This is a genomic window from Janthinobacterium sp. DSP2-3-3 (assembly GCF_049897325.1).
In the GTDB taxonomy this organism is placed as follows: domain Bacteria; phylum Pseudomonadota; class Gammaproteobacteria; order Burkholderiales; family Burkholderiaceae_D; genus Janthinobacterium.
This window is the reverse complement of sequence record NZ_JAFCWA010000012.1, coordinates 1-57,671: the sequence shown is the minus strand read 5'-3', so window position 1 is coordinate 57,671 and position 57,671 is coordinate 1. Positions and strand designations below refer to the sequence as shown.

48 protein-coding genes and 1 rRNA gene are annotated in these 57,671 nt (G+C 61.9%); 10 read left to right on the top strand and 39 right to left on the bottom strand.

The window, feature by feature from the left end; translation table 11 throughout:
- Positions 1-77: 77 nt before the first annotated feature.
- Both ACP7DE_RS21830 and ACP7DE_RS21825 read right to left on the bottom strand, forming a co-directional pair.
- Positions 78-1,697 (bottom strand): ABC-F family ATP-binding cassette domain-containing protein, encoded by a 1,620-nt coding sequence (locus ACP7DE_RS21830; protein ID WP_426074057.1) that lies wholly within the window; start codon positions 1,695-1,697, stop codon positions 78-80.
- Between the two features lie 160 nt (positions 1,698-1,857).
- Positions 1,858-2,970, bottom strand: a complete 1,113-nt coding sequence (locus ACP7DE_RS21825; RefSeq protein ID WP_426074056.1) for an NADH:flavin oxidoreductase/NADH oxidase — start codon at positions 2,968-2,970, stop codon at positions 1,858-1,860.
- 212 nt (positions 2,971-3,182) lie between these two features.
- Here ACP7DE_RS21825 and ACP7DE_RS21820 point away from each other — a divergent pair, with 212 nt between their 5' ends.
- Positions 3,183-3,758 carry a glycine zipper 2TM domain-containing protein gene (locus ACP7DE_RS21820; RefSeq protein WP_426074055.1) on the top strand — a complete coding sequence of 192 codons (576 nt, stop codon included), beginning with the start codon at positions 3,183-3,185 and terminating at the stop codon, positions 3,756-3,758.
- A 6-nt stretch (positions 3,759-3,764) separates the two neighbouring features.
- Here ACP7DE_RS21820 and ACP7DE_RS21815 read toward each other — a convergent pair whose 3' ends face one another.
- From ACP7DE_RS21815 to ACP7DE_RS21770, 10 genes are all read right to left on the bottom strand, one after another.
- Positions 3,765-4,274, bottom strand: coding sequence for a DUF1993 domain-containing protein (locus ACP7DE_RS21815; RefSeq protein WP_426074054.1), 510 nt, complete (start codon positions 4,272-4,274; stop codon positions 3,765-3,767).
- A 109-nt stretch (positions 4,275-4,383) separates the two neighbouring features.
- Entirely contained in the window at positions 4,384-5,358 is a 975-nt protein-coding gene (locus ACP7DE_RS21810) for a DUF2167 domain-containing protein (protein ID WP_426074053.1), read from the bottom strand.
- A 147-nt stretch (positions 5,359-5,505) separates the two neighbouring features.
- Entirely contained in the window at positions 5,506-6,525 is a 1,020-nt protein-coding gene (locus ACP7DE_RS21805) for a succinylglutamate desuccinylase (protein WP_426074052.1), read from the bottom strand.
- Positions 6,525-11,252, bottom strand: coding sequence for an NAD-glutamate dehydrogenase domain-containing protein (locus ACP7DE_RS21800; RefSeq protein ID WP_426074051.1), 4,728 nt, complete (start codon positions 11,250-11,252; stop codon positions 6,525-6,527). The genes ACP7DE_RS21805 and ACP7DE_RS21800 overlap by 1 nt, the downstream gene beginning before the upstream one ends.
- A gap of 148 nt (positions 11,253-11,400) precedes the next feature.
- Entirely contained in the window at positions 11,401-12,741 is a 1,341-nt protein-coding gene (astB, locus tag ACP7DE_RS21795; RefSeq protein ID WP_426074050.1) for an N-succinylarginine dihydrolase, read from the bottom strand.
- 18 nt (positions 12,742-12,759) lie between these two features.
- Positions 12,760-14,256, bottom strand: a complete 1,497-nt coding sequence (gene astD / locus ACP7DE_RS21790) for a succinylglutamate-semialdehyde dehydrogenase (RefSeq protein WP_426074049.1) — start codon at positions 14,254-14,256, stop codon at positions 12,760-12,762.
- Positions 14,249-15,301, bottom strand: a complete 1,053-nt coding sequence (astA, locus tag ACP7DE_RS21785; RefSeq protein WP_426074048.1) for an arginine N-succinyltransferase — start codon at positions 15,299-15,301, stop codon at positions 14,249-14,251. The genes astD and astA overlap by 8 nt, the downstream gene beginning before the upstream one ends.
- 13 nt (positions 15,302-15,314) lie before the next feature.
- On the bottom strand, positions 15,315-16,346 hold the full coding sequence (locus ACP7DE_RS21780) for an arginine N-succinyltransferase (RefSeq protein ID WP_426074047.1): 1,032 nt from the start codon (positions 16,344-16,346) through the stop codon (positions 15,315-15,317).
- 106 nt (positions 16,347-16,452) lie between these two features.
- Positions 16,453-17,694, bottom strand: a complete 1,242-nt coding sequence (gene astC, locus ACP7DE_RS21775; RefSeq protein WP_426074046.1) for an acetylornithine/succinylornithine family transaminase — start codon at positions 17,692-17,694, stop codon at positions 16,453-16,455.
- Positions 17,695-17,834: 140 nt separating this feature from the next.
- Positions 17,835-18,779 (bottom strand): GlxA family transcriptional regulator, encoded by a 945-nt coding sequence (locus ACP7DE_RS21770; RefSeq protein ID WP_426074045.1) that lies wholly within the window; start codon positions 18,777-18,779, stop codon positions 17,835-17,837.
- Between the two features lie 132 nt (positions 18,780-18,911).
- On the opposite strand from ACP7DE_RS21770, the gene ACP7DE_RS21765 reads away from it, so the two are divergent.
- The 3 genes from ACP7DE_RS21765 to ACP7DE_RS21755 all read left to right on the top strand — a co-directional run bounded on the left by ACP7DE_RS21765 (position 18,912) and on the right by ACP7DE_RS21755 (position 20,839).
- Positions 18,912-19,352, top strand: coding sequence for a MarR family transcriptional regulator (locus tag ACP7DE_RS21765; RefSeq protein WP_426074044.1), 441 nt, complete (start codon positions 18,912-18,914; stop codon positions 19,350-19,352).
- Between the two features lie 58 nt (positions 19,353-19,410).
- Positions 19,411-19,695 (top strand): hypothetical protein, encoded by a 285-nt coding sequence (locus ACP7DE_RS21760; RefSeq protein WP_426074043.1) that lies wholly within the window; start codon positions 19,411-19,413, stop codon positions 19,693-19,695.
- 298 nt (positions 19,696-19,993) lie between these two features.
- The gene (locus ACP7DE_RS21755; protein WP_426074042.1) at positions 19,994-20,839 is read left to right on the top strand and encodes an HDOD domain-containing protein; all 846 of its coding nucleotides are present in this window, start codon (positions 19,994-19,996) and stop codon (positions 20,837-20,839) included.
- Here the strand turns inward: ACP7DE_RS21755 and ACP7DE_RS21750 are convergent.
- The 9 genes from ACP7DE_RS21750 to queA form a co-directional block, all read right to left on the bottom strand.
- On the bottom strand, positions 20,836-21,009 hold the full coding sequence (locus tag ACP7DE_RS21750; protein ID WP_426074041.1) for a hypothetical protein: 174 nt from the start codon (positions 21,007-21,009) through the stop codon (positions 20,836-20,838). The two genes, ACP7DE_RS21755 and ACP7DE_RS21750, sit on opposite strands and share 4 nt — an antisense overlap.
- Positions 21,010-21,248: 239 nt before the next feature.
- Positions 21,249-21,875: a glutathione S-transferase family protein gene (locus ACP7DE_RS21745; protein ID WP_426074040.1), complete on the bottom strand. Its 627-nt coding sequence runs from the start codon at positions 21,873-21,875 to the stop codon at positions 21,249-21,251.
- Positions 21,876-21,965: 90 nt separating this feature from the next.
- The gene (locus tag ACP7DE_RS21740) at positions 21,966-22,667 is read right to left on the bottom strand and encodes a helix-turn-helix transcriptional regulator (protein WP_426074039.1); all 702 of its coding nucleotides are present in this window, start codon (positions 22,665-22,667) and stop codon (positions 21,966-21,968) included.
- Positions 22,664-23,413 carry a hypothetical protein gene (locus tag ACP7DE_RS21735; RefSeq protein ID WP_426074038.1) on the bottom strand — a complete coding sequence of 250 codons (750 nt, stop codon included), beginning with the start codon at positions 23,411-23,413 and terminating at the stop codon, positions 22,664-22,666. Before ACP7DE_RS21735 ends, ACP7DE_RS21740 begins: the two co-directional genes overlap by 4 nt.
- Positions 23,414-23,486: 73 nt before the next feature.
- Complete coding sequence (secF, locus tag ACP7DE_RS21730) at positions 23,487-24,509, bottom strand: protein translocase subunit SecF (RefSeq protein ID WP_426074037.1); 1,023 nt, start codon at positions 24,507-24,509, stop codon at positions 23,487-23,489.
- 90 nt (positions 24,510-24,599) lie between these two features.
- Positions 24,600-26,465: a protein translocase subunit SecD gene (gene secD, locus ACP7DE_RS21725; RefSeq protein ID WP_426074036.1), complete on the bottom strand. Its 1,866-nt coding sequence runs from the start codon at positions 26,463-26,465 to the stop codon at positions 24,600-24,602.
- Positions 26,466-26,561: 96 nt separating this feature from the next.
- Positions 26,562-26,894: a preprotein translocase subunit YajC gene (yajC, locus tag ACP7DE_RS21720; RefSeq protein ID WP_096238151.1), complete on the bottom strand. Its 333-nt coding sequence runs from the start codon at positions 26,892-26,894 to the stop codon at positions 26,562-26,564.
- A gap of 196 nt (positions 26,895-27,090) precedes the next feature.
- Complete coding sequence (gene tgt, locus ACP7DE_RS21715; protein ID WP_426074035.1) at positions 27,091-28,230, bottom strand: tRNA guanosine(34) transglycosylase Tgt; 1,140 nt, start codon at positions 28,228-28,230, stop codon at positions 27,091-27,093.
- 1 nt (position 28,231) lies between these two features.
- On the bottom strand, positions 28,232-29,299 hold the full coding sequence (gene queA / locus ACP7DE_RS21710) for a tRNA preQ1(34) S-adenosylmethionine ribosyltransferase-isomerase QueA (RefSeq protein ID WP_426074034.1): 1,068 nt from the start codon (positions 29,297-29,299) through the stop codon (positions 28,232-28,234).
- A gap of 176 nt (positions 29,300-29,475) precedes the next feature.
- On the opposite strand from queA, the gene recG reads away from it, so the two are divergent.
- Positions 29,476-31,578: an ATP-dependent DNA helicase RecG gene (gene recG, locus ACP7DE_RS21705; RefSeq protein ID WP_426074033.1), complete on the top strand. Its 2,103-nt coding sequence runs from the start codon at positions 29,476-29,478 to the stop codon at positions 31,576-31,578.
- Position 31,579: 1 nt separating this feature from the next.
- Here recG and ACP7DE_RS21700 read toward each other — a convergent pair whose 3' ends face one another.
- The 11 genes from ACP7DE_RS21700 to ACP7DE_RS21650 form a co-directional block, all read right to left on the bottom strand.
- A complete protein-coding gene (locus ACP7DE_RS21700; RefSeq protein ID WP_426074032.1) occupies positions 31,580-34,894 on the bottom strand; it encodes an SNF2-related protein in 3,315 nt (1,104 codons plus the stop codon).
- A gap of 21 nt (positions 34,895-34,915) precedes the next feature.
- A complete protein-coding gene (locus ACP7DE_RS21695) occupies positions 34,916-35,041 on the bottom strand; it encodes a hypothetical protein (RefSeq protein WP_426074031.1) in 126 nt (41 codons plus the stop codon).
- Positions 35,041-36,255, bottom strand: a complete 1,215-nt coding sequence (locus tag ACP7DE_RS21690; protein ID WP_426074030.1) for an MFS transporter — start codon at positions 36,253-36,255, stop codon at positions 35,041-35,043. The genes ACP7DE_RS21695 and ACP7DE_RS21690 overlap by 1 nt, the downstream gene beginning before the upstream one ends.
- Positions 36,256-36,278: 23 nt before the next feature.
- Positions 36,279-37,268: a Gfo/Idh/MocA family protein gene (locus ACP7DE_RS21685; RefSeq protein ID WP_426074029.1), complete on the bottom strand. Its 990-nt coding sequence runs from the start codon at positions 37,266-37,268 to the stop codon at positions 36,279-36,281.
- A 1-nt stretch (position 37,269) separates the two neighbouring features.
- Positions 37,270-38,088, bottom strand: coding sequence for a DUF3025 domain-containing protein (locus ACP7DE_RS21680; RefSeq protein ID WP_426074028.1), 819 nt, complete (start codon positions 38,086-38,088; stop codon positions 37,270-37,272).
- 7 nt (positions 38,089-38,095) lie between these two features.
- Positions 38,096-39,160 carry a dihydroorotase gene (pyrC, locus tag ACP7DE_RS21675; protein ID WP_426074027.1) on the bottom strand — a complete coding sequence of 355 codons (1,065 nt, stop codon included), beginning with the start codon at positions 39,158-39,160 and terminating at the stop codon, positions 38,096-38,098.
- A gap of 157 nt (positions 39,161-39,317) precedes the next feature.
- Positions 39,318-40,043, bottom strand: coding sequence for an amino acid ABC transporter ATP-binding protein (locus ACP7DE_RS21670; protein ID WP_116745786.1), 726 nt, complete (start codon positions 40,041-40,043; stop codon positions 39,318-39,320).
- 19 nt (positions 40,044-40,062) lie between these two features.
- Positions 40,063-40,755, bottom strand: coding sequence for an amino acid ABC transporter permease (locus ACP7DE_RS21665; protein WP_426074026.1), 693 nt, complete (start codon positions 40,753-40,755; stop codon positions 40,063-40,065).
- A gap of 1 nt (position 40,756) precedes the next feature.
- Entirely contained in the window at positions 40,757-41,506 is a 750-nt protein-coding gene (locus ACP7DE_RS21660) for an amino acid ABC transporter permease (RefSeq protein ID WP_426074025.1), read from the bottom strand.
- A 100-nt stretch (positions 41,507-41,606) separates the two neighbouring features.
- Positions 41,607-42,563: an amino acid ABC transporter substrate-binding protein gene (locus ACP7DE_RS21655; RefSeq protein WP_426074024.1), complete on the bottom strand. Its 957-nt coding sequence runs from the start codon at positions 42,561-42,563 to the stop codon at positions 41,607-41,609.
- A 195-nt stretch (positions 42,564-42,758) separates the two neighbouring features.
- Entirely contained in the window at positions 42,759-44,612 is a 1,854-nt protein-coding gene (locus tag ACP7DE_RS21650; RefSeq protein WP_426074023.1) for an ABCB family ABC transporter ATP-binding protein/permease, read from the bottom strand.
- A gap of 136 nt (positions 44,613-44,748) precedes the next feature.
- Between ACP7DE_RS21650 and ACP7DE_RS21645 the strand changes: the two genes are divergently transcribed.
- Positions 44,749-45,114 carry an acyl-CoA thioesterase gene (locus tag ACP7DE_RS21645; protein WP_426074187.1) on the top strand — a complete coding sequence of 122 codons (366 nt, stop codon included), beginning with the start codon at positions 44,749-44,751 and terminating at the stop codon, positions 45,112-45,114.
- Between the two features lie 36 nt (positions 45,115-45,150).
- Positions 45,151-46,743 carry an alkaline phosphatase D family protein gene (locus tag ACP7DE_RS21640; protein ID WP_426074021.1) on the top strand — a complete coding sequence of 531 codons (1,593 nt, stop codon included), beginning with the start codon at positions 45,151-45,153 and terminating at the stop codon, positions 46,741-46,743.
- On the opposite strand, the gene ACP7DE_RS21635 is transcribed toward ACP7DE_RS21640, so the two are convergent.
- The gene (locus ACP7DE_RS21635; protein ID WP_426074186.1) at positions 46,740-46,907 is read right to left on the bottom strand and encodes a LytTR family DNA-binding domain-containing protein; all 168 of its coding nucleotides are present in this window, start codon (positions 46,905-46,907) and stop codon (positions 46,740-46,742) included. The genes ACP7DE_RS21640 and ACP7DE_RS21635 overlap by 4 nt on opposite strands.
- Before the next feature lie 310 nt (positions 46,908-47,217).
- On the opposite strand from ACP7DE_RS21635, the gene ACP7DE_RS21630 reads away from it, so the two are divergent.
- Positions 47,218-47,418, top strand: coding sequence for a hypothetical protein (locus ACP7DE_RS21630; RefSeq protein ID WP_426074020.1), 201 nt, complete (start codon positions 47,218-47,220; stop codon positions 47,416-47,418).
- Here ACP7DE_RS21630 and ACP7DE_RS21625 read toward each other — a convergent pair.
- The 4 genes from ACP7DE_RS21625 to ACP7DE_RS21610 all read right to left on the bottom strand — a co-directional run bounded on the left by ACP7DE_RS21625 (position 47,415) and on the right by ACP7DE_RS21610 (position 54,245).
- Positions 47,415-49,097 (bottom strand): long-chain-fatty-acid--CoA ligase, encoded by a 1,683-nt coding sequence (locus tag ACP7DE_RS21625; protein ID WP_426074018.1) that lies wholly within the window; start codon positions 49,095-49,097, stop codon positions 47,415-47,417. The genes ACP7DE_RS21630 and ACP7DE_RS21625 overlap by 4 nt on opposite strands.
- 55 nt (positions 49,098-49,152) lie before the next feature.
- Entirely contained in the window at positions 49,153-50,835 is a 1,683-nt protein-coding gene (locus ACP7DE_RS21620; RefSeq protein ID WP_426074017.1) for a long-chain fatty acid--CoA ligase, read from the bottom strand.
- 276 nt (positions 50,836-51,111) lie between these two features.
- A complete protein-coding gene (locus ACP7DE_RS21615) occupies positions 51,112-52,167 on the bottom strand; it encodes an aminopeptidase (protein WP_426074016.1) in 1,056 nt (351 codons plus the stop codon).
- Positions 52,168-52,169: 2 nt separating this feature from the next.
- Positions 52,170-54,245, bottom strand: a complete 2,076-nt coding sequence (locus ACP7DE_RS21610) for a molybdopterin-containing oxidoreductase family protein (protein ID WP_426074015.1) — start codon at positions 54,243-54,245, stop codon at positions 52,170-52,172.
- Between the two features lie 205 nt (positions 54,246-54,450).
- Between ACP7DE_RS21610 and ACP7DE_RS21605 the strand changes: the two genes are divergently transcribed.
- Positions 54,451-55,644, top strand: a complete 1,194-nt coding sequence (locus ACP7DE_RS21605) for a M20 aminoacylase family protein (RefSeq protein WP_426074014.1) — start codon at positions 54,451-54,453, stop codon at positions 55,642-55,644.
- 1 nt (position 55,645) lies between these two features.
- Here ACP7DE_RS21605 and ACP7DE_RS21600 read toward each other — a convergent pair whose 3' ends face one another.
- Entirely contained in the window at positions 55,646-56,548 is a 903-nt protein-coding gene (locus ACP7DE_RS21600) for an NAD(P)-dependent oxidoreductase (protein ID WP_426074013.1), read from the bottom strand.
- 84 nt (positions 56,549-56,632) lie between these two features.
- On the opposite strand from ACP7DE_RS21600, the gene ACP7DE_RS21595 reads away from it, so the two are divergent.
- Positions 56,633-57,205, top strand: a complete 573-nt coding sequence (locus ACP7DE_RS21595; protein ID WP_426074012.1) for an acyloxyacyl hydrolase — start codon at positions 56,633-56,635, stop codon at positions 57,203-57,205.
- 134 nt (positions 57,206-57,339) lie between these two features.
- Here ACP7DE_RS21595 and rrf read toward each other — a convergent pair.
- Positions 57,340-57,452: ribosomal RNA gene (rrf, locus tag ACP7DE_RS21590) — 5S ribosomal RNA — on the bottom strand.
- Positions 57,453-57,671 lie beyond the last annotated feature (219 nt).

Here is a 57,671-nt window from a genome sequence, read left to right as displayed (position 1 = left end):
TTCACAAATAGGCCCGGTTATTCAGTGGATTATACCGACAATCAAACAAAATTCAGCATCGGTTCATGAAGCATGCTCTACAGGCATCGAGCGTGACTATTTTCACTTGATTGTCTTTTGTGCATTGTCAAGCCCGCTGGGTCAAGGTTTAGACCATCCAGAAATGCGCGGTCGTGCGATACCACAAGTAACGCCCCCTGATATTGCAGCAGCATCTGCGCCAGCGCCTGCAGGCTGGCCAAGTCCAGATGATTGTCGGGTTCGTCAAGCAGCAGCAGTTGCGGCGGCGCCTGCGCATACAATTCGGCCGCCAGCGCCACCTTCATGCGCTCGCCCCCGCTGAGCAAACGGCTGGGCATGGTGGCGCGCGCGCCGGCAATGCCCAGCAGCGCCAGCCGCGTGCGCAGCTCGCCTTCCGGCAGGATGCTGTTGCGTTCCTGCAAGCGTTGCACGGCGCTCCACTCGCCGCCTTGCAGTCCCGCATGCTGGTCCAGCCAGGCCACCTGCGCATGGCAGCGCAGCTCGCCGCTGGCTGGCGCCAGCTGCCCCGCGATCACGCGCAGCAAGGTCGACTTGCCGCTGCCATTGTCACCCGTCACGGCCAGCCGACGCGGCCCGCTGAGCAGCAAGTTGATGGCATGCGCCTGGCCATGCGGCAAGACCAGCCCGCGCATCTCCAGCAACAATTTGCCATTCGGCACCAGGCTCTCGGGCGCCAGCAACAGCCGTTCTACCTCGGGCGCGCAGCGGGCGCTGGCATCCATCACCCTTTGCTGGCGCGCCTGCTGCGCCTCTTTCGCGCGCAGGCGCAGCTTGCCCTGGCTATCCTGGCTTTTCTCCTTTTTCGCGTCCAGCAAAAGCTTGCTTTGATTGCCTTCGCGGCCTTCGCGCTCACCGCGTCCGACACGGCGCTTTTGGCGCTCGGCCTGCTGCTGCGCTTCGCGCTGTTCGCGTCTGGCACCGGCCTTTTCCGCTTGCAGGGCCGCCGCAAAACCGGCCTGCTCCAGCGCACGCTGCTGCGCATACATCGGATAATTGCCGCCATAGCTGCGCAAGCCCTGCGGCGACAACTCGACGATTGCATCGACGTGCTCCAGCAGAGCGCGGTCATGGCTGATCAACAGCAAACCGCCCGGCCAGCGCGCCATCTGCGCCACCAGGCGGGCGCGCTGCTGCGCATCGAGATGGTTGCTCGGTTCATCGAGCACCAGCCAGTCCGCCTGCGACAGCCAGGCGCCCTGCAGGGCGATGCGCTGGCGTTCGCCACCGCTGAGGCTAGCCGAGCCGGTACCGGCATCGACATGGCGCAGATCGAGCGCATCGAGCGCCTGGCGCAGGCGGGCGTGGGCATCCCAGCGTTCGCCCACCAAGGCGTAGTCGGCCTCGTCGATGCTGCCGGCGGCGATGCGCGCCAGTGCCGCCAGCAAGTCCTGCATGCCGGCAAGCGCCGCCACAGTAGGATAGTGCTGCGGATCGAGTTCCTGCGCCACGTAATGCACGCTGCCGTCGCAGCGCACGGCGCCAGAAGACGGCTGCGCCTGGCCCGCCAGCAGGCGCGCCAGCACGCTCTTGCCCACGCCGTTATCGCCGACGAGGCCGATACGTTGCGGGGCAAAGGCAAATTGCAAATCTGAAAACAGGGCGCGGCCATCGGGCAGCACAAAGGAAAGACGGTCGAGTTGTAGTAATGCGGGCATGGATACTCCTTGTACGTGCAGACAGGGCTGGCGAACCCGCGCGGCGCAAGGCGCTGTGGCGGGATGGGCGAGGCCGTGCACAGCACGGCAGTATCAATGGCGCATGTCGAAGCGTCCTGGAGAAATGGGGAAGAAGCGTCAGTGTAGCAGACGAGGCCCCTTAGCGCTGGCCCAGGGTCGTATCGCCGAACAGGTTCTTGTATTCGCGCGGCTGCGAGCGCCAGTACTGCGGCGGCGCCTGCACCTGCGCGCCCAGCTGGGCCGCCGCATGCCAGGGCCAGCGCGGGTCGAACAGAATGGCGCGCGCCAGTGCCACCATGTCGGACTGGCCGTTGGCGATGATGTCTTCCGCCTGCTGCGCCTCCGTGATCAAGCCTACGCTAATGGTGGGCAAGCCGCTGTTGCGCTTGATGCGTTCGGCAAACGCCACCTGGTAGCCGGGTCCCACGGGAATCTGCTGCTGCGGCGAAATACCGCCGCTGGAGACATGGATGAAGTCGGCGCCCAGCTGCTTGAGTTCCTGCGCGAAACGCACGCTTTGCTCGATTTCCCAGCCCCCATCGACCCAGTCGGTAGCGGAAAGACGCACGCCCACGGCCACCGTGGCGGGCACGGCGGCGCGCACGGCTTCGTAGACTTCCAGCGGAAAACGCATGCGGTTGTCCAGGCTGCCGCCATACGCATCGGTTCGGTGATTCGACAGCGGCGACAGGAACTGGTGCAGCAGATAACCGTGCGCCGCATGCAATTCGATGCCCTCGATACCCAGCGCATGCACGCGCTGCGCGGCGGCCACAAAGGCGCCTTTGATTTGCAGCAAACCCATCTCGTCCAGGGCGATCGGCACCGTTTCGCCGGGTGCGTGAGCGATGGCTGATGGCGCCACCGTTTGCCAGCCACCGTCGGCCAGGTGCACGCAGGCACCGCCCTGCCAAGGCGCGCGGCTCGATGCCTTGCGTCCCGCATGACCCAGCTGCACCACCAGCGCAATCGCCGCGTGGCGGCGGATCGCCTGCACCACGTTTGCCAGCGCAGCTTGATTCGCGTCCGACCACAGGCCCAGGTCTTCGGCCGAGATGCGTCCCTCGGGCGAGACGGCCGTCGCTTCCGTCATCAGCAAGCCCGCGCCGGACAGGGCCAGGTGGCCCAGGTGGATCATGTGCCAGTCGGTGGCGTTGCCGTTGTCGGCCGAGTACTGGCACATGGGCGCGATGGCGATGCGGTTGGCCACCTGCAGCGGCCCCAGTGCATACGGCGTGAATAGCTGGCTCATGGCGGACTCCGGAAAAGGGGAAGCACCGATTCTACTGTGCTTTGGACAGCGCGGCTTACACCTGCTTACGTTTGATACAGCGCAAGGGCTAGCCTTGCGCAGGCGCGGCCGTTAATCTGGTCACATTAGTGGACACATCAGTGGACACATCAGTGAACACATCAGCTGGACACATCAACAACAGCGCAACACATTGCCACCCAGGAGAACACATGAACACGACGACTACTGCCAACCGCATCCACCCTTTGATGGCCGGCGCCGCCATTTCCGTCACAGTCCTGTGCCTGGTGGGCGCGGCATCCATCGCCGGCATCCTGCCCAATTCACGGGCGAATATTCCTGCCGTGCCTGCCGATGTAGCCGCCATGACGCCAGCGAACGCCGCAGCCCTGGCAGCGCCCGCGACTGGTCCCGTGACTGCACCGGTTGCCGCGCCTGTCGTCGCGCAAGCTGCCCCCGCTCCGGCACCGGCACCTGTCGTGCACAAGCGCGTTGTGCACCGCACGCAAGTGGCGCAGGCGCGTCCTGCCTACCATGACAACAATGATGGCTACCGCGAGACAGCCTACCGCGAACCCGTACGCCAGCCGCAGCCAGTGCCAGCGCCGGCTCCCGCCCAGCCCAACTACGTGGGCATCGGCACGGGCGCCGTCATCGGCGGCTTGATCGGCAACCAGGTAGGTGGCGGCCGCGGCAAGGCGCTGGCGACGGTGGCCGGCGTGATCGGCGGCGGCATGCTGGGCAATGCGGTACAGAACCAGGTGCAGCAGCCGCCACAACGTTAAACCAGGTCAGTCGTACGGTCCCAGATAATCGATTTTGCCCACGGCCACGCCATTGTTTCTGAGTATGGCGTGGACCATGGAGACGTGGAAATAGAAGTTCGGCAAAGCAAAGCTGAGCAGGTAATTGTCGCCCGAGAATGTCGTCCCCTCGTCGGTCCAGTTCAACACGACTTCCTTCTGCGCGCTGCCGGCCATCTGGCCCGCGTTGACGCTGTCGATGTAGGCGATGGTGTTGGCGATACGCTCTTGCAACTGCTCGAACGACGCTTCATTATCTTCAAACTTCGGCGCCGGCACGCCGCTCAGGCGCTCGACCGACATCTTCGACGTATCGCTGACGCGCTGCACCTGCGCCGTCAAATCCAGCATGTCGGGCGCCAACTGCGCACCCAGTAAAATCTCGGGCACGATGCCATCCTCCTCCACATGCGCTTGCGCTTTTTCCAGCAGGGCCGAGACGACCCGCAAGCCGCGGACGAAGACGGGAATGGTTGCCTGATACATGGACACGGACATGACGAACTCCTGATAGTGAACGATGGGCCAGTGTACCCGAGGCGCTGTTTTCCGGCGGCGCGCGCAATGCCACTCCTGTGCGCCAGCGCACCGAGCGGCCCACTTGCTCTTACTTGTCCAAATTCACCTTGCCATCCGGCGCGCGCTCCGGCTGTGCCGCGGGTTCTGCCTGCGCCAGTGGCTGCGGCGCCTGCTTATCCTTGCGCTTGCCGCCCAGGAACTTGACGATGGCCGCCCCGCCGCCCACCACGGCCAGGAGCAGCACTTTCTTGAAGGCCAGCAGCAGCGCCAGCAACTTGCCAAACAGCCCCAGCTTGCTGGCCACGCCGCCCGCCACCAGCGCCGCCAAGCCATATTCGGCCACCTTGTCCGTCTTGCTGTCGAAATCCGTGTAGCGGTTACCCTCGGTAAATTCCGTGAATGCCGTCACTTGCTGCATCTCTTTCTTGATCGTCTCGATCTGCTGCATGCTGGCAATCGCGTTCAGGTTCAGCACGCCTTCGCGGCCCAGCACGCGCACGTTGTAGTTCAGCGAGTGCTCGCCGCCATCGACCATCAGATCCTTGGCCCAGTACAGCTTGTGCGTATCCTTGGCATAGCTGGGTTTTTCCGCCCAGCCCATCAGCTGAATGCCGGGATAACCCTTCTTCTTGCGCTCCGCGTTATTGTCCAGCACGGATGCCTGCATATCCTTGAGCAATTCGTCGTACTTGATGCTGTCCGCATCGTCATCCTTGATATGCCCTTCCTTTTCATACGTGACGATGACACCCCAGCTATCGCGCTCCAGCACGCTGGCCTTGGCGGGCACGATCATGCCCAGCGACTCCATGCCCGGTGGGTTACCCCAGGCATCGACCAGCACGCGCTCGGCGTCCGCCGGTGACAAATAACGGAAGTTGGCGGGCAAATCCAGGGTGGCGATGCCGCCCGGCAAAGTGATCTTGCCGCGCTGCAGGTGCAACTGGGCGAGGAATTGCTCGGCCGTCATTTCCGGTGCGGATGCCTTCTCATCGGCAGGGGCGGCAGCCGTCAGGCCGGAGAGGGTCAGGCACAGCAGCGCTGTCAACAGGCGTTTCAACATGATGGGTCCAAGAAATTGCAAAAGGGCAAATATTTTAAACCAGCTGATTGCTTAATGGATAATTATTTCTGTGAGGCATTTTTCCATAAAAAAAGCGCCAATCGGGTTTCCCCGGCTGGCGCCTGATGCTGCGTGATGGCTGGACGATCAGGAGGTACGCACCACCATCAGCCCCGCGCGCAAGCCCACGCGCACGTCCGGGTTCGGAAACACCACCAACTCTTCCGCGTGCTGCACCGTGTACACATGGTCGCCATCGCTGGCGATCACCGCGTGCTGCGGCAAGGACGTGAAATTTTGCGTGCTGCGGTCGAACGCCATGCGGAATTCATCGCTGTGCTTAATGATTTCCTGCGCCACCTTGAACACATGCGGCGGCGCCTTGACGGGCTGCGCAGGCAGGCCGCGCAGCAAGCCATCCAGCGCCCGCGACACGTCGTCGAACAGGGACAAATCGTTCTGCCCCAGGGTGCCCACGCGGCCCAGTTCCACCGTGCTGGCGGCCGCGTTGCAATGCTCGGCCGAGTAATAGCTGTACGTGCCGGCCGACTGCGGGTTCATGATGATGGCGCCGATGGCCGCCTGGCCCAGCCAATCGATCAGCTGCGCCTTGGCGTCGTCGGCCACCAGGTCCGGCACGATGGCAAACGTGGGGTACACGGAAGGCCGGATGGCCGTGTGCAAATCCAGGTGCCAGCGCACAGGGCCCGCCGCTTCAAAGAACGCTTTTGTCGCGGCGATCATTTCATCGGCGCGTGCACTTTCCGCCGCGTGCGCCAGACTCCCCCGCACGGGGCGGAACATGCGATTCAGGTCGGCGTCGATAAAACGCTTGCCGGCCCGGATCGCATCGACATTGCCCACGCAAACGAGCAAATCGACGGCCAGCTTCGACGCATCGCGCGACAGGGCATCGAGCAGGTGCGCCAGTACTTCGATCGGCCCCGTTTCGTCGCCATGCACGCCCACCGAGACGGCCACGCTGGCGCGGCCCGCATCGGCTTGCGGCTTGACCACTTGCAGCATGCCCGGCGCCGGCAAGGCCACCGTGAAACCGGCGTTGGCAAACAGTGGCGCCACGCCGCTGAAATCGGCCTGCGCCAGCGCTTGCACGGCTGGCGGCAAGCCGCCAGCGCCCTGTCCAACTTGTGGTACTTCTTGCGTCATTACACCGCCGCTTCCGCTGTGGATTTCGCCGTGATTTTATTCACGGCTTCCGACAAGGTCCACACGTCCAGCATGGCTTGCTCCAGTTCCGTCGCCGCCACATAGGCCGACAGGCCCAGCGCGCCCGTCACCGCATCGACGGCCTGGCCCGCGTTGCCTTGCTCGGCACGCGCCAGCACCTGCGTCAGCAGACGCTGTTGCGTGCGGCGCAGCGCTTGCTGCGCGTAGTTGCGCAACTGTTCCTGCGACTTGCCTTGCGCAGCCAGCTTCAAGCCACGCTCCAGGGTGTCGATGCCCGCCTGGCTGCGCAGGGCCAGGCCCACTTGCAGGAAGGCGGCCAGATCCATCGAGGCAGGACGCGGCACGGACAGGGCCGGGAACAGGAAGCCGGCAACGACTTCCAGCGCGTCGACCGCATCCCATGCCTGCACGAAGGCAGGTTTCAGCCCAGGTACCAGCGCGGCCTCGGATTTAATGCCAACGGCTTGCAGCAGCTCGCGCTTCGATTCTGCGCCAAACAGGCGCGTGAGTTCGGCCAGACCGGCGCCGCGCAACTGCTCGGCCGGCACGGACAACACGCCGGTGATCATCGTTTGCTGCAGCACGCGCGTTTGCGCGTCGACCTTGATCGACACTTCGCGTGGAATCGTCAGCGCATCGGCATCGAGCGCGTCAAACACGGGCGCCAGGTTCAGTGCCACCCAGGCCTGGCCCCATGCCAGAATCACGGTCGACTCGTCCACGCCATGTTCTACCGCCAGGTTGCGGATCATCAGCGGGCCGCAGCGGTTGATCACTTCATTGGCCAGCACGGTGGCCAGGATGGCGTTGGCCAGCGGATGGTCGAGCGCCGAACGGGTTTCCACCAGCAAGGATGGGAAGTACGGTTTCAGCACCGGCTCAGCCCACGTTTCATCCGTCAACGGCAGCGCGGACAGGATGCGCTTGAAGCGGTTCTTCACGTTGGCGATCACCACCGCCAGTTCCGGCGTAGTCAAGCCACGGTTATCGAGCTTGCGGCGCGCCAGTTCGGCTACCGAAGGCAGTTGCTCCAGTTCGCGCGACAGCGCGCCCTCTTCTTCCAAACTGGCGATCAGGGCGGCATAGCCATCCTGCACGACACTCTCGCTTTGCGCCTGCAACTCGCGCACCAGCAAATGCGTCTGCTGCGTGTTGTCGCGCAAGACCAGGCGTTCGACGTCGTCCGTCATCGCATACAGCTCGCGATTGCGTTCGGCTTGCGTCAACTTGCCCGCATTGACTTCCACGTCCAGCCAGATTTTCACGTTCACTTCATGGTCCGAGCAATCCACGCCGGCCGAGTTGTCGATCGCATCGGTGAAGATGCGTCCGCCCGCCAGCGCGAACTCGATGCGGCCTGCCTGCGTGGCACCCAAATTCCCCCCTTCGGCCACCACTTTCACGCGCAGCTCATTGCCGCTGACGCGGATATGGTCATTCGCGCGGTCCTTCACTTGCGCATGCGTTTCCGTCGAGGCCTTGATGTAGGTACCGATACCGCCGTTGTAGAACAGGTCCACCGGGGATTTCAGGATGCGGTGCATCAGTTCTTCCGGTGCCAGCGAGGTCTCGGCAATATCGAGCGCGGCGCGGATTTGCGGCGACAAATCGATTGTGCGGGCGGAGCGCGGATACACGCCGCCGCCTGCCGAGATCAAGTCCTTGTTGTAGTCATCCCACGAAGAGCGCGGCAAGGCGAACAGGCGCGCGCGTTCTTCGAACGAGACGGCGACGTCCGGTGCCGGGTCGAGGAAGATGTGGCGGTGGTCGAACGCGGCCACCAGTTTCAGCTGGCGCGACAGCAATACGCCATTGCCGAACACGTCGCCCGACATGTCGCCCACGCCGACCATGCTGATCGGCGTGGTATTGAGGTCGTGGTCCATTTCATAAAAGTGACGCTTCACGGCTTCGAATGCGCCCTTGGCGGTGATGCCCAGTTTCTTGTGGTCGTAGCCGTTCGAGCCGCCCGAGGCAAATGCGTCGCCCAGCCAGAAGCCGCGCTGCACAGCGATGCCGTTGGCGATGTCGGAGAACGTGGCCGTGCCCTTGTCGGCGGCCACCACCAGGTAAGGATCGGCATCGTCAAAACACACGGTGTCGACTGGCGGGACGATATTGCCCAGCGAACGGTTGTCTGTCACTTCCAGCAGGCTGGAAATGAACAGGCGATACACGGCTTCGCCTTCGGCCGCGATGGTTTCGCGCACGGCGTCCTTCGGCATCATCTTGCAGACAAAACCGCCCTTCGCGCCGGCTGGCACGATGACGGCATTCTTCACCATCTGGGCTTTGACCAGGCCCAGCACTTCGGTGCGGTAGTCTTCCATGCGGTCGGACCAGCGCAAGCCGCCACGGGCGACAGGGCCGCCGCGCAGGTGCACACCTTCGAAGCGGCGCGAGAAGACGAAAATCTCGCGGTAAGGACGCGGTTCCGGCACCAGCGCCAGGCTGCTGGTATCGAACTTGAAGATGATCTTGTCGCCGGCTTGATTGTTCTGGAAGTAGCTGGTGCGCAGGGTGGCGGCCATCAGGTCGGCCAGTGCGCCGAGGATTTCCTCGGTATCGGCATGGTTCACAGATGGCAGACCGGCCTTGATGGTGGCGATGCTTTCCAGGGCCGCCGCGTGCTGCGCGGCGGACAGCGAGGGATCGAAGCGCTGCAGGAAGGCGTCGACCAGGGCTTTCACATGGGCCGGCTGCTTGCGCAGGCTTTCGGCAATGTAGCGCACCGAGAAGCGGCTGCCCGTCTGGCGCCAGTAGCTGGTGTAGGCGCGCACCAGTTGCACTTCGCGCGTCGACAGACCGCCTTCGATGACCAGGCCATTCAGGCGACCATCTTCGGCCGTGTCGTTGAACAGCGCGGCAAACAATTCCTGCGCCACGGCGACGACGGATGGCTGCGCCAATTTCGCCGCGCTGGCGGCATCGACCGTCAGGCTGGTGACAAAATAGCGCGTGCCGTCGAGTGGCGAAATCGAGAAGGCTTGCTCGCGGTCGATCGCCACGCCCGCGTTATGCAGCGCCGGCAAGATGGCCGACAGCGGCGGCACCTTGTTGGCCGAATACAGGCGGATAGTGGTGACTGCACCTGTCTCGATGCGCACGGCTACTTGCGATGGATCGGTGTTGCGCAGGATGGTGTCGAGGTCGCGGAAGGCGACGGCCGGCGCGGTGGCGGCCACGTAGTCGAGCGGCAGTGTGGCGCAGAGCTTACGCAGGCTGGTGCGCAGGGCTACGTCTGGCACGGCATCGGCCACGGCGGCAAAGCCGTTATGCCAGCCATCGAGCACGCTCAGAAGCGGCTGTTCGATATCCGTTTCCAGGTCCAGCGGGTAACGGGCGGCGTGGGCGATCAGGTAGACGCGCGCCAGGGGACCGTCTGCCACCAGGGTTTGCGTGCTCACATGGGTGGCGCCGGAACTGGCTTGCAGGGCCTTTGCCAGGCTCGATGCCACGCTGGCGCTGTAGCGCTCACGCGGCAGGTACACCAGCACGTTCAGGTGGCGCGCATACACGTCGCGGCGCGCGAAGACCTTGGTGCGCGGCTGCTTGTACAGCGAGACGACGGCACCGCATACTTGCGCCAGCCAATCGAGGTCCGCTTCCAGCGCTTCGGTGCGCGGCAGGGATTCGAGGATTTCACGGAATTTCTCGGCGCGGAAACCTTGCTGGCGCACGCCGGCCAGGCTCAATACCTTGGCCACGCGGCCGCGCGCAAACGGCAGCGCTGCCAGCGGGGTGGAATTGCCGGCACGGGTAAACAAGCCGACGAAGCAATGCTCGCCCAGGATCGCGCCTTGCGCATCCCTGCCGCGCACGCCGATGAAGTCCAGTTGCTGGTCGCGGTGCAGGGTGCCTGCCACGTCAGCCTTGACGATAGACAGCGCCGATTCGCGCTTGGACAGAGTGTCGAAGTCGCCCGGGATATTCGCCAGGCAGGTGCCGTAGACGGGGTGCGCAGTATCCTGCAGCACGCCGACGCGGCTCGGGATGTCGCGTTCGAGCTCGCGCACGCCCGGCTTGACGCGGTAGTAGGCATAGCCGAACACTTCAAAGCCACCGTTGCGGGCCCATTCCAGGAAGGCGGCCACTTCCGCGCCTTCTTCGCCATGCTGCGATGCCGCCGTGGCGACGGTGGCCAGGCGCTCGCTCATGGCGGCGCTGTCGCGGCGCACGACAAAGGCGTCACGCGCCACCATGTCGATGGCAGCAACCAGCGCGGCCTGGGCTTCCGGCGCCAGCTCTTCATCGAGCAGCACAAGCACATACGATTCGAGCGGGTCGCCCGGCTGGCGCACCGCTTCAACGCTACCGTCAGCGGCGCGGCGCACCGGCAGCACGGTATTCATCACGCCGCGCACGGCCAGATGCTGGCGGCGCATGGCCATGACGATGGAGTCGACCAGGTAAGGCATGTCTTCGTTCAGGATCAGCAAGGCGCTCGCCATGCCGCCACGGCCATCCGCATAACGCAGGGTGGCGATCTGACAGCCGCTACCGGTGCGCTTGGCCGCTTGCGTGAAACCGTCGATCAGCACGGGCGCCAGGCTGTCGGGCGCGATATCGGCCAGGTCTTCGGCGTCGAGCGAGTCCAGCCATGCCTGCACCAGCTGCACGACAGGCGCTGCCGCCTTGTTCGCACTGCCGGCCGCGTTAATCAGCTCCAGCGTTTGTGTGCGCAAATCTTGTGGCGTGTGATTCATCTTGCATCTCCATTACGGTAATGTGAATGTCCAACGCTGTCGTTCGGGCTTGTGGCTGGGCGGCAGCGGTGTCAAGAGACGGGGGTCGCCCGTCCAATTCTGTGTTGCGGATAGTCTGTCTCGAGTTTTTTCTGTGTTTTTCTATCGCCTACAAGTCGTACAATCCAGGTAAGTTGAGGATGATCGTCAATTCTTCAAGCGCCGCATGCACTTCCAGCGCCAGCTGCGGGTCGGCCAGGTCGCCCGGCTCCAGATGGTCGCGGTAGTGCGTCTCCACCCATTGCACCAGCCGATGGTACAACGCTTCCGTCATGATCACGCCCTGATGCATGGCGCGCGCCTCGATTTCCGTCAGAGCCACGCGCAAACGCAGGCAGGCAGGCCCACCGCCGTTGCGCATGCTCTGGCGCAGGTCGAAATGAATCAGTTCATCGATGGGGCCACCGCTGGCCACCAGGCCTTCCAGGTAGCGCGATACGGCGCGGTTTTCCTGGCACTCCTGCGGTATCACCAGCGCCATTTTGCCGCCCTCTTTCGTCAGCAACTGGCTGTTGAACAGATAGCTGCTGACGGCGTCCGTGATCGGCACCTGGCCGGTGTCCACGCGCAGCGCCTGCAAGTCGGCCCCCGTGGCGGCGACGGCGCGGTGCAGCTGCGACAGGCTTTCCTCTTCATCGGCAAACGCCTGCTCGTGATAAAACAGTACGTTGCCATTGCCGACGGCGATGACGTCGTTATGGAACACACCCTGGTCGATCACGTCAGGATTCTGCTGCATGTACACGGTGCGCTTCGCGTCCAGGCCATGCAATCGCGCCACGGCTTGCGACGCTTCCAGGGTCTGGCGCGCCGGGTAGCGCTTCGGCGACGGCGCGGAAGGATCGAACTCCACCCGACCATACACGAACAACTCAACCGATGGCGCGCCGTGGCCCGCGCCCAGGCGCGTGTGGTTGGCCGCACCCTCGTCGCCAAAGGCCGGCGTCGATGGCAGCGCATCATGCACGGCGAAATGCCTGTCGTCGCTGAAAATGGCGCGCAGGCTGCGCGCCGACTGCGCGTGCTCGAAGGCGCGGTGCAGCTTGTTATTCAGGTTGGCGGCCGTGAAATGCACGCGCCCATCCTGCGTGTCCGCCGACGGGCTGACCGTGGCAGCATTCGCCGTCCACATGGGCGAGGCGGAATACGCGCAAGCCAGGATAACGGGCGACTCCTTGTAGGCGCGCGCCAGCACTTCGGCGTCCGTTCCCGTGAAACCGATAGCGCGCAGCAGGCGGAAATTGGGCCGGTCCTGCGGCGGCAGCAAGGCTTGCGCAAAGCCACGCGCGGCCAGCGCGCGCATCTTGGCCAGGCCCTGCAAGGCGGCCTGCTTCGGATTCGAAGCACTTTTCACATTGCTGAACGAGGCCACGTTGCCGAACGAGAGTCCCGCATAGTTATGCGATGGGCCGACCAGGCCGTCAAAGTTGTATTCGCGCGTGCTGTGCATGGGTATGTCCTTTAAAACTTAAAAATTCAGGCCGGGCGACAACTTGGCCGGCATTTCCAGCACGCTGTTCTCGATCGAAGCGACCGGGTAGGCGCAGTAATCGGCCGCGTAATAGGCGCTTGGACGGTGGTTGCCCGACTTGCCGATGCCGCCGAACGGCGCCGTGCTGGCGGCGCCCGTGGTCGGGCGGTTCCAGTTGATGATGCCGGCGCGCGCGCGTGTCTGGAAAGTTTGCCACAGGGCCGGATCATCGGACAGCAGCGCGGCGGCCAGGCCGAATTCGGTGGCATTGGCAACCTTCAGGGCCGCATCGAAATCGGCCACGCGGATCACTTGCAGCAGTGGGCCGAACCATTCTTCGTCGGGAATGCCGGAAGCATCGGTAACGTCGACGATGCCGGCCGTGACAAAGCCTGCCTCGGGATTCAACTGGCGCATCTGCAGCAAGGTAGTGCCGCCCTTGGCGACCATGTCCGCTTGCGCCTGCACCAGGCGTGCGGCCACGGCGCTCGATACGACAGGCCCCATGAATGGCTGCGGCTGGGCGTCGGACGCGCCGATGCCCAGTTTCGCGGCCACTTCCACCAGGCGCGCCACGAAGGCAGACCCCGCAGCGTTATCTTGTACCACCAGGCGGCGCGCACAGGTGCAGCGCTGGCCGGCCGAGACGAACGCGGAGAAGATCGCGTGGTGCACGGCGGCGTCCACGTCCTTCACATCCCACACCACCAGGGCGTTGTTGCCGCCCATTTCCAGCGCCAGCATCTTGCCCGGCTGGCCGCCGAACTGGCGGTGCAGGCTGATGCCCGTCTGGCAGGAACCTGTAAACAGCACGCCGTCGAGGTGTCCATTCGCGCCCAGCGCTACGCCCGTGTCGCGCCCGCCGTTGACCAGGTTGACGACGCCATTCGGCAAGCCGGCCTGCTGCCACAGCTGCACGGTTTTGACGGCCGTGCGCGGCGCATATTCGCTGGGTTTGAAGACGATGGTGTTACCGGCGATCAGGGCCGGCACGATGTGGCCATTCGGCAGGTGGCCTGGGAAATTGTACGGGCCGAAGACGCCGAACACGCCATGCGGGCGGTGGCGCAGCACGGCATCGCCGTCGGCGATCCTGCTTTGCGTGATGCCCGTGCGCGCATTGTACGACTGCACCGAGATATCAATCTTGTTGGCCATGGTGGCCACTTCCGTGCGCGACTCCCACAGCGGTTTGCCCACTTCTTCCGAGATCAGGAGCGCCAGCGCTTCGGCATGTTCCTTCAACAGGTCGCGGAAGCGCACGCAGATGGCGATGCGTTCTTCGACGGGCGTATCGGCCCACGCGTCGAAAGCCACGCAGGCGGCCTGGCAAGCTTGCTCGACTTCGTTCTCCGTCGCTTCCAGGCTGGCCCAGGTTTGCTTGCCGTTCGATGGGTCAATGGTGACAAGTTCACGGCCAGTGCCCGGCAGCCAGGCGCCGTTGATGAAGTTCGATGCTGCGGTAGATGAATGAAGGTTGGACGATTTAGACATGGGGATGCTTCCTCGGGTTGAGTGACAAGGTGCGCACGGTGTCGCCGTGATGGCAACGCAGCAGATGCAATTCATCGTCGTCCAGCGCGATCTTGCCGCTGTACGGATTGGCGCTGGTGACGATCATGCGGAAATCTTTCAGGTCGGTGTTCGACACCAGGTAAGGCTCGGCCTGGGCGAGGTCGGCGCACACTTCAGGCGCAGCCTCGGCGTCCAGCACGGCCGACACGCTGTCGCGCATGGCGCGCAGCTCGGAGACGCGCGCCTGCAGCACGGGACCGGCGTCGAAAATGTCGACATAGCCTTCGAAGTGCAAGCCTTCCTGTTCCAGCAAGCGGCGCGCGGGCGCCGTGCTCAGATGCACCTTGCCGATGACTTCCTGCGCCTCGTCGGGCAGGTAGGCCACGTACATGGGCTGGCGCGGCATCAATTCGGCGATGAAGGATTTTTTGCCCAGGCTCGTCAAGTCATCGACGTGATGGAAATCCATCTTGAAGAAGTGGCGGCCCAGACCTTCATAGAACGGCGAGCTGCCGTCCGGCGCCTGGTAGCCGCGCATTTCAGCGATCAGCTTTTCCGTGAACAGGTGCGGAAACTGGGCGATAAAGAGGAAACGGCTTTTCGACAGCAGCTTGCCATTGTTGCCGCTGCGGTAATCGGGGTGCAAAAACAGCGAGCACAGTTCCGTGCTGCCCGTCAGGTCGTTCGACAGGTACAGCGTTTCCATGCGCGTAAACACGTCAAGTTCGCGGCTGGAATGGACCAGGGTACCGATGCGGTAGTTATAGAACGGCTCTTCCAGGCCCACGGCGCCCTTGATGGCGCACACGCCGGCCAGGCGGCCCGTGTCGGTATCCTCCATGACGAACATGTAGTCGCGCTTCTCGGGCGCGATGGTTTCGGCGAACGAGGCGCAGGCGATGGCCAGGCGGTCGCCCAGCATTTTCATGTCCGGCTTGAGGGTGGTCATGCCGGTGCCGACCTGGCTGGCCAAGCCGTACAGGGCATCCAGGTCAGAAGCGTTGATGGCGCGTACTACTAGCATAATGTTCTCTCGGTTAAATGCGCACGCAAATGACGCTGTCGCCTTCGGCCACGGCCAGCGCGTCAAGCAGCTCGGCCGGCAAGCCGACGGTGTCCTGCGCTTCGAGCGCATCGCAGGTAAAGGTGACGGCGCGGAAGTTGCGCTCCGCGCCCGAAGCGACCGCGTAATGCACTTTCAGGCCCGTGCGGCTGGGCGTGACGCCGGCGACGACGCGGCGCGTGAGCGAACCCGTAAACGAGCGCAGCGCATGCTTGTGCGCCTGCAGAATCGGGCCGCCATCGAAGATATCGATGTAGTCGTCTGCCTCGAAACCTTCTTCCGTCAGCAAATTGAACGCCAGTTCGCCGCTCGGGTGGATCTGGCCCATGGCCGCCTGCGCGTCGCCGGGCAACAGCGGCACATACACGGGGTAATGCGGCATCAATTCGACGATCAGGGTACGGTTGCGCGCACCGCCGATGACTTTTTCGGCATCGAGGAAATCCATCTGGAAGAACTTGCGGCCCAGCGCATCCCAGAACGGCGACTGGCCGTTGACGTCCGTGATGCCGGCCAGCGGCACGAAGAAGCGGTCGCCGAAACGGTGCGGCGCCAGCACGGCAAACAGCAACCGCGCGCGCGACAGCAAGGCCGCTTCCAGGCCCGCCTGCTCCATGTTGCGCACATAGAAGCCGGACAGCTGCGAATACGCCGTCAACTCCGAGCACAAGGTCAGCGCATGCACGCTGTGACTGATGTTCAGATCACGCGACACTTGCTGGATGACGTCGTTGCGAAAGGAAAAATACGTGCCGTTCGAGCCGGCCGAGGCGAAGATGGCGGCTGTCCCGAAGATGCTCTTGTCGAGCAGGGATTCAAGCACGAAGAGATATGACTCTTCGCTGGGGATGTCGACATGGGCGGCAAACGAGGCGATGGAGCGCTCGACGGAGGCGGCGATTTTTTCGCGCGTCTTCGGCAGGGTATGGACACCCGGCATGGTTACCGCGGCCAGCGCTTCGAGGGCTGCAATATCCGCAATTTCTACCGGACGGACAACATACATGGGTACTCCTTCAATGCAGACATTACCTGGGCTGAAAACCCGGGTAGAACCAAGCCGGCCCGCAGCAAAGCGGCGGGCCGGTGATAGTGCGGGGGTAAGACTAGCCTCAGGCTTTCAGCAGGCCGTCGATGGCCAGGTGCAGCAAACGGCCCGCCTCAGCGATCTGCTCGTCCGAGACGATCAGGGCTGGCGCCAGACGCACCACGTCCATGCCGGCGATCAGCACCATCAAGCCTTGCGCTTCGGCCGCTTTCTGGATGTCTTTCGCGCGGCCCTTGAAGGCATCGCTGACTACCAGGCCCAGCAGCAAACCGCTGCCGCGCACCACGGAGAACACATGCGGGTAATCCGTGATCAAGCCTTGCAGCATGGAGATGGTGTTGACGCTCGCTTCTTTCACACGCGCCAGGAACGCTGGCGTGTTGATCGTTTCCAGCACGCTCAAGGCCACGGTGGCGGCCAGCGGGTTGCCGCCGTAGGTGGTGCCATGAGTGCCGACAGCCAGGGTTTGCGCCAGTTCATTGGTGGTCAGCATGGCGCCGATCGGGTAGCCATTGCCCAGCGCCTTGGCGGCCGTCAGGATGTCCGGCGTGACGCCATAGCCCATGTAGGCAAACAACGCGCCAGTGCGACCCATGCCGCACTGGACTTCGTCGAAAATCAGCAGGGCGCCGGTCTTGTCGCACAGGGCGCGCAGCTCCTTGAGGAACTCCGGATTGCCCGGCACCACGCCGCCTTCGCCTTGTACCGGCTCCACGATCACGGCGCACACGTCATCGCCGATGGCGGCGCGCGCCGCTTCGATGTCGTTGTAGGCGATATGATCGATCGACGGTGGCAGCGGCTCGAAGCCTTCCGTGTACTTGGCTTGGCCGCCGACGGAGACGGTAAACAGGGTGCGACCATGGAAAGAGCTGAAGCACGAGATGATGCGCGACTTGTGCGCGCCAAACTTGGTGTGCGCGTATTTGCGCGCCAGTTTCAGAGCCGCTTCGTTGGCTTCCGCGCCCGAGTTGCAGAAGAAGGCGCGGTCGGCGAAGGTCGCTTCCGTCAAGGCCAGTGCCAGACGCAGAACGGGCTCGTTGGTGTAGCCGTTGCCCAAATGCCACAAATTATTGATTTGCTTAGTCAGCACGTCGACCAGGACCGGATGGCAGTGGCCCAGGCTGTTGACGGCGATACCGGAGGTGAAATCGAGGTAATGCTTGCCTGACTGGTCCCACAAATCCAGTCCGGAACCGCGCACGGGCACCATGGCTGCTGGGGCGTAGGTAGGAACGAGGACCTGGTCAAAGGTTTCCCGGGTGACTGGACGAGCCGTTACGGTCGAATCAAGCTTGGCATTCATAGCATTTCCCCATCAATATGTTAGGTACTCCGCAGCTACGACAGCTACGTGTGTACTGCATTATAAAAAGCGGGATGCTAAAACTCTTTTGAATCTGCGACAAGGATTTTCACAATTCCTCACAGCGGCCATGGCGTCGGCTAGGCTGGCGGCATGAGCTTTCTTTGACGCTCTTCGCGCGGGGTATTGCCAAACAGGGTGCCAAACGCCGTGGAAAAGTGCGAACCGGAGGAAAAACCGCACATCAGACCTACTTGCACGATGGAATAATGTGTATCAAGCAATAATTGCCGTGAGCGCTGCAGGCGCAGCTCCAGGTAGTAGCGCGACGGTAAGCTGCCCAGGTATTGCTTGAAGAGGCGCTCGAGCTGGCGCCGCGACAGGCCCACCAGGCTGGCGATGTCATCGGTCGACAGCGGCTCCTCGATATTCGCCTCCATCAAGGTGACAGCTTCGGACAATTTCGGTTGCAGCACGCCGAAGCGCGCCTGCAAGGCCACGCGCTGGCGTTCTTCCTTGCCGCGCACCTTGTCCACGCACAGCGCTTCCTTGACGAGCGCCTGCACGTCGGCGCCAAACACGGTCTCGATCAGGGTCAGCGAAAAGTCGATGCTGGCCGCGCCGCCACAGCAGGTGATGTGCGGGCCGTCGATGTCGAACAGGTGCGGCGTCAGGATGGCGCGTTCGGCCTTCGCTTCCGCATCGGCGTACAGGGCCCACGGCAAGGCGATGCGCACGCCATCCATGACGCCCGCGTCGGCCAGCCACAGCACGGCAGCGCCCACGCCCCCCCAGAATGGCGCCGAACGGCAGCGCTCGATCACGGCCCGGCACAGCTCAGCGCGCAGCGGCGCCTCTGTTTCATCGGCCACCAGCAGCGCGATATGCCAGTTGCCGCCCTGCTGGGCGACTTGCTCGGGCGTGCGCACGTCCAGTTGCAGGGCGTCCGGCCCCAGCACCCGCGCACACAGACGCAGCGGCTGCACCAGGCCAGCCCAGGTAATCGACTCGGCATCGCCGGCATGAACCAGCAGCAGGCGCAGCGGTTTGTCGAGGCCGATACGGGAAAGATTAGCGAAAGACATCGGCGAGGCGGACCAGGGACAAGGGCTGAGTTGCCCACATGATACCGGAGTTCTGCCCCATCCAGACCCGCATGCAACAGCGGGGCCTGACGCGGCGGAAAAAAGCGGGATGGAAGGATATAATCACACCCCATGGGTGAACGATATTTAAAAAGTATCCGGCTGCTGGCCGAATGCATGCAAGGCTTCGAGCGGTTTTCAGGCGACTTCGTGCGCCAGTACGGCTTGACGCATGCGCAATTCGACATCATTGCCACGCTCGGCAACACCTGCGGCATGTCCTACAAGGAACTGGGCCAGAAAACCCTGATTACCAAGGGTACCTTGACGGGTGTGGTGGACCGGCTGGAGCAAAAGGGGCTGGTGCTCCGCGAACGTTGCACGAAAGATAAGCGCTCCTACTTCGTGCGCTTGAGCTGCGAGGGAGAACAGGTGTTCCATGACGTGTTCCCCAAGCTGACAAAGCAAGGCCAGAACCTGTTCCACGGCTATACAGAAGACGATTTCATGCGGTTGGAAACCACCCTGGCGGGCTTGAAGCACGCCATCGCCAACGGCCACGGCCACGGCTGACCATTCACCAAGCACAGACATTCAAACAATACATTCAAACAAGACAAAGGAAACCAAGTTGAAAACCTCACTGCTCGACGGCAAAAAACCCGCTCATTTCGATAAACACATCATCGGCAACCTGCTGCTCAACGCCAGCACGCCGGAACTGGTGCGCCAGGAAAAACTGATCATCGGCGTGCGCAACGAAGACGGCGAAATCTACCGCCTGATCGGCGCCACCAAGCACAACAGCTTCATGAATGCCGTCGAGGAATTGTTCGACCTGGGCCTGACCGATGAGCTGGAAGACAGCGATGAACTGGTCGAAGGCTGCGACGCCATCTTCAGCGAATCTCTGTAGTAACGCTTAACAGGACCAACAGGACCTGCTGCGCGGTGCGCTTTGCGGCCGGCGATGCTCACCGGCTCGGCGCCCCCGTACTAAAGTGCGGCTGCGCTTCTCGGCTACAAATCACTGCCGCTCGCTACCGTCCTGTTCAGCGCTTTGACGATCGTTGTCATGATAAAAAGGCATGCCGCTGATACAGTGGGATGCCTTTTCCCGTTTACGGGGCTTTGCTTGCCTTTTACTCGCTTGTTTACGAAAAGATCACGGTTAAAAAGTTCCGCACGGAAATATTGCGAGTATAATTTTTTCAATGAACAGACTCGACGCCTTTAAAAGCATCGCCGCACAAGCCGCTCGTGGCGAGCTGACCTTTCCTGCCAATGTGAACGCTTCGCTCAAGCTGCAAGAGGCGCTGGCCGATCCCGACTGCCATATCGAGGCCGCTGCCAAGCTGGTGCAAGCCGACCCGCTGCTGGCCGCGCGCACGGTGGCCATCGCCAATTCGGTGGCGTTCAACCGTTCCGGCAACGAAATCACCAGCGTGCGCAACGCCGTGCAACGGCTCGGCGTGCGTACACTGCAGTCGGTGGTAGCGTCGCTGATCGTGCGCCAGCTGGGCAGCACCATCACCGATCCCGTGCTGCAAGCGAAGGCCAAGCAGCTGTGGGAGCATACGGCCCACGTGGCGGCCCTGTCGCAGGTACTGGCTCGCCGCGTCACCAAGGTGGACCCAGACACGGCCCTGTTTGCCGGCATCATGCATGAAGTGGGCGGCTTTTATCTGCTGTCGCGCGCAGCCGAATTCCCCGGCATCCTCGACGGCGAACCGCAGGACTGGGTCGAACATGGCGAACAAGCCATCGGCCATGGCGTATTGAGCAAACTGAAGGTGCCGGAAGCCGTGATGGGCGCCATCGATGCGCTGTGGGAAGGCTTGCGCGCCATCCCGCCCGAATCGCTGGGCGACACGCTGCTACTGGCGAATGACCTGGCGCCGGTGGCTTCGCCCCTCAATGAAAGCCCGGCCGCCATCGCCGTGCGGGCCGCCCGCGCCGCCGGCAGCATCGATTGCGTCATCGGCGATGCGACCCTGTCGAGCATCATGGAAGAATCGGACGATGAAGTACAGTCGCTGCTGAAGGTGCTCGTGCATTAATCCTGTTTTACCGGCACCGGCGGCATGCTCGGCACGCCTGGTGCCGGCTTCGGCGCGTCGGCGATCAGCACATGCTTGTCCATGGCCTTCGTTCCCTGCGTCTGCTGGACGACTAGCGTGGCGACCGCCCGGGTACTCAATAATGGCTTCGGATGGCGTGGCATGAACATGGCGTACCTGCTTGCAGTGGGCGTCGTCCCATCTGTGCAGCGATAATCAAATTATCAAGCCACTTTCAAGCACCGGACGAAAATTCGCTCGAAAGCGGAAAAAAACCCGCTCGAAAGCGGAAAAAAAAACCCGCTCGAAAGCGGGTAAAGTCCAAAGCTAGGGATGTCCTGAAAGAGACAGCCCTATCTTATGTGCTGCGCCGCACCGGCTCCGTACGCTGGCACACTTAGCGCGCACATTAACCCGGCAACAGCGCCACGTCCGTTTCCTGCCAGGCACGCAACTGCCGCACGCGGGCAAACCACGCCTGGATATGCGGGTACTGCGCCAGCGGCAGCCGCACCGCCTCGCTATACATCAGCGGCGCGGCCACGGCGAAGTCGGCCAGGGTCAGCCCTTCGCCGCTGAGCCAGCTGCGTCCCGCCAGATGCGCGTCCAGCACCACGGCGCATGCATGCAGGTCGCGCTCGCCGCGCGCCTCTTCCAACGGGTCCGCCGGGCCGCCCCCCGTCATGCCTTTCCACGCGCGCTCCCAGGCCAGCACGCCAATGGCCGGCGCGAAGTGCTGCGCGGCCCAGAACAGCCAGCGGTTGACGTCGGCCCGGGCCTGCGGCAACTGCGGATAAATTGTCTGGCCCGGCACCTGCTCGGCCAAGTATTGCATGATGGCGCACGATTCCCACAGCAGGAAAGCGCCATCGGCCAGCACGGGCAGCTTGCCGTTTGGATTGAGCTCGACCAGGCGGCGCCGATCATCCGCATTCATCAGATCGACCTCGGCCAGTTCCAGAGGCAGGCCGAGGTGGATCGCCGTCATCAGGGCGCGGCGGGCATTCGAGGATATGGGGTGGTGGTACAGGCGCATGATGGAGTACTCCAGTGAGTGAAGAAGCCACCATCGTAGTCGCCGTCACTGACAGTTTTTGTCAGGAGCGATTATCACGATTCCGGATCACTAGCTTTCCGGATCAATCTCGTGCGCCTTACGCCAGGTATCGAGCAAAGCGTGGCGGCGCGTGGGATAGCGCTCATCATGCCGCTGCACGCTGGCGATGCGGTCGATGCGGAAATGCCGGTAATCGCCGCGCAGCTCGCACCAGGCGGCCAGCAGGCGCTTGCCTTCGAAAAAGGCCAGGGCAAACGGCCACACCGTGCGCGAGGTGGTATTGCCATGCTCATCCTGGTAGCCCAGGGTGAGCTTCTGCTCAGAGCGGATCGCCTCGCGCACCGGCTGCACATGCTGATCGGCCGGCTGCACGCCATCGGCGGGACGCCCCAGCGGCACCCACAGGCTGGTCTCGGCCATGCTGTCGCGCAGGTCGCGCGGCGTGGCGGCCGCGATCTTCGCCAGGGCATTGCTGGCCGCCTGCGCCAGGCCCGCATCACCCTGGCGGCGCACCCAGCGCGCGCCCAGCACCAGCGCTTCCAGTTCATCGGGACCGAACATCAGCGGTGGCAAAAAGGCGCCACGGCGCAGCACATAGCCGATGCCCGCTTCGCCCTGCAGGGGCGCACCGAGTTCGGCCAGGGTCTGGATATCGCGGTAAATCGTGCGCTCGGAGACGCCCAGCTGCTGCGCCAGCTGGGCCGCCGTGACGGGCACCCGTTTGGCGCGCATGGCGTCCATCAGCAGGAACAAACGGCCACTGCGACTCATGGGCAAGCCTGCAGGGCCTGGTCGCCCATGACCAGGGCCGACAGCGCCGGCACGTACAGATAGCCGTCCGGCGCCAGGCGCACCGCGCGCGGGCCTTCGTCCACGCCGGCGATGCCGTAGCAGCGCTGCAGGCGAGCGGCGGCCGGCCACCAGTAGATGGCTGCATCCTGGTCGGGAAAGCGCTGGCGCACGCTATCGGCCTGCGCCGCCACTTGCCGGAAATCGCGGTAAAAGGCGGGGGCAATGCCCAGCTCCACGGCAAAGGCCGCTTCCAGTGCCGCCACCTGCGCCAATTGTGCAGCCAGCGCGGCCGTTTCACGGTCCAGCTCATCGGCCGGCACACCCACCTCGAGCAGGCTGCGGCGCATCTGCTCCGGGCCGGCCTGCGCGCGCAGGACGGCCGTGTCCTGCAGCGCCAGCACAGCAGTGCCGGGGATGCTTTTGTACCGCGCGGCCGGGAAAACGTACAGGGCGCAGCTGCCCGCGCACACCGTATCGATGGCGAGACTCCATTGCCGCTGGCGCAGGTAGCGGCCCAGTTGCATGGCCGCCTGCGGGTCGCCGCCGTCGCTATTGACGCGCAACACGGTTGTCACTGGCGTGGCCAGCTGCCGCAGCTTGTCCACATCGCCCTCGGCGATGGTGCCGCGCAGGGCGATGGTATCGCTGGCCACACGGCGCAATTCTGCGGCACTGGCCAGCGTGCTGATGCCCGCCATGATGCCCATCACTATCAAACGCTTCATCGTCATCCATTACAAAAAAAAACGACCACCGCGCGGGTGATCGTTCTTGAATTCGTCATGCATCAAACTGCGCTTACACCACGGCGCCGTCGGTTTCGTCTTTTTCCTTGACCGGCTTGATCAAGTCTTCGCGCTTGACGCCCAGCCACATGGCGATGGAGGCCGCGACGAACACGGACGAGTAAATACCGAAGCAGATACCGATGGTCAACGCCAGTGCGAAGTGGTGCAGGGTCTGGCCGCCGAAGAGCAGCATCGACAGCACCATCATCTGGGTCGAGCCGTGGGTGATGATGGTACGCGAAATGGTGCTGGTAATCGCGCTGTCGATCACTTCATGCACGGTCGCCTTGCGCTGCTTGCGGAAATTTTCGCGGATACGGTCAAAGATCACCACCGATTCGTTGACCGAGTAGCCGAGCACCGCCAGGATGGCCGCCAGTACCGTCAGCGAGAATTCCCACTGGAAGAAGGCAAAGAAGCCCAGGATGATCACCACGTCATGCAAGTTGGCGATAATGGCCGAGACAGCATATTTCCATTCGAAGCGGATGGCCAGGTAGATCATCACGCCGATAATCACCACCACCAGCGCGTTCAAGCCGTTCTGCGCCAGTTCCTCGCCCACCTGCGGGCCGACGAATTCGACTTTCTGCAAGACGACCGCCTCGCTACCGGCAGCGTCCATGCACGCGCTCTTGAGTACATGCTCGCCCTTTGCAGTGACGGTGTCGATGGCCTTGGTCGTGCCTTGCTCGGCCTTGCACAGCGAGTCGAACACGCGCTGCGACGTGTTCGCGGCGCTGACGCCCTTTTCCACCGGCAGGCGTATCATCACGTCGCGCGCCGTATCGAAGCTGGTCACGCCCGGCTCTTCATAGCCCATGGCAATCAGGGTGCCGCGTATGCCTTCAAGATTGGCCGCCTTCGGGTATTTCACCTCCATCAGGGTGCCGCCCTTGAATTCGACGGACAGGTGCAAGCCCTTGTGCACCAGGAAGAAGACGGCTGCAAGGAAGGTCACCGCCGAAATCACGTTGAAAATCAACGCATGGCGCATGAAGGGAATATCTTTTTTGATCCGGAAAAATTCCATGAAATCCTCTGAGTTCTATTCTGTGCGTCCGGCGGCTGTGCCTCCGGACGCGATCGCTGTTGACGCTATGGGGTGAGTCGGGGCTGTCGCTTATTTGCTGGTGCCCGGCACCCACACCGTGCCGATCGACAAGGTCGTCAGCTTTTTCTTGCGGCCATACCAAAGGTTGACCACGCCGCGCGAGACGAAGACGGAGGAGAACATCGAGGTCAGAATACCCAGGCAATGCACAACAGCGAAGCCGCGCACGGGACCGCTGCCGAAGGCCAACAGCGCCAGGCCGACGATCAGGGTGGTCACGTTCGAATCGAGAATCGTGGCCCAGGCGCGGTCGAAGCCGGCGGCAATTGCCGCTTGCGGCGTATTGCCGGCACGCAGCTCTTCGCGGATACGTTCATTGATCAGCACGTTGGCGTCAATCGCCATGCCCAGCGCCAGCGCGATCGCGGCGATACCGGGCAAAGTCAACGTCACCTGGATCATCGACAGCAGGCCGATCAGCAACAGCAGATTGGCGGCCAGGGCCAGCACGCTGAAAGCGCCGAACAGCATGTAGTAGGCGATCATGAAAATGGCGATGGCGATAAAGCCATACAAGGTCGAATGGAAGCCCTTGGCGATGTTTTCCGCGCCCAGTTGCGGTCCAATCGTGCGTTCTTCGATAACGGTCATCGGCGCGGACAGGGCGCCCGAGCGCAGCAGCAGCGCCAGTTCATTTGCGTTTTCCGCGCCGCCCATGCCGGTGATCTGGAAGCGCGAACCGAGTTCCTGCTGGATGGTGGCAACCGACAGCACTTCCGGCTTGCCCTTTTCAAACAGCACGATGGCCATGCGTTTGCCTACGCGTTCGCGCGTCGCTTCGCGCATCTTGCGTCCGCCGTCGCCGTTCAGGTCGATCGACACGGCCGCTTGCTGGTTCTGGTCGAAGCTGGCCGTGGCGCTGGAGATATAGTCGCCCGTCAGGATCACGTCTTTCGCCAGCACGACAGGGACGCCCTTGCCGACAGTGAACAGTTCCGAGTTGAACGGAATGGCGCTCGACAGTTCCGTGCCAGGCACGATGCTTTCGTCGACCAGGCGCACTTCCAGGGTCGCCGTGCGGCCGATGATGGCTTTCGCGCGGGCCACGTCCTGCACGCCAGGCAATTGCACCACGATGCGGTCAGGACCTTGCTGCTGGATCAGCGGCTCGGCCACGCCCAGCTCGTTGACGCGCTTGGACAGGGTGGAGATATTCTGTTTCACGCCTTCGTCGATGGTCGCCTTCAGGGCGGCCGGTTTCAGGGTGATGTTCAGTTTCAGGTCGCTGCCTTCGCCCGCATCGGCGAACGCCAACTCAGTCATCTGGTCGGACAGGACGTTTTTTGCCTTCAGGCGCGTATCGGCGTCACGGAAGTTGATCTGCACGCTGTCGCCCACGCGCTCGATGCCGGCGTGGCGGATATTTTTGTCGCGCAACACGCTACGCGCGGCGGACTGGACGCCCTGGACTTTCTTGTTCAGTACGGCTTTCGCATCGACCTGCATCAGGAAGTGCACGCCGCCACGCAAGTCCAGGCCCAGGAACATGGGCAATGCATGCAATTTTTGCATCCACATTGGCGTATTGGCTTGCAGATTGACCGTCACGATGTACGCGGGATCGGTGGAATCGGAGTTCAAGTCCTTTTCCAGCACCAGTTTTGCCTTGAACTGGGTATCGGGATCGGCGAAACGCGCACGCACAGAGGCTAGGTTGCCGGCGCCATCCATAGTGACACCTTCCGACTTGACGTTCTCTTTCGTCAATATTTGCTCGACTTGCGTCATCAGCTCGCTCGTCACTTTGACAGTCGACTTGCCGCTGGTTACTTGCAGCGCCGGTGACTCACCGAAATAATTGGGCGCCGTATAGAGTGCGCCCAGCAATAAGGCGACGACGATGATGATGTATTTCCAGGCAGGATAGCGATTCATAATGATTCAGCGTTCAGTGTTGAGCGTCGGAGGCGTCGCGAGGGGCGGCGGGTAGCCGCCCCGGTGAATCATTGCCGAGGCAATGACAGCGAGGAATTACAGCGCCTTCAGGGTGCCTTTAGGCAGCAAAGTGGTAATGGAGCTCTTTTGCACCGTGACTTCGGTGCCGGTCGCCACTTCGATGGTGACGTAAGCGTCCACTACCTTGACAACACGGCCCAGCATGCCGCCAGCGGTGACGACTTCGTCACCCTTGGCCAGCGCGTCCATCATCGCCCGTTGTTCTTTGGCGCGTTTTTGCTGTGGACGGATCATCAGGAAATACATGACCACGAACATCAATACCAGCGGCAAGAAGCTGGTCAGGTTGCCGCCGAAGCCCAGGGCGTCGGTTGGGGCTTGCGCATAAGCGTTGGAAATGAAAAACACGGTGACTCCAGTTCTAATCAGTTTGAAAAAATAGCGCTGTATTCTAGCATTGGCTATACGTCATAACCCGAATTGCAGGCATGGCAACTTTAAATGGGGCTAAAAAAGCATTATGCAATGCTTTATCGCCCCAGTCCAAGCACCAATACACAAAACTTCCGGCCATGCTGCCGCCAGGGCGCAAGCTAAGCTTTTCTTAAGTTCCGCGTGCCCGTTCCGCGTGGAATTGCAGGGTGAACGCGTGGAAACGATCCTCATCCAGCGCTACACGCATCTGGCGCATCAGATCCAGGTAGTAATGCAGGTTGTGGATGGTGTTCAAGCGCGCGCCAAGAATTTCCTTGGAGCGGTGCAAATGGTGCAGGTAGGCGCGCGAGAAGTTGCGGCAGGCGTAGCAGCTGCACGTCTCGTCGAGCGGCGCCTGGTCTTCCTTGTACTTGGCGTTCTTGATCTTGATGTCGCCAAAACGGGTGAACAGCCAGCCATTGCGGGCGTTACGCGTCGGCATGACGCAATCGAACATATCGATGCCGTTCGACACACCGGCCACCAGGTCTTCCGGCGTGCCCACGCCCATCAGATAGTGCGGTTTATTGGCAGGCAGGCGCGGACCCACGTGGGCCAGCATGCGCATCATGTCTTCCTTCGGCTCGCCGACGGACAGGCCACCGATGGCGATACCGGGGAAATCGATCTCTTCCAGCTTGGCCAGCGACTCGTCGCGCAGCATTTCAAACATGCCGCCCTGCACGATGCCGAACAGCGCATTCGGGTTTTCACCGCGATGGAACTCGTCTTTCGAGCGCTGCGCCCAGCGCAAGGACATGCGCATGGATTTGGCCGCTTCCTCGAGGGTGGCGGGGCGGCCGGCGATTTCGTACGGCGTGCATTCGTCGAACTGCATGACGATGTCGGAATTCAAGACGCGCTGCACCTGCATCGACACTTCCGGCGAGAGGAATAGTTTATCGCCGTTGATGGGCGAATTAAAATGCACGCCCTCTTCCGTGATCTTGCGCATGGCGCCCAGCGAAAACACCTGGAAACCGCCGGAATCGGTCAAGATCGGCTTGTTCCAGCCCATGAAACCGTGCAAGCCGCCGAATTTCTCCATGACGGTGTTGCCAGGACGCAACCACAAATGGAAAGTATTACCCAGAATGATTTGCGCGTCGATCTCATTGAGTTCCAGCGGCGACATCGCTTTGACGGTGCCGTAAGTGCCCACTGGCATGAAGATCGGCGTCTGCACGACGCCATGGTTGAGTTTCAAGGTGCCGCGGCGTGCCTTGGTCAGGCCGCTCGTGTCGGTCTTGAGTAAGGTAAATTCCAGCATGTCAGTCTTTCACGGGAGTATCAAGGTTCAGCGGAAGGGGGAGCGAAGAACGCGATTGCGTGGTGAGCAGCATCGCATCGCCATAGCTGAAGAAACGGTAGTTCTGCGCGATCGCATGCGCATAGGCGCTGCGGATCGGTTCATAGCCGGCAAAGGCCGACACCAGCATCAGCAGGGTCGACTTCGGCAAATGGAAGTTGGTGATCAGCCGCGTTACCGTCTTGAAGGCATAACCGGGCGTGATGAACAGGGCCGTATCGGCGCTGCCCGCCACCAGCTGGCCGCTTTGCGAGGCCGATTCCAGCGCGCGCAAGCTGGTCGTGCCGACGGCGACCACGTCGCGCCCGGCTTGCTGCGCGGCGCGCACGGCGTCGACGGTGTCCTGCGGCAGGGTGTACCACTCGGTATGCATCTTGTGTTCGGCCAACACTTCCGTGCGCACGGGCTGGAAGGTGCCCGCGCCCACGTGCAGGGTCACATAGGCAAAGTTGACGCCCTTGGCCTTCAATTGATCGAGCAGGGCCTGGTCGAAATGCAGGCCGGCCGTCGGCGCGGCGACTGCGCCGGGCACCTTGTTGAAGACAGTCTGGTAGCGCGTCTCGTCAAATTCGTCCGCATCGTGCTCGATGTAGGGCGGCAGCGGCAATCGGCCATGCGCCTCGATCAGCTCGAATACGTCGGCCTCGAAATGCAGGGTGAAGAATTCGCCGGCGCGCTGGCCGACCGTCACGTCAAAGGCGCCGGCCAGGCGGATGCGGCAACCGGGCGGCGGCGACTTCGAGGCGCGCACCTGGGCCAGCACGGTACGCTCGTCGAGCACGCGCTCGACCAGCGCCTCGATCTTGCCGCCACTTTCCTTGACGCCAAAGAAACGCGCCTTCAGCACGCGCGTATCGTTCATCACCAGCAGGTCGCCCGCCTGCAACAGCCCGACGATGTCGGCGAACTGGCGGTCGACCAGGGCGTCGCCGTCCAGATGCAAGAGGCGCGAGGCGCTGCGCTGGGCCAACGGAGTTTGCGCAATGTTTTCTTGCGGCAAATTAAAATCGAAATCGGAAAGCGAATACATGCGTTTTGCTTCAAAAGTACGTCAAAAATGATTAGGAGTGCGCAATGGAACGTCTGGCACTATACTGTGCGCCTATACAGGCATTACAATAATCCGCCGCAACACTACGACTGCGGTACGCACAAGGTGTGCCGGACAACCCTCTATTTTACGCTAGCGGCACAAAAATCTCCGATATGTCCGAACCCAAGCCCGATCTTCCTCCCATAGCCAAGCCCGCCGCGAAGCCGAAAGCCGCCAAAAAAGTGGTCAGCACGGAAAGCCGGCTGGCCAAACTGGGCTTGCGCACGGATATGGATCTGGTGCTGCACTTGCCGATGCGCTACGAGGACGAAACCAAGGTCTACACCATCCGCGACGCCTGCCTGCGCGGCGGCGAGTCGTGGCAAGTGGAAGGAGTCGTCACCAAGTGCGAAGTCAATTTCAAGCCGCGCAAGCAATTGCTGGTGACGATCGCCGACGAAACGGGCAATCTGCTGCTGCGCTTCATGAATTTTTACGGCAGCCAGGTCAAGCAACTGGCCGAAGGCACGCGGGTACGCGCGCGCGCCGAACTCAAACACGGCTTTTTCGGCGCCGAGATGGTGCACCCGACGTATAAAGTGGTCAACGAGGGCGCCCCCCTGCCCACGGCCCTGACGCCAGTCTATCCATCCGGCGAAGGCCTGTCGCAGCACGTCCTGCGGCGCGAGATCGCCGACGCCATGCGCCGCATCGACTGGCAGGACACCTTGCCGGACCAGCTGCTGCGCGAGATGCAGCTGTCGCCGTTCCGGGCCGCAGTGCACCTGCTGCACTACCCGCCGCAGGACATCGATGAAAGCGCGCTGATGGACCGCTCGCACCCGGCCTGGGTGCGCATGAAATTCGATGAACTGCTGGCGCAGCAGTTGTCGCTGAAACGCGCCCAGCGCGCGCGCCGCTCGAAAGGCGCCGCACAGCTAGCAGTCGTCGGTACCCTGTCGGAATCCTTCGGCGCCGCCCTGCCCTTCAAGCTGACGGGCGCGCAAGCGCGCGTGCTCGAAGAAATCCGCGCCGACCTGCGCCAGCCGTATCCGATGCAGCGCTTGCTGCAGGGCGATGTGGGCAGCGGCAAGACGGTGGTGGCGGCGTTGTCCGCCACGCAGGCCATCGACAGCGGCTACCAGGCCGCGCTGATGGCGCCCACGGAGATCCTGGCCGAGCAGCATTTCCGCAAGATCGCCGCCTGGATGGAACCGCTGGGGGTAAAAGTCGCCTGGCTGACGGGCAGCCTGAAGAAAAAGGAAAAGACGGCGGCACTGGCCCTGATCGAATCGGGTGAAGCGCAACTGGTGATCGGCACGCATGCGCTGATCCAGGATAATGTGCTGTTTGCCAAACTGGGCCTGGTGATCGTCGACGAGCAGCACCGCTTCGGCGTGGGCCAGCGCCTGACCCTGCGCAACAAGGGCGACAGCGCGGCCGTGCCGCACCAGTTGATGATGTCGGCCACGCCGATCCCGCGCACCCTGGCCATGACGTATTACGCCGACCTGGAAGTGTCGGTGATCGACGAGCTGCCGCCCGGACGCAGCCCCATCGTCACGCGCGCCATCGACCAGAACCGGCGCGACGAAGTCATCGCCCGCGTATATGCGGCGGCGCTGGAAGGGCGGCAGGTGTACTGGGTTTGCCCGCTGATCGAGGAATCGGAAGCGCTGCAGTTGCAAACAGCCACCGAAACCTACATGATGCTGGCCGAAGCCCTGCCCGCGCTGCAGGTGGGTCTGGTGCATGGCCGCCTGAAGCCGGCGGAAAAACAGGAAGTGATGGATGCCTTCATCGCCGGCCATATTCACGTGCTGGTGGCCACCACGGTGATCGAGGTGGGCGTCGACGTGCCGAATGCGTCGCTGATGGTGATCGAGCACGCCGAGCGCTTCGGCCTGTCGCAGCTGCACCAGTTGCGCGGGCGCGTGGGCCGCGGCACGGCGGCCAGCGCCTGCCTGCTGCTATATCAAGGTCCGCTGGGCGGCGTGGCGCGCCAGCGCCTGATGACCATGCGCGAAACGACCGATGGTTTTGAAATCGCCCGCCGCGACCTGGAAATCCGCGGCCCCGGGGAGTTTCTTGGCGCGCGCCAGTCCGGCCAAGCCATGCTGCGCTTTGCCGACCTGGAAACGGATCAATGGCTGGTCGACCAGGCGCGCGACGTGGCCCACGACCTGCTGCACGCCACCTCGGCCGATAGCGCCGCCACGGTGGAAGCGCACCTGGCGCGCTGGCTGGGCGGCAAGGAAGAGTTTTTGAAGGTCTAAGCTACGCGCCTTTCAAAGGCGCGAAAATCGCCTGCAAGTCGTCTTGCGTGATCGCCAGCGCTTGCGCCGGACCGTGGGCCAATACGGCATCGGCCAGTTCGGCCTTGCGGCGCTGCATTTCCTGAATTTTTTCTTCCAGCGTGCCTTTGGCGATCAATTTGTAGACGAATACCGGCTTGTCCTGGCCGATGCGCCAGGCACGGTCGGTGGCCTGATTTTCCGCCGCCGGATTCCACCATGGATCGTAGTGGATCACGGTATCAGCTGCGGTCAGGTTCAAGCCAACACCGCCAGCCTTCAAGCTGATCAAAAATAGTGGCACGCTGCCTTGCTGGAAGGTGTCGACCTGCGCGCTGCGCTCCTTGGTCTCGCCGGTCAGCAAAGCATACGCGATGCCGCGCTCGCGCAACTGCTCTTCGATCAGCGCCAGCATGCTGGTAAATTGCGAGAACACCAGCACTTTGCGCCCTTCGGCCAGCAACGCGTCCAGCATCTCCATCAATTCCATCAACTTGGCCGACGGCGCCAGGCCTTTCTTGCCGGCGCCGGCCACCAGGCGCGGGTCGCAACAGACCTGGCGCAGCTTGAGCAAGGCTTCCAGGATCACGATCTGGCTGCGCGCCAGGCCCTTGGCGGCAATCGCCGCGCGCACTTTTTCCGCCATCGCCAGGCGCACCGTTTCGTACAAATCGCGCTGCGCGCCGGCCAGTTCGACTTCGCGCACCATTTCTGTCTTGGCCGGCAATTCCTTGGCCACCGTGTCCTTGGTACGGCGCAGCAAAAACGGTTTGATGCGCCGTACCAGGAAAGCGTTGCGCGCGCCATCGCCGAGCTTTTCTATCGGTTTGCGGAACTCTGCGTTGAAGGTTTTTTGATCGCCAAGCAAGCCTGGCATCAGAAAGTGAAACTGCGCCCACAACTCGCCCAGGTGATTTTGCAGCGGCGTGCCGGTCAGGCACAAGCGGTGCGTGGCCGGTAGCAGCGCCGCAGTCTGCGCGGCCTTCGAATTGCTGTTCTTGATGTATTGCGACTCGTCCAGGATCAGCAAATGAAAATGCTGACGGCGCAAAGCTGCCTCGTCGCGCGGCAGCAGCGCATACGTGGTCAGCACCAGGTCGTATAGTCCCAGCTGTTCAAAATGCTGCGCGCGTTGCGGTCCGTGCAGCAGCAGCACCCTCAAAGCGGGCGCGAAGCGCGCCGCTTCGGCCTGCCAATTGCCCATCAGGCTAGTCGGCGCGACCACCAGCGCCGGCGACGTCAGCCGGCCCGCTTCCTTTTCCAGCAAGATGTGGGACAGTGTCTGGATGGTCTTCCCCAGTCCCATATCATCGGCCAGGATGCCGGCGAAATGGTACTCGCGCAAGAACTGCATCCATGCCAGCCCTTCGCTCTGGTAGGGACGCAAACTCGCCTGCAGGCCGGCCGGCGCGGCAACCGGCGCAACGCCGTCGAAACCGCGCAGTCTGGCGCCCAGCTGGCGTAGCCGTTCGCCGCCCGTCCAGCGCAGCTGAGCGCTCGCTTCCAGTTCGGCCAGGCGCGCCGCATCGAGCACCGGCAAGCGCATGCCGGCGCCGATACGTTCCTTGAAATACAGCTCGCCCAAGGTATGCAGGATGGGCTTGATGCGGCTCCACGGCAGGGCCACCCGCATGCCGTCGGGCAGACTGGCGATCAGGTGTTCGGCATCGTCGTGCAGCGCCAGCGCGGCCGGATCGAAGTGATCGGGCGCCTCGCGTATCCATTGCAGCAGCACCGGCAGCAAGGGGACGCGCTGCCCATTGACGACAATGCCCAGTTCCAGCTCGAACCAGGCGTTGCCGCCCTCGCCGTCTTCCTCCACCTCGGCATACCAATCGTCGACCGATGCCAGATCGTAGCGGTAGCCGGGACCGTATTCGATCAGCCAGCCCTGCTGGCGCAAGGTCGGCAAGCCCTGCGCCACGAAGGCTATCCAGGCGGCTTGCTCCGGCAGCTGTTGCGCGCCCGCCAGCGAACGCAATGGCGAATCCTGCCCTGTGGCATCGGCGAAGCCCAGTGCGCGCAGCACGGCGACGACCTGCGCCTCTGCGGCGCTGTCGCGTTTAATCACCTCGGTGCCGCCGACGCCATGGCGCATGGCCGCCTGCGCCGGATCGGCCGAGACGCGTACGCCATCGTAGTCGAAGGCCAGCAGTGCAAAATCGTGCCATGCCGATTCGGCAGTGCCGTTGTCAAGGCTGGCGAGCAGCAGGAAGGGCGTGGCTTTGATATCGCTACGCACAGTTTGGCGCGGCGGCGGTGGTGGCGGAATCACCTGCACCAAACCATGCGCCGCCAATTGTGTCGCTACCTGCTCACGGGCCGGACCGGCCACGCGCGGCGCCATCGCCACCAGTGACCTCAAATCGCGCGCCGGGATCATGGCGGCGCCATCAGGAATGCCCAGCTCGCCAATGTCAGCACCATGCACGTACATGGGAGGCTCGGTCGGCAGCATGTACTCGAGCGCCGCACCATCGGCAAATTCCCAGCGCAGGCGCACGCCGCCATCCACTTCATCTGGCACAGACCATCCCAGGCGATAGGCGCGCGCAGGCGACAGATGCAATGGCCGCAACAGTCCCGTTTTGAGAGCGTCGCGCGTGGCAGCGAAGAACAGTTGTCCCGCCTGCGCCAAGTCACGCAACAACTGCGCACCGACAGCGCCATGCGGTTCGGCCGAGACTTTGCCATAGCCCCCAAAGCCGCTCAGCAGTCCAAACCGATAGTTTGCGTAACGGTCGGCCTGCGTCACATAGGCAGGCGGCTTCATCATTAAATCATAGCTGTAAGGCAGCATTGTCGCCGCTGCGATCATCGCGTCAGCGCGCAGGCGCGCACGGCACAAATACAGATCGAGGCGGCCGGCATCATTGGGCATCAAGACATAGGCTACGCGATAGATAATCTTATCGGCAACAGGGCCGCTCTTCACTTTGGACGCTTCAGTCAGGACCTTGGCCACGGCCCCCATCCAGGAAGCGAGCGCATCGGACGCGCCGGCGGGAGTATTTTTGTTCAATTCCAAATAATGCAGCAGCAGCGCCGCCACATGCTTGCAGTTGTAATCCATGGGACAACTGCAATCGCCATCGAATCGCACGCCGCGCAGCCCTGGCTTGATCCGCACCGTTTGCCGGTAGCGTTGACCGCCACTTCCGCTGATCTTGCCTTTGATCTCATCCCCATCGGCCGTGAGGGCCAGCACCTTGCCGCGGCGCGCATAGTCGCGGCCGCGATTCAAGGTGCCCGCATCAAAACTGGCAGCGACATCGGCCGCAGAAAAATGGAAAGTCAAATCATTTATCCTTTAATGGGGCTACATGCACATCCAGAAGCGGTTCGCCAGGTCGAGCATGAAGTCCGGGCGCAGATAGGCCATGAAGACGATGGACAGCAGCGCGGCGCAAGCCAGGCGCCACAGCCATGTGCGCCAGCTGCCCATTACGCCGCCACCGCAACACGCTTGACGGCGCGCTCGTCGATGGGCAGGTTAATCAGGGCGGCCAGCAAGCCCAGGCCAATGGTGATCATCCACACGACGTGGTAACTGCCCTGGTGCTCGTACAGATAGCCACCCAGCCACGCGCCCAGAAAACTGCCCACCTGGTGCGAGAAGAACACCATCCCGGCCAGCATCGACAGGTGCTTCACGCCGAAGATGCCGGCGATGATGCCGTTCGTCAGCGGCACGGTCGACAGCCACAGCACGCCCATGCCGGCGGCAAACAGATACACGGACCACGCAGACAAGGGCGCCAGCAGGAACACGGTGATGACCACGGCGCGCGTCACGTAGATGGCCGACAGCAGGTAGCGCTTGGCGATCTTGCCACCGAGTTTGCCCGCGTAGTAGGAGCCGACGATATTGAACAGGCCGATCAGCGCCAGCGCCGTGACGGCGATGTTCGGATTCATCAAGCCCTGGTCCTTCAGGTAGGCCGGCAGGTGCACGCCGATGAAGACCAGCTGGAAACCGCAGACAAAATACCCTGCCAGCAGCAGCCAGAACGAGCGGCTGGCGATGGCTTCGCTGAAGGCGGCGCCAACGCTTTGCTGCGGGCCGCTGGCATGCGTCACGGGCGGTTCACGCAGGTAGAAGGCCATCGGTATCATCGCCAGCAGCACCAGCGCTGCCAGCACATAAAAGGCGTTTTGCCAGCCCACGGCGGAGATGAGCTGCTGCTCGACCGGCATCATCAGGAACTGGCCGAACGAGCCGGCCGCCGACGAGATGCCGAAGGCCCACGAGCGCTGCTCGGGCGGCGCGCTGCGCCCGATAATGCCGCTGATGGCGCCAAAGGCCGTGCAAGCCAGCGCCAGGCCGATGAAAATGCCCGAACCGGCGATGAACAGGACGGGTTGCGTCACGAGCGCCATCCACACCAGGCCCGCCATGTAGCTGATGGCGCCGACGATGACGACGCGCATGGTGCCGAAGCGGTCGGCCGCCATGCCGGCGAATGGGCCGAAGACACCCCACATCAGGTTTTGCATGGCCAGCGCCAGCGAATAGGTTTCGCGCGTCCAGCCGTTGGCTTGCGAAATCGGCTGCATCCAGAAGCCCAGGCCGTGGCGCACGCCCATCGCCAGGGTCAGGACGACGCCACTGGCGATGAGGACGGTTTTCAGGCTGGGACGCGATGAGTGCAATGTCATGGAGGATTCCTGTTGAGGCCTGTTCACGCCTGGTCGGCTCTGTAAACGAGGCCGATCTGGCCGCGCATGGTGTCAAGGTTGCGCATCAGCGCCACGCTGTCGGCGTGCGGCATGACGGGGCTTTCCAGCAAGCCGGCGCGAATGCAGCGCATCGCTTCGATGGCCTCGTGCGCGTAGCCGTTACCCAAGTGCGGCGCGGCGACGACGCGGCGCTCGCCATGCATCGCTTCGACGATCAGGTGATCGGGTTTGTAAAAACGGCTGGGCAGGCGAATCCGGCCCAGACTGCCGGAAATGGTCATTTCCGTCGGCGTTTGCGCGCGCAGGCTGCAGGCGCAGGACGAGGTGCCACCGCCCGCGTGCAGCAATGAGAACACGACTTGCTCATCGACGCCGGTGGCGCCCATTTCAGCCAGCGCCTGCACCTGCGATACCGGGCCGAGGAAAAACGCCGCCATCGACAGCGGATAGATGCCCACGTCGAGCAGCGCGCCGCCGCCGAGTTCGGGATTGAACATGCGGTGCTCGGGCGGGAAACTGGCGACAAAGCCGATATCGGCTTGCACTTGCTGCAGCACGCCGATTTCGCCGCTGGCGATGATGCGCTGCGCTTCCTGCACGGCGGGCAGGAAACGGCTCCACATGGCTTCCATCAAAAACAGCTTCTTTTCGCGTGCCATATCGACCACGGCCTGCGCTTCGCGCGCGTTCATGGTAAACGGTTTTTCACACACGACATGCTTGCCGGCGGCTAGGCACAGCAAGGCATTTTCCGCATGCAAGGTGTGCGGCGTGGCGATGTAGATCACGTCCACGTCGGGATCCATGGCCAGCGCCGAGTAGGAACCGTGGCAACGTTCGACGCCGAATTCGGCGCCAAAGGCCTGCGCGCCGGCGCTGCTGCGTGAGGCGACCGCCACCAGTTGCGCACCGGGCGCATCACGCAAACCATTGGCCATCGCGTGGGCGATCTTGCCGGTGCCGAGGATGCCCCAGCGGACGGTATTTTCCATGCTATTGATCTCTTTCTGCGCCAGCTGCCTTGCGCTTCGGGCGGAACACCGCCGCGTCATTGTAAAAATCGTCGTCCTGGCCTTCGCACCAGCCGGGCAAACCCAGCACGGGCAGCGGCGTAAAGTCCGCCGTGGTGAGGCCTTGCTGCGCCAGGTCTAGCGCCACGCGCTCGTCGAGCCAGGCGCACCGTGCTGCATCATCGAGCGCAAAGTAAGCGTCGCCGGCGAAGATCACGCGCGTGTGCGCCGTGATGGCCTTGCGCGGCGCCACCAGTTTTTCCATCAGCGCGTGGCCGAACAGCCAGACTTCGGCGTCGCCGCCGGCGCCAAATTTCTCGCGCTGCGCGATGAAGGCGCTGCGCCAGTCGTGTCCGCGCAAGGCCGCTTCCAGCGCGCGTCCGGCATCGCTGTCGCGCAGCACCAGCAAAGCCGAATTTTCGTCAAAGATGGTCGCGCCGTCGCGCGCGGGACCACGCGATTTGCCGACGCCGGACAGGGCGATCTGCGCCGCCTGCAGCGCATTCAACTGCCGCTTGATGCGGGGGAAAGTGAGCCACACGAGCGCATTGAAAAAATCATGCAGATTGTCGCGCGTCGGCACGCCGCCCGTCGCGCCGATGAACTCCTCGTAGGCCACGCCTTCAGGCAGGTCCGCTTGCGGCACGAAGGCCAGCGGCAAGCCGGACGGATTGCGCAAGTCCAGCGCCCGCGCCTGCCCGTTGAGCGCGGCAATCACGGTCTCGCGCTGCAGGTCCAGCTGCCGTCGCGCCGGCAGCACCGTGTTAAACCAGGGGCGGCTCCAGTCTATCGATGGCAGCATGAAGCGCCTAGACCATTTTCCAGTTGATCTGCTCACCCGCGTTAAGCGGAATCACATGGCTGTCGCCCAGCGGCAGCGAAGCTGGCAAAGTCCAGCTTTCACGCTTCAAGGTGATGCTGTCCGTGTTGCGCGGCACGCCGTAGAAGGCCGGGCCGTGGAAGCTGGCGAACGCTTCCAGTTTATCCAGCGCGCCGGCCCGTTCGAACGCTTCGGCATACATTTCCATCGCGTGCAGGGCCGTGTAGCAACCGGCGCAGCCGCAAGCCATTTCCTTGGCGCCTTGCGCGTGCGGCGCGGAGTCGGTGCCGAGGAAGAAACGCTCGTCGCCGCTGGCGGCGGCCGTCATCAACGCCAGGCGGTGCTCTTCGCGCTTGAGGATCGGCAGGCAGTAGTAATGCGGGCGAATGCCACCCTTGAAAATCTCGTTACGGTTGTACAGCAGATGATGCGCCGTGATGGTGGCGGCGATCGGGCCTTCCGCTTCGGCCACGTACTGCGCCGCATCCTTGGTGGTGATGTGTTCGAACACGACGGACAGAGCCGGGAAGGCGCTGCGCAGCGGACGCATCACGCGCTCGATGAAGACGGCTTCGCGGTCGAAAATGTCGATCTCCGGGTCCGTCACTTCGCCGTGCACGAGGAAGGGCATGCCCACCTCCTGCATCACTTCAAGCACCTTGTAGCAATTCTTCAAATCCGTCACGCCCAGGTCGGAATTGGTGGTGGCGCCGGCCGGATACAATTTGACGGCCTGCACGATGCCGCTGTCCTGCGCGCGGCGGATTTCGTCGGGCGAGGTGTTGTTCGTCAGGTACAGCACCATCAGCGGATCGAAGTTCACGCCTTCCGGCACGGCAGCCAGGATGCGCTCGCGGTAGGCGGCGGCGTCCGCCGTGGTGGTGACGGGCGGTTTCAGGTTCGGCATGACGATGGCGCGGCCGAACTGGCGCGCGCTGTGCGGCAGCACGCTGGCCATGACGGCGCCATCGCGCAGGTGCAAATGCCAGTCGTCAGGACGGGTGATGGTGACGGAGGATGGAACGGCGGCTGGGGTGTGATCGAGTATGGACATGGCGGCTGCTCTCAGGCGGTCATTGCGAATAACGCCATTTTACCAGCCGCGGGGCTGCCTTTGCGGCCAGGCTTCCTGAGGCAAATCCGGCGCAAGCGTGCTGTCAACGCAAAAACGGCCGGTGGAGACCGGCCGCTTTTATCGGGAAAACCAGGGATCAGTGAATGATTTTCGCCAGGAAATCGCGCGCGCGGTCCGAGCGCGTCGTATTGAAGAAGTCATCCTTGCTGCAATCCTCGATGATCTTGCCCTGGTCCATGAAGACGATGCGGTTGGCCACGCGCCTGGCAAAGCCCATCTCGTGCGTGACGACCATCATCGTCATGCCTTCCTGCGCCAGGCCCACCATCACGTCGAGCACCTCATTGATCATTTCCGGATCGAGCGCCGACGTCGGCTCGTCGAACAGCATGGCGATCGGGTCCATCGACAGCGCGCGGGCGATCGCCACGCGCTGCTGCTGGCCGCCCGACAGCTGGCCCGGGAATTTATCCTGCTGCGACAGCAGGCCCACGCGGTCCAGGTATTTCAAGCCCTTGGCATTGGCTTCGTCGGCGCTGCGACCGAGTACCTTGATCTGGCCGATGGTCAGGTTTTCGCGGATGGACAAGTGCGGAAACAGCTCGAAATTCTGGAACACCATGCCGATGCGCGCACGCAGTTTCGACAAATTCGTCTTCGGGTCGTTGACGCTGATGCCGTCGACGATGATCTGCCCCTGCTGTATCGGCTCCAGGCCGTTGACGGTCTTGATCAGGGTCGACTTGCCGGAGCCGGACGGGCCGCAAATGACCATCACATCACCCTTGGCGACATTGGTGGTGCAGTCGGTCAGCACCTGGAACTGGCCATACCATTTGCTGACGTTATTGAGTTCAATCATCTTGTTCTTTCTTTTACGGTTAGCGAATGATGGCGACGCGTTTCTGCAGGCGTTTTACCAGGAACGACAAGGCATAGCACAGCACGAAATACACGACGGCGACAAACACATACATTTCCACCAGGCGGCCGTCGCGCTGCGCGATCTTCGAGGCGGCGCCGACGAAATCGGGGATCGACAACACGTACACGAGCGACACGTCCTGGAACAGCACGATGGTCTGCGTCAGCAGCACGGGAATCATGTTGCGGAAGGCTTGCGGCAGCACGATGAAGGCCATGGTCTGCGCGTAGTTCATGCCCAGTGCCTGGCCGGCCCACACCTGACCGCGCGGGATCGACTGTATGCCACTGCGCATGATCTCGCAATAGTATGCCGCCTCGAACATGATGAAGGTGATCAGCGCGGAAGAAAATGCGCCCACTTTCACGGGTTCGTTCGCGCCGATGACCCAGGCGGCGATGTACGGCACCAGGAAGTAGAACCAGAAGATCACCAGCACCAGCGGGATCGAGCGTATCAGGTTGACGTAGCTCGATGCCACGCCCGAGATGAGGCGGCTGCTGGACAGGCGCATCAGCGCCAGCAGTGTGCCCAGCACGATGCCGCCCACCATGGCCAGCGCCGTCAGTTTCAGGGTGAAGACCATGCCAGTCTGGAACAGGTAAACCCACGAGCGGGAGATGACATCGAAGTCGAAGTTACCGAACATATTAATGTCCTCCCGTCTTGGCGCCGGCGACGATGAAGCCCGGGATGGCGACCTTTTTCTCGATCAGGTGCATCAGCACCACCACCAGCAGATTAACGACGACATAGATGATGGTGGCGGCCGAAAATGCCTCGAACACCTGGAAAGAAAACTCCTGGATGGCGCGCGCGCTGGCCGTCAGTTCGATCAGGCCGATGGTCAATGCCACGGAGCTGTTCTTGATGATGTTCAGAAATTCACTGGTCAGCGGCGGCATGATGACGCGCGCGGCCATCGGCAGCAAGATGAAACGGTAGGTTTGCGGCAGGGTCAGGCCCAACGCGGTGCCGGCCAGTTTCTGCCCGCGCGGCAGCGCCTCGATGCCCGTCGTCACCTGCACGGCCACGCGCGAGGAAGTGAAGAATCCCAGGCACAGAACAGCCGTGACGAATGGCGCGTTCGGCAACGACTTGACCCAGGCACCCAGGTCCGGCGGCAGCAGTTCCGGCATGACGAAATACCACAGGAACATCTGCACCAGAAGCGGCACATTGCGAAACAATTCGACGTAGGCATTGGCCACGCCCACCAGCCATTTGTTCGGCAGGGTGCGGACGGTGCCGATCACCAGACCCAATATCAGTGCCATGATCCAGGCCGCACCAGCCGTGGCCAGGGTCCAGATCAAGCCTGACCACAGCGTGTCCATATACGTGCCCACGCCATCGGGAGACATCTCCCAGAAGATGCGCCAATTCCAGTTGTAATTCATGATCATCCTTCCCATGCAGCCCAAGGAAGGCGGCTTGTCTGCCGCCCGTCCCGCAATTAAAACGGGAGGCTTGCGCCCCCCGATTTGTTACGCACTCTTGTTACTTTTTCCGTTTGTCCGATGTCTTCTGCGCTTCGGGCACGGCCGCATACGCGGCTGGATCACCCGAATCGGTCGGATTCATGAACACGGCCTTCAATTGCGGCGGCATCGGGAACTTCAGGTTGATGTTTTTCGGCGGGATCGGCGAGGTAAACCATTTCGCATAAATGCGGTTGATGTCTTCGCTCTTGTACAAGCGGATCAGCGCGTCGTCGACCACTTTCTTGAAAGCTGGATCTCCCTTGCGCAGCATGATGCCGTACGGCTCGACCGACAGCGCTTCCTTGGTGATTTCGTAGTCGTTCGGGTTTTTCGAGTTGGCTACTTGCGATGCCAGCAGGATGTCGTCGTTGGCTTCGGCCACCGCGCGCCCCGTTTCCAGCATCAGGAACGATTCAGGATGATCCTTGCCGACGGCAATGGTCATGCCCAGGTTCTTTTCCTTGTTCAAAATCGTCATCTGTTTAATGGTCGACGTGCCGGCCGTAGCGACCAGCGTCTTGCCGCGCAAGTCTTCCAGGGTCTTGATGTTCGAGGTTTTTTTCGACAGCACGCGGTTGCCGATGACAAACATGGTAGGTGCGAACGCCACCTGCTGCTGGCGCTCCAAGTTATTCGTTGTCGAGCCGCATTCGAGGTCGATGGTGCCGTTGGCCATCAGCGGGATGCGGTTAGCCGAGGTGACGGGGCTCATCACCACTTTCAGTTCGCTCATGCCCAGGTGCTTTTGCAGAGCCGTGACAACTTTCATGCACAGGTCGATCGAATAGCCTTGGTATTGCTGCTTGTCATCGAGATAGGAGAAGGGAACGGAGCCGTCGCGCACACCAAGGGTGACGGAACCGGCTTTCTTGATCTTGGCCAAGGTGCCGGTCAATTCCTGAGCCTGGACTGGCGACATGCTGCTGATGACACCGACGCTGAGCAACGTGGCGATGATTTTGGTCAATTTCATAAATTCTCCTGGGCGGACAAACCGGATGTACTCCGAACGAAACAACTGTGGCGCAGACGCCACCAATGGAATTAATTTTATTTCATTTTCAGCGCTGAGCTAGCCGTTTTCTGCGATTGCCCTCAAATAGGGACTATACGCGCGCCTGAATCAGCGCGGCTGTAGCATTTTTCCTACTGATTTTCCCTTCCCGATTTATTTTGCCGGCGCCAAGCCCGCCAGCGCATCGTCCTCTTCCGCCTCATCGTCCCTATTTGCCTGCTGGCGTTGCCACATTTGCGCGTACAAGCCATCGGCCGCCAGCAATTGCGGATGCGTGCCCCGCTCGACGATGCGGCCATGGTCGAGCACCAGAATTTGCTGGGCATCGGCCACCGTCGACAGGCGGTGCGCAATGACCAAGGTGGTGCGGTTTTTGGCGATCTCCTTCAATTGCGCCTGGATCGCCTGCTCGGCCTTGGAGTCGAGCGCCGACGTGGCTTCGTCGAAGATCAGGATGGCCGGGTCTTTCAGCAAGGTGCGGGCGATGGCCACGCGCTGCTTTTCGCCGCCCGACAGCTTCAAGCCCCGCTCGCCCACCATGGAGTTGTAACCATCTGGCAAGCTTTCAATAAAATCATGGATCGACGCCGCTTTTGCCGCCGCCACGATGGCCTCCTTGCTGGCGCCCGGCTTGCCGTAAGCGATGTTGTATTCGATGGTGTCGTTGAACAAGACCGTATCCTGCGGCACGATGCCGATGGCCGCACGCAGAGAGTCCTGCGTGATACTGCGCAAGTCCTGGCCATCGATGGTGATGCTGCCGCCATCGACTTCATAGAAGCGGAACAGCAAACGCGACAGGGTCGACTTACCCGAGCCGCTGTGGCCCACCACGGCCGTCGTGGTGCCGGCCGGTATCTGGAAATCCACGTCGAACAGGATTTTCCGCTTGGCTTCATAGCTGAAATCCACGTGGTCGAAACGCACGGCTGCGCCGCGCGTGACGAGCGGTTTTGCGTCCGGCGTATCGGCGATTTCGCGGTTTTCGTTCAGCAAGGAAAACAGACGCTCCATATCGGCCAGGCTTTGCTTGATTTCGCGGTAAATGACGCCGAGGAAATTGAGAGGGATGTACAGTTGGATCATGAAGGCGTTCACCAGCACCAGGTCGCCCAGCGTCATGCTGCCGTTGATCACGCCCACCGTGGCGCGCCACAGGATCAAGGTGACGGCCGTGGCGATGATCAGCGACTGGCCCGTATTGAGCAGGGACAAGGATGTTTGCGATTTGACGGCGGCCGATTCATAGCGCTGCAAGCCTTCGTCGTAGCGCTTCGCCTCGTAATCCTCGTTGCCGAAATATTTGACGGTTTCATAGTTGATCAACGAATCGATGGCCTTGGTATTCGCCTTCGAGTCCAGGTCGTTCATGGTGCGGCGGAAATGCGTACGCCAGTTCGTCACCAGCACGGTAAACGCGATGTACGACACCAGCGCCACCGCCGTGATCACGGTGAACCAGATGTCGTAATGCAAGAACAAATAGCCGAGCACGAGGGTGATTTCCACCAGGGTCGGCAAGATATTGAACAAGGTATAGGAAATGAGCGAACCGACGCTACGCGTGCCCCGTTCGATATCGCGCGTCATGCCGCCCGTCTGCCGGTTCAGGTGGAAGCGCAGCGACAAGGCATGCAGGTGGCGGAACACTTGCAGGGCGATGGTGCGCACGGCCCGCTGCGTGACCCTGGCGAACAGGAATTCGCGCAATTCCGTAAACAAGGTGGTCGACAGGCGCAGCAAGCCGTAGGCCACCAGCAAGCCCAAGGGCAACACCAGCAACGCTTGCGGGCTCGCCGCCGTGATCGTCATGGCGTCGACGAGTTTTTTCAGGATCAGGGGCACGCCCACGTTGGCCAGCTTGGCGCCCACCAGGCATAGCAGCGCCAGCAGGACCCGCCATTTGTAGACCCACAAATATGGCAACAAGGTCTTGATGGTGGCGAAATCGCTGTGGCTGGCGGAGGCTGGCGAGCGGGGCGGGGGAGAAGTCTGGGAACGGCGCATGGCGAAGGTCGGCTTTTTATGGTTCAATCGGGGCAATTGTAGCCTTTCATGAGAATAAAAGATGAGCACCTCCCCCGACCGCCCCGACAACTGCCTCGCATCCGGCCTGCCCGCCGGAAAAATGCCGGAATTGCGCATGATGCCCGCGCCGTCCGACGCCAACGTGTACGGCGACGTCTTCGGCGGCTGGATCATGTCGCAAGTCGATATTGCCGGCTCGCTGCCGGCCACGCGGCGCGCCAACGGCCGCGTTGCCACCATCGCCGTCAATTCCTTTGTCTTTAAAAATCCCGTGTTCGTCGGCGATCTGCTCTCCTTCTACGCCGAAATAGTCAAGGTTGGCAATACCTCGATCACCGTCAATGTGGAGGTGTATGCCGAGCGCAACCGCCTGCAGGCGTGCATCGTGAAAGTCACGGAAGCCACGCTGATCTACGTGGCGACCGACTCCGACCGCAAACCGCGCAAGGTGCCGCCCATCGAGACCTTATTGTCGTCTTGATTGTCGCAATAATCCCACATTGCATGGCCAGCCGGCATGGATAGCCAGCGCCGCATCTTCCTGCTCAGTGCCGCGCGCATCAGTGCGCTGGCCGCTGCCGGCGGCGTGCTGTCCGGTTCCGGCGCGCGCGCCGCCACGCGCCTGAATGGCACAGGCTATCCTTTTGCGCTCGGTGTCGCGTCCGGTTCGCCCTTGCCGGACGCTGTCGTACTGTGGACGCGCATCTGCTACGACCCGCTGCAGGTGGCCGCCACACCCGCCATCGCCCTGAACGTGCGCTGGGAAGTGGCCGACGACGAAGGGTTTCGTCGCATTATCGCCAAAGGGCAAGCCACGGCCACGCCCGCCCTCGCGCACAGCGTGCACGTGGACGTGGGCGGCCTGGCGCCCGGCCGCTGGTACTGGTTCCGTTTTATGTTTGGCGACGCCGTCAGCCCCGTGGGCCGCACACGCACGGCACCCGCCGCCGATGCCCTGCCTGCGTCGCTGAAGCTGGCCGTTGCCTCGTGCCAGCACTGGGAATTCGGCGCGTATGCGGCGCACCGGCACATTGCCGCAGCCGCGCCCGACCTGGTGGCCTTCCTCGGCGACTACATCTATGAATGGGGGCCGTACCAGCTGCAGCACCCACGCCGCGCCGTGCGCACGCACGAAAGTTTCAGCCTGGACGAGTACCGCGCCCGCTACGCGCAATACAAAAGCGACCAGGATTTGCAGGGAGCACACCTGGCCGCGCCATGGATCGTCACCTGGGATGACCATGAAGTGGCCAACGATTATGGCAATGACCGCGACGAATTGCTCACGCCCACCTTTTTGCAGCGCCGCGCGGCCGCCTACCAGGCGTTTTATGAACACATGCCGCTGCGCCTGCTGCCGCTGGGGCGGCGGGGCTTTGTCGACATGCGCATCTACCAGCGCTACGACTGGGGCCGGCTGGCGCGCTTCCACGTACTGGACGACCGGCAATACCGTGCCTATCACGCATGCGCCAGGCCGGGCCGCGGCGGCTCCAATTCCGTCACCACGCGCAACTGCCCCGACTTGCTGAAACCGGAACGCACCATGCTGGGCGAGGAGCAGCAGCGCTGGCTGCAAGCGGGACTAGCCACCTCTCCGGCGCGCTGGAATATCCTGGCCCAGCAAACGCTGATGGCGCAATCGAGCCAGGTGCCCATTCTGCGTCCCGGCGACGAGCGCATATGGACCGATGGCTGGGATGGTTATCCGATGGCGCGCCAGCACCTGCTCGATGCCTTGCGCAGCAGCGGCGCGCGCAACCCGCTGGTGCTGTCAGGCGACGTACACACCTTTTATGCCACGGAACTGAGCCGCAACGCCACGCGGCCCACCAGCAAGGATAATCCCGTGCTGGCCACCGAGTTTTGCGGCACGTCCATCACCTCGAGTTCCCGCCCGCAGGCGCGCACCGAGCAGTACGTGGCGATGAACCCGCACATCCGTTACGGACGCAGCGACAAGCGCGGCTATATGTTGATGGAAATCACACCGGAGAAAACCACGACCCTGTTCCAGGGTTTGGAGAATGTGCGCGACAGCGCATCCGGCATCGCAACACTGGCCAGCTTTATCGTGCGCGACGGCAAGGCTGGCTTGCAGGAAAGCTAGCAAGTACTTTTCAAGGCATCGCGGTAGCGCCGGCTGACGGGCACTTCGCCACCCGTGGACAGCACGGCGCGCGCATCGCCCGATTCCAGCGGCACGATGCTTTGCACGAAATCAAGGCTGACGATATAGCTGCGGTGCACGCGCACAAAGCGCTTGCCGTCCAGGCGGCGTTCGATGGCTGGTGGCTGGGCAATGACAAGGAATTGGGGGCGGAACTGGCGCGCCTGCGCTGGCGCACGCTGTGGCTGGGCTTCGGCGCGTTTGCCGTGTACATGTTTTTCGACCAGATTTATTCAGAAAAACTGCTGACCTGGGCCTCGGCTGGCTCCTGGCCCATGCGCAGCCTGTACATGTGGCTGGCCATCTGCGCCATCCTGGGCTGGTCGCATACGCTATTGAACCGGCCCCTTTGCCTGGCTGCCATGGGCCAGCCAAGCCGTCTTTCCCTGCTACCTATTACTCCAGAGCGCGATCGTGCTGCTGGCCTACTGGCTGGTGCCCCTGAAGCTGGGCCTCGTGCTGGAGCCACTGCTGATATTGGCTGGCACGCTGGCAAGCTGCTGGCTCGGGACTTCGCTGCTGATCAGCAAGGTGAACTGGCTGCGCCCGTGCTTTGGCCTGCCCAGCCGCCCAGGCCGGAACCTAGTGGCGGACACGGCCTTGGCAGTGAACTAAGCCACTTTCTTTTCGTCGCGCAATTGACGGCGCAAGATCTTGCCGACATTGGTCTTCGGCAATTCATCGCGGAACTCGATGTATTTCGGTTTCTTGTAGGCCGTCAATTCATGCTTGCAATGCTCGCGGATCTGCTCCACCGTCAAGTTCGGATCCTTGCGCACGACAAATACTTTTACGGCTTCGCCCGCGTTGGCATCCGGCACGCCGATGCAGGCGCATTCCAGCACGCCCGGGCACGAAGAGACCACGTCCTCCACCTCGTTCGGATACACATTGAAGCCGGAAACGATGATCATGTCTTTCTTGCGGTCCACGATCTTCACATAGCCGCGCTCATCCATGACACCCACGTCGCCCGTCTTGAAGTAGCCGTCGGCCGTCATCGACTTGGCCGTCTCGTCCGGACGCTGCCAATAGCCCGCCATCACTTGCGGGCCGCGCACGGCGATCTCGCCCGGCTCGCCCAGCGGCACTTCCACGCCGTCATCGTTCAAGATCGCCACTTCCGTCGAGGGGAATGGCAAGCCGATGGTACCCGTGAATTCCGTGATATCGACGCGGTTGCCCGTCACCACGGGCGATGTTTCCGACATGCCATAGCCTTCGATCAGCGGGCAGCCAGTCAGTTTCAGCCAGCGTTCGGCCACGTTGCGCTGCAAGGCCATGCCGCCGCCATTGCACACTTTGTAACTGGAAAAATCGAGCTTGGCAAAGTCGGCATTGTTCAGCAGCGCGTTGTACAGGGTATTGACGGCCGGAAAGACGACGATTTTGTGCTTGGACAATTCTTTGACGAAACCGGGGATGTCGCGCGGATTGGGAATCAGCACGCTCATGCCGCCCAGGCGCATGCCCATCAGGGCGCTGACCGTCAACGAATAGATGTGATACAGGGGCAAGGCGCACATGAATCCCATCGAGGTGGCGCGCATCTCAGGCGTCATCACGGGCGACATCCACGCCTCGTTTTGCAGCACGTTGGCGATCACGTTGCGGTGCAGCAACATCGCGCCCTTCGACACGCCCGTCGTGCCACCCGTGTATTGCAGGAAGACGATATCGTCATGCCCCTGCTGCACGGGCTTGAGCGTCAGGTGCGCGCCTTCGGCCAGCATCTTGTTGAAACTGATGGCGCCAGGCAAGGAAAACGCAGGCACCATTTTCTTGATCTTGCGCACGACGAAGTTGACGATGGTGCCCTTCAAGCCGCCCAGCATGTCACCCATGGTGGCGACGATCACATGCTTGACCTGGGTATGCGGCAACACTTGCTCCACCGTGGTGGCGAAGTTTTCCAGCACGATGATCGCTACACTGCCCGAGTCAATCAACTGATGCTGCAATTCACGCGGCGTGTACAACGGATTGACATTCACCACGGTATAGCCGGCGCGCAAAATTGCCGCCATCGCCACCGGATATTGCAGCACGTTCGGCAGCATGATCGCTACGCGCGCGCCCGGTTGCAGCCCCTTGCTTTGCAGCCAGGCCCCCATCTGCAGCGACAGCTGGTCGAGCTCCCGGTAGGTAAGGAATTTATCCATGCACACGAAAGCGTTACGGTCCGCATATTTCTGGAACGACTCTTCCAACAAATGCGTCACGGAACGGTATTGCGTGCAATCAATCTCTGCGGGAACGCTGTCCGGGTACGACTTCAACCAAATCTTGTCCATCTTGCCTCATCTTTATCTGTAAAAGGGATGCGCCTCCTGGTGCATCCCACACTGTTTATGCTGCGGTCTTCGTTTCGTCACGCAGGGCGCGACGCAAAATCTTGCCGACGTTAGTCTTCGGCAGTTCATCGCGGAACTCGATGTATTTCGGCCGCTTGTAACCGGTGAATTGTTCCTTGCAATACGCGGCCAGCACTGCCTGGGTCAGGTTCGGATCCTTGCGTACCACAAACACTTTCACGGCTTCGCCCGAATGCTCATCGGGTACGCCCACGCAGGCGCACTCGAGCACGCCGGGATGGGCAGCGATGACGGCTTCGACTTCGTTCGGATACACATTGAAGCCGGAGACGAGAATCATGTCTTTCTTGCGGTCCACAATCTTCACGTAGCCGCGTTCATCCATGATGCCCACGTCGCCCGATTTGAAATAGCCATCTTGTGTCATGACCTTGGCCGTTTCATCGGGACGGTTCCAGTAGCCCGTCATCACTTGCGGGCCACGGATGGCGATCTCGCCCGTCTGGCCCAGCGGTACTTCCTTGCCGTCATCGTCGAGAATCGCGATCTCGGTCGACGGAATCGGCAAGCCGATGGTGCCGGAAAACGCAGTGCTGTCGGCGCGGTTGCACGTGGCGACAGGCGACGTTTCCGACAGGCCATAACCCTCGATGATGGACACGCCCGTCGCTTGCAGCCATTTGTCATTGACGGCTTGCTGCACCGCCATACCGCCGCCATTGGCAATCTTCAAGCCCGAGAAGTCGAGCTTGGCAAAGTCGGGGTGGTTGACCAGCGCGTTATACAGCGTATTAACCGCGGGCAGCAGGTTGAATTTATACTTGCCCAACTCCTTGATCAGGCCCGGGATATCGCGCGGATTCGGGATCAGGATATTCAGGGCGCCCACGCGCGTGCCCCACATCGCGCACGCCGTCAGGGCAAAGATATGGTACAGAGGCAAGGCACAGACCACGATCATCTGTTCCTTGCTGTTCTGGTCGAGCGCCGCGCCCGACCACGCTTCGCTTTGCAGCACATTGGCGATCACGTTGCGGTGGCTCAAGGTCGCGCCCTTCGACACGCCCGTGGTGCCACCCGTGTATTGCAGGAAGGCGGCGTCGTTGATGCTCAGCTCGACGGGCGTGAGTTTCATGCGGCTGCCGAGCGCCAGCGCCTGCTTGAAACGCATGGCGTTCGGCAAGGAATACGCAGGCACCATCTTCTTGACGTTGCGCACGACAAAATTGACGAGCATGCCTTTCAAGCCGCCCAGCATTTCACCCATGCTGGCGACGATGATGTGCTTGACGGCCGTCTTGCCCAACACTTGTTCGAGTGTATGGGCAAAGTTTTCCAGCACGATGATGGCTTCGCTGCCCGAATCATTGAGCTGGTGCTCGAGTTCGCGTGGCGTGTACAGCGGGTTGACGTTGACCACCGTGTAGCCGGCGCGCAAGACGGCGGCAATCGCCACCGGATACTGCAGCACGTTCGGCATCATCAGGGCGACTCTGGCACCTTTTTTCAAACCACGGCTTTGCAGCCAGGCACCCAGCTGGCGCGAATAGGTGTCGAGTTCGGCATAGGTGAGAAATTTGTCCATGCAGACATAGGCATTGCGGTCTGCATATTTTTGAAACGCTTCTTCCAGCAAATGCACCAGCGAACGATATTGATCAGGATCGATGTCGGCGGGAACGCCGGGAGGATACGACTTCAGCCAAATTTTTTCCATCCTGTGCCTCTTGTCTCGAATAATCGTGGGGGAGCCGGCGCACCCTGCCGGCGCGGATCATTGCTGCGGATTCTGTCGTCCGGCAGTCAGTTTGAGCATTCTGACGAGCAATTGCTCTATGCTACTAACGCGATGCTATCGGGCGCCGCGCTTCCATGCAAGCGCTTTCAACAGTATTCGAGCGGCAGCTCTAGGGGCTTTTTGTGTTGCAGTGCAGCATGATAAATACACTGTTGCAGGATCGTTTGCCCTGACGTGCGAGACAATCTTTAGGGGTCACGGGCTGGACAATTGTTCCAGCACACGCCTGCGCTCAGGCTTCTTGATCTGGGTCATTGTGTGCACTGCAGCATAAAAAGCACGAAAGTTCTTTTTTTCTTCCAGCAATTTTTTGAAGGCAGGCAAAAATTCATTGTAGGTAGACACGGAAGCCAGGTGCGCATTGCTCAATGGCTGCTCGAACCAGCGGTCGTAACCGGCAAAGCCACCCCACTCTTGCTTCAGCACCTGATATGCGTCTTGCAGTGCAGCAAACACCTGCGCCTTGCGCGTGCGCTTGTCCGCCTCGCTGGCGTCGCTGGCATACACGGCCTCCAGCTCCTCACGATATTTCAGCAGCAAGGCCAGAAAATCCTGGCGCCGCGCCGCATACTGGGCATACGACGCGCGCATGGCGTCATTGCCCTCGCGTGCCAGCCAGCGCTGCACGCCCGCCTCTTCCACCGCACTGGCAAACGACTCGTTGAAGGCCGAATCGCCGGGCACATACACCACCTGGTGCGCCAGTTCATGAAAAATCAGGCGCGCCAGTTCCGCATCGTTGTAGTTGATAAAAGTCGATAGCAGGGGATCGTCGAACCAGCCCAGGGTGGAATACGCGGGCACGCCGCCCACCTGCACGTCGTAATGCTGGGCACGCAACTGCTCGGCATACGCGAGCGCCTCTTCCTTGCTGTAATAGCCTCGATAACTGATGCAACCGGCGATGGGAAAACACCATTGCAGCGGCTGCAGCGACAATTCCGGCGTGGCCACCACGTTCCACAGCACGAACGGGCGCCGCAGGGCCGCGTAGTTCTTGTAGCTGCCATTGTCTGGCAAGTCCAGCTCGCTGACGGCAAAGCGGCGGATTTGCTGCGCCTTGGCCAGGCGCACTTTCAGACGCGGCTCAGTGGCCGGGTCATCGAGCCAGGCATCAATGGGGCGCGCGCCGGACCACAGCGCATATTGCCCCTGCGCCGCTTGCGTGTAGTAGCGCAGCTGCGTGCAGCCACCCAGCAGCATGCACAAGGTGCCAGCAAGCAGGCGGGCCGGCCAGCGCAGCAGGGCCATGGTCAGCCAGCCTTTTCCACTTCGACCAGCGTATCGTAGAAGGTGGGTGCGCGGCCCATGTCAGTCAAGCGCTGGCTGGTCACTTCATTGGCGTTCTTGCCATCGCTGGCCAGCTTCTTCCACCACACGGACAAGCCTACCACCAGGCCGCGCCGCGCCTTGTCCGTCAACCTGGCCTTGGCAACAAAACTGCCACGGTCGTTGAAGATGCGCACCATGTCGCCGGCCACGATGCCGCGCGCGGCGCCATCATCGGGATGAATATCGAGGTGTGGCTCGCCTTCGGCCGCGCGCAGGCTTTTCACGTTGACGAACGTGGAATTGAGGAAATTGCGCGCCGGCGGAGAAATCATGGCCAGCGGATAGCGTGCTGCCAGCGCCGGATTGCTGGCCAGCGATTCGTGCGGTGCAATGTACGTCGGCAAGGGATCGAGTCCCGCCTGCGCCATGGCGCTGGAATAAAACTCGCATTTGCCTGACGGCGTGGGGAAACCGCCTGCGGCAAACGGTGCCTCGGGCATGGCCAGCTTTTGCCAACCCGTGCGTTTCAGAGATTCCCAGTCGAAATGCACGGCACGCGCATCCGTCGCATCGAAGGCCTTGGCCGCCAGCGCATCGTCGCTTTCCTGGAAGCACGGGTCATCAAAGCCCATGTGCTGCGCCAGCAGGCGAAAGATTTCCGTATTCGCCTTCGCTTCACCCAGCGGCGCCACGGCCGCATTGTTCGCCATCATGTACAGGTGGCCGTAGGTGGAATGCGCATCGACATGCTCGAGCTGCGTGGTGGCGGGCAACACGATGTCGGCGTAATCGACGGTATCGGTCTGGAAGTGCTCGAGCACGACCGTAAACAAATCTTCGCGGGCAAAGCCCTGCGCCACTTTCGAGGAATCGGGCGCCACCGCCAGGGGATTCGAGTTGTAGACAATCACGGCCTCGACTTGCGGGCCGAACTCGGGTGAAGTTGTTTTCAGCAGATCGTCGCCGATGGTGCTCATGTTGATGGTGCGCGGCGTACCTTTGAGCAAATCGGGGCGCTGCAAGGCCTTGCGGTCGACGGGAAAGGAACCCGAGCTCGACAGCTGCATGCCACCCGCTGGGTGGCGCCACGCGCCCGTCAGGGCCGGCAGGCAGGCGATGTTGCGCACCGCCATGCCACCGCCATGCACGCGCTGCACGCCATAGTTGGCACGGATGGCGGCGCCCTCGCCAGAACGGCATGCCTGGCCGTACAGGCGCGCCAAGTCCACCACTTCCGTGATGGTGATGCCACACACCTCGGCCACGCGCTCGGGCGGCCATTCCAGGGCCCGCTGTTTCAGTTCAGCATAGCCGATGGTGTACTGCGCAATATAGTCGTGGTCGACCAGGTCTTCGGTGATCAGCACATGCATCAAGCCCAGCGCCAAGGCCGCATCGGTACCCGGCAGCAAGGCGACATGCTGGTGGCATTTTTCGGCCGTCAGCGAACGATACGGGTCGATGGCGATCAGGGTCGCGCCGTTGCGCTTGGCCTCTTGCGCCCGCATCCAGAAGTGCAGGTTCGAGGCGATCGGATTGCCGCCCCAGATAATGATCAATTTCGCATTCTGGAATTGCTCCAGGTCCGTGCCGATGCTGGCGCCCACCGTATAGCGGTAGCCAGTGGCGCCGGCCGAGGCGCAAATGGTGCGGTCCAGCAAGGAAGCACCGAGCTGGTTGAAAAAACGCGACGACATCGATTCGCCCTGCACCAGGCCCATGGTGCCGCAGTAGCTGTACGGCAAGATCGCCTGCGGATCGCGCGCGGCGATCGGTTTCAAGCGGGCGGCGATGGTCTGCAATGCGTCTTCCCAGCTGATGCGCTCGAACTTTCCCTCCCCCTTCTTGCCCACGCGGCGCAGCGGATGCAGCAGCCGGTCGGCATGGTAGGTGCGTTCCGTGAAGCGCGACACCTTCGTGCACAGCACGCCAGCCGTGGTCGGATGGTCGGGATCGCCCTTGACGGCTGTTGCCACGCCATCGGTCACCGTGACCAGGAGGGCGCAGGTATCGGGGCAATCGAGCGGGCAGGCGGCGCGCACTTGGGTGGTGGTCATGGGCAATCCAAAAACGTTGGGGGAAGGCGCTACTGTAAACCATTCCGCGCGCTTGCTGTTGGCGGTTGAGCAAGCTGGGCCGTGCGCTGGATTTACCCGGCAAACAAGGGCTACAATGCATTATTAGCCGCGCCTGCTTTTGATCAAACAGCCGCGGTCCGGCGCGCCCTACATGGCTGCGCGCCAGCATCCACAGGAGAGTCCGATGAAATTAGTTGATCCGATCTTGGCGTTTCAATCCGAGCTGCAAGGTATCCGCCGCGACCTGCATGCGCATCCCGAGCTGTGTTACGAAGAACAGCGCACCTCGGACGTGATCGCCGCCAAACTGACGGAATGGGGCATTCCCGTGGTACGCGGCCTGGGTCGCACCGGCGTGGTCGGCATCATCCAGAATGGCACCTCAACGCGTGCCATCGGTCTGCGCGCCGACATGGATGCCTTGCCAATGCAGGAAATGAATACCTTCGAGCATGCTTCACGCCACCCGGGCAAGATGCACGCCTGCGGCCACGACGGCCACACGGCCATGCTGCTCGGCGCCGCCCATTACCTGGCGCAGCACCGCCATTTCGATGGCACTATATATCTGGTCTTCCAGCCGGCCGAAGAAGGCGGCGCCGGCGCGCGTGAAATGATCGAAGACGGCTTGTTTACACGCTTTCCCATGGATGCCATCTACGGCATGCACAACTGGCCGGGCGCAGAAACGGGCACCCTGAGCGTGGTGGAGGGGCCGATGATGGCCTCCAGCAATGAATTCCACGTCACCGTCAAGGGCAAGGGCGCCCACGCGGCCCAGCCCCACAAGGGCATCGATCCCGTGATGGTGGCCGTGCAAATCGCGCAAAGTTGGCAAACCATCATCACACGCAACAAGAGTCCGCTCGACACGGCCGTGCTGTCGATCACGCAAATCCACGCAGGCAGCGCCACCAATGTGATCCCCGATGATGCCAGCCTGGTCGGTACCGTGCGCACCTTCACCACACCCGTGCTGGACTTGATCGAAGAGCGCATGCGCGAGATCGCCGTGCACACGGCCGCCGCCTTTGGCGCGGAAGTCGATTTCCACTTCAAGCGCAACTATCCGCCGCTGGTCAACCACGCGAAAGAAACGGCGTTTGCCGTCGACGTGATGAAAAGTGTGGTGGGCACCGACAAAGTCAACGCGAATGTCGAACCGACCATGGGCGCGGAAGATTTCGCCTTCTTCCTGCAGGAAAAGGCCGGCTGCTACATTTTCATCGGCAATGGCGATGGCGAACACCGCGATGGCGGCCATGGCCTGGGTCCGTGCGTCTTGCACAATGGCAGCTACGATTTCAACGACCATCTGCTGCCCATCGGCGCCACTTTCTGGGTCAAGCTGGCCGAAGCGAGCCTGCCCATCGCTTGAATCAGCTCAGTTTATCCGGGCCAGTACCCAGGCGCTGCCCCGGATTCAACGCCTCCAGGGCCAGCAAGGCCGCCGCATGGTCTGCCGTCGGGTACGTTTCGGCAATGGTTTCATAGCGCTGCGTCACCAGTTGCGTCACTGGCAAGGTGACGTGCGCGGCCTGGGCCGCCGCGAGGATGTTGTGCATGTCCTTGATCTGGCTCTTCACCTGCCCACCGGCCACAAAGTTACGTTCCAGCATGCGCTGGCCATGCAGCTCCAAAATCTTGCTCTCGGCAAAGCCGCCACGAATGGCTGCCCGCACGGCAGCCGCATCGGCGCCGGCTGCCTGTGCCAGCAGCAATGCCTCAGCCACGATGGTCAAGGTGGCGCCGACGATCAGCTGATTGCACAGCTTGGCCACCTGTCCGCTGCCTGATGGGCCCACCAGGGTCGGACGGCCCATGGTCGCCAGAATCGCCTCAACCCGTGCGTAATCGTCGGTGCTGGCGCCGGCCATGATGGCCAAGGTGCCCGCCTGCGCCCCGCCGACGCCACCCGACACGGGCGCATCGATGAAAGCATGACCTGCCGCGTGCAAGCTGGCATGAAATTGTTGGGCCTCTGATTGCTTGGTGGAACTCATATCGATCCATATCGCAGCCGCTGGCAAGGCCGGCAGCGCCTCTTGCAGCACCTGCGCCACAATGGGACCGGCTTCCAGCATCGAGATGACCACGTCCGCGCCATTGACCGCCTCAACCACGGAAACGGCCGGCTGTGCCCCTGCCGCACGCAGCACTTGGGCCTTGCTGTGCGTGCGATTCCAAATTGTGACAGAATATCCAGCGCGCAGCAGGCACCGGACCATCGGATCCCCCATCAGACCGATACCGAGAAATGCAATTTTTGTAGAGAATGTCAATTGAACCCCTGAGATCAACAAGTGGCGAGAGCGGCATGCAAAGCAAGGTGCCTGTACAACAATAGCCTATCGGCCAATTTTACGATGAAAGCCTCTATGTTCTTCAAGAAGAATCTCCTCCAATCCATCGCCGCAGCTGCCGCGCTGATGGCGGCCAATGCCGGCTTTGCCGCCGACGACAAACTGATCGACTCCGTCTACGGCGAATATGCCAAGGGCGTGAAGGTACAAATGGTACGCGCTGGCGTAACCTCGAATTGGGATAAGGCCTGGTTTGTATCGAATGGCACACAGTTGAGCGGTTACTGGGATGCCAGCATCGGCGGCTGGGATGCCAAGAGCTATCAGAATGTCCCAGGCCAGCATCAAAAACTGTGGGACCTGGGCTTTACCCCCGTGTTCCGTTTTGAAAATATGAACAAGCTGGGTTTTTATGCGGAAGCCGGCATCGGCGTGCACATGCTGTCAAAACTGTACAACAACGACGATGACCGCCTGTCGACCCACTTCCAGTTCGGCGACCATATCGGCGTCGGCTATATCTTCAATAACAAATGGGAAGTCGCTGCGAAAATCCAGCATTTCTCGAATGGCGGCTACAAAAAGCCAAACAGTGGCGTCAATTACATGAATATCAAAGTCGCTTATCACTTTTAATGCGTTTGACAAATGACAAAGGCAGCGCGTAGCGCTGCTTTTTTTACGCCTGTATGCTGTAAAACCTGCCAAAGCATCAGACGAAAAAAAACCCGACCATTTCTGATCGGGTTTTTCTCTACTACGAATAACAAGCCTGACGATAACCTACTTTCACACTGGTTGCAGCACTATCATCGGCGCAAAGTTGTTTCACGGTCCTGTTCGGGATGGGAAGGGGTGGGACCAACTTGCTATGGTCATCAGGCATAACTTGTACTGACGGTTGCTCCCAATTGGGCAGCAGCGTCATGAATCTGGAAGAAGTGTCGATTATTTACTGAGATATTACTTGGGTAATGATTGCGATCAACAACACGCAACATGTACTTTCTCATCCTCTGTACCTGCTAAGGTTATAGGGACAAGCCGTACGGGCAATTAGTACTGGTTAGCTTAATGCATTACTGCACTTCCACACCCAGCC

What these genes read in the sequence shown, in the direction of transcription:
- ACP7DE_RS21830 (WP_426074057.1), bottom strand. Translation starts at nt 1,697, where the DNA reads ATGCCCGCATTACTACAACTCGACCGTCTTTCCTTTGTGCTGCCCGAT.
- ACP7DE_RS21825 (WP_426074056.1), bottom strand. Translation starts at nt 2,970, where the DNA reads ATGAGCCAGCTATTCACGCCGTATGCACTGGGGCCGCTGCAGGTGGCC.
- ACP7DE_RS21820 (WP_426074055.1), top strand. Translation starts at nt 3,183, where the DNA reads ATGAACACGACGACTACTGCCAACCGCATCCACCCTTTGATGGCCGGC.
- ACP7DE_RS21815 (WP_426074054.1), bottom strand. Translation starts at nt 4,274, where the DNA reads ATGTCCGTGTCCATGTATCAGGCAACCATTCCCGTCTTCGTCCGCGGC.
- ACP7DE_RS21810 (WP_426074053.1), bottom strand. Translation starts at nt 5,358, where the DNA reads ATGTTGAAACGCCTGTTGACAGCGCTGCTGTGCCTGACCCTCTCCGGC.
- ACP7DE_RS21805 (WP_426074052.1), bottom strand. Translation starts at nt 6,525, where the DNA reads ATGACGCAAGAAGTACCACAAGTTGGACAGGGCGCTGGCGGCTTGCCG.
- ACP7DE_RS21800 (WP_426074051.1), bottom strand. Translation starts at nt 11,252, where the DNA reads ATGAATCACACGCCACAAGATTTGCGCACACAAACGCTGGAGCTGATT.
- astB (WP_426074050.1), bottom strand. Translation starts at nt 12,741, where the DNA reads ATGCACAGCACGCGCGAATACAACTTTGACGGCCTGGTCGGCCCATCG.
- astD (WP_426074049.1), bottom strand. Translation starts at nt 14,256, where the DNA reads ATGTCTAAATCGTCCAACCTTCATTCATCTACCGCAGCATCGAACTTC.
- astA (WP_426074048.1), bottom strand. Translation starts at nt 15,301, where the DNA reads ATGCTAGTAGTACGCGCCATCAACGCTTCTGACCTGGATGCCCTGTAC.
- ACP7DE_RS21780 (WP_426074047.1), bottom strand. Translation starts at nt 16,346, where the DNA reads ATGTATGTTGTCCGTCCGGTAGAAATTGCGGATATTGCAGCCCTCGAA.
- astC (WP_426074046.1), bottom strand. Translation starts at nt 17,694, where the DNA reads ATGAATGCCAAGCTTGATTCGACCGTAACGGCTCGTCCAGTCACCCGG.
- ACP7DE_RS21770 (WP_426074045.1), bottom strand. Translation starts at nt 18,779, where the DNA reads ATGTCTTTCGCTAATCTTTCCCGTATCGGCCTCGACAAACCGCTGCGC.
- ACP7DE_RS21765 (WP_426074044.1), top strand. Translation starts at nt 18,912, where the DNA reads ATGGGTGAACGATATTTAAAAAGTATCCGGCTGCTGGCCGAATGCATG.
- ACP7DE_RS21755 (WP_426074042.1), top strand. Translation starts at nt 19,994, where the DNA reads ATGAACAGACTCGACGCCTTTAAAAGCATCGCCGCACAAGCCGCTCGT.
- ACP7DE_RS21750 (WP_426074041.1), bottom strand. Translation starts at nt 21,009, where the DNA reads ATGTTCATGCCACGCCATCCGAAGCCATTATTGAGTACCCGGGCGGTC.
- ACP7DE_RS21745 (WP_426074040.1), bottom strand. Translation starts at nt 21,875, where the DNA reads ATGCGCCTGTACCACCACCCCATATCCTCGAATGCCCGCCGCGCCCTG.
- ACP7DE_RS21740 (WP_426074039.1), bottom strand. Translation starts at nt 22,667, where the DNA reads ATGAGTCGCAGTGGCCGTTTGTTCCTGCTGATGGACGCCATGCGCGCC.
- ACP7DE_RS21735 (WP_426074038.1), bottom strand. Translation starts at nt 23,413, where the DNA reads ATGAAGCGTTTGATAGTGATGGGCATCATGGCGGGCATCAGCACGCTG.
- secF (WP_426074037.1), bottom strand. Translation starts at nt 24,509, where the DNA reads ATGGAATTTTTCCGGATCAAAAAAGATATTCCCTTCATGCGCCATGCG.
- secD (WP_426074036.1), bottom strand. Translation starts at nt 26,465, where the DNA reads ATGAATCGCTATCCTGCCTGGAAATACATCATCATCGTCGTCGCCTTA.
- tgt (WP_426074035.1), bottom strand. Translation starts at nt 28,230, where the DNA reads ATGCTGGAATTTACCTTACTCAAGACCGACACGAGCGGCCTGACCAAG.
- queA (WP_426074034.1), bottom strand. Translation starts at nt 29,299, where the DNA reads ATGTATTCGCTTTCCGATTTCGATTTTAATTTGCCGCAAGAAAACATT.
- recG (WP_426074033.1), top strand. Translation starts at nt 29,476, where the DNA reads ATGTCCGAACCCAAGCCCGATCTTCCTCCCATAGCCAAGCCCGCCGCG.
- ACP7DE_RS21695 (WP_426074031.1), bottom strand. Translation starts at nt 35,041, where the DNA reads ATGGGCAGCTGGCGCACATGGCTGTGGCGCCTGGCTTGCGCCGCGCTG.
- ACP7DE_RS21690 (WP_426074030.1), bottom strand. Translation starts at nt 36,255, where the DNA reads ATGACATTGCACTCATCGCGTCCCAGCCTGAAAACCGTCCTCATCGCC.
- ACP7DE_RS21685 (WP_426074029.1), bottom strand. Translation starts at nt 37,268, where the DNA reads ATGGAAAATACCGTCCGCTGGGGCATCCTCGGCACCGGCAAGATCGCC.
- ACP7DE_RS21680 (WP_426074028.1), bottom strand. Translation starts at nt 38,088, where the DNA reads ATGCTGCCATCGATAGACTGGAGCCGCCCCTGGTTTAACACGGTGCTG.
- pyrC (WP_426074027.1), bottom strand. Translation starts at nt 39,160, where the DNA reads ATGTCCATACTCGATCACACCCCAGCCGCCGTTCCATCCTCCGTCACC.
- ACP7DE_RS21670 (WP_116745786.1), bottom strand. Translation starts at nt 40,043, where the DNA reads ATGATTGAACTCAATAACGTCAGCAAATGGTATGGCCAGTTCCAGGTG.
- ACP7DE_RS21665 (WP_426074026.1), bottom strand. Translation starts at nt 40,755, where the DNA reads ATGTTCGGTAACTTCGACTTCGATGTCATCTCCCGCTCGTGGGTTTAC.
- ACP7DE_RS21660 (WP_426074025.1), bottom strand. Translation starts at nt 41,506, where the DNA reads ATGAATTACAACTGGAATTGGCGCATCTTCTGGGAGATGTCTCCCGAT.
- ACP7DE_RS21655 (WP_426074024.1), bottom strand. Translation starts at nt 42,563, where the DNA reads ATGAAATTGACCAAAATCATCGCCACGTTGCTCAGCGTCGGTGTCATC.
- ACP7DE_RS21650 (WP_426074023.1), bottom strand. Translation starts at nt 44,612, where the DNA reads ATGCGCCGTTCCCAGACTTCTCCCCCGCCCCGCTCGCCAGCCTCCGCC.
- ACP7DE_RS21645 (WP_426074187.1), top strand. Translation starts at nt 44,749, where the DNA reads ATGATGCCCGCGCCGTCCGACGCCAACGTGTACGGCGACGTCTTCGGC.
- ACP7DE_RS21640 (WP_426074021.1), top strand. Translation starts at nt 45,151, where the DNA reads ATGGATAGCCAGCGCCGCATCTTCCTGCTCAGTGCCGCGCGCATCAGT.
- ACP7DE_RS21625 (WP_426074018.1), bottom strand. Translation starts at nt 49,097, where the DNA reads ATGGACAAGATTTGGTTGAAGTCGTACCCGGACAGCGTTCCCGCAGAG.
- ACP7DE_RS21620 (WP_426074017.1), bottom strand. Translation starts at nt 50,835, where the DNA reads ATGGAAAAAATTTGGCTGAAGTCGTATCCTCCCGGCGTTCCCGCCGAC.
- ACP7DE_RS21615 (WP_426074016.1), bottom strand. Translation starts at nt 52,167, where the DNA reads ATGGCCCTGCTGCGCTGGCCGGCCCGCCTGCTTGCTGGCACCTTGTGC.
- ACP7DE_RS21610 (WP_426074015.1), bottom strand. Translation starts at nt 54,245, where the DNA reads ATGACCACCACCCAAGTGCGCGCCGCCTGCCCGCTCGATTGCCCCGAT.
- ACP7DE_RS21605 (WP_426074014.1), top strand. Translation starts at nt 54,451, where the DNA reads ATGAAATTAGTTGATCCGATCTTGGCGTTTCAATCCGAGCTGCAAGGT.
- ACP7DE_RS21595 (WP_426074012.1), top strand. Translation starts at nt 56,633, where the DNA reads ATGAAAGCCTCTATGTTCTTCAAGAAGAATCTCCTCCAATCCATCGCC.